The organism is Paenibacillus sp. RC73, assembly GCF_044908085.1.
In the GTDB taxonomy this organism is placed as follows: domain Bacteria; phylum Bacillota; class Bacilli; order Paenibacillales; family Paenibacillaceae; genus Paenibacillus; species Paenibacillus terrae_A.
In genome coordinates this window covers 403701-461143 of record NZ_JBIYCV010000002.1, presented here as the reverse complement: position 1 = coordinate 461143, position 57443 = coordinate 403701, and the positions used below count along the sequence as shown (strand labels likewise).

65 protein-coding genes and 1 pseudogene (2 of these 66 cut by a window edge) are annotated in these 57443 nt (G+C 47.7%); 10 read left to right on the top strand and 56 right to left on the bottom strand.

The annotated features are described in order from the left end of the window. Nucleotides 1-35 carry the start of a glycosyl hydrolase family 28-related protein gene (locus ABH897_RS05715; RefSeq protein WP_283652287.1) on the bottom strand. The gene continues 1624 nt to the left of window position 1, outside the view, so only the first 35 of its 1659 coding nucleotides appear in the window; it begins with the start codon at nucleotides 33-35; its stop codon lies off the left edge, out of view. 203 nt (nucleotides 36-238) lie between these two features. Here ABH897_RS05715 and ABH897_RS05710 point away from each other — a divergent pair, with 203 nt between their 5' ends. Next, nucleotides 239-1504, top strand: a complete 1266-nt coding sequence (locus tag ABH897_RS05710) for an O-antigen ligase family protein (RefSeq protein ID WP_283652288.1) — start codon at nucleotides 239-241, stop codon at nucleotides 1502-1504. 36 nt (nucleotides 1505-1540) lie between these two features. On the opposite strand, the gene ABH897_RS05705 is transcribed toward ABH897_RS05710, so the two are convergent. From ABH897_RS05705 to ABH897_RS05675, 7 genes are all read right to left on the bottom strand, one after another. Continuing rightward, nucleotides 1541-2365, bottom strand: coding sequence for a purine-nucleoside phosphorylase (locus tag ABH897_RS05705; protein ID WP_283652289.1), 825 nt, complete (start codon nucleotides 2363-2365; stop codon nucleotides 1541-1543). A gap of 110 nt (nucleotides 2366-2475) precedes the next feature. Then, nucleotides 2476-3420 carry a site-specific tyrosine recombinase XerD gene (gene xerD / locus ABH897_RS05700; protein WP_283652290.1) on the bottom strand — a complete coding sequence of 315 codons (945 nt, stop codon included), beginning with the start codon at nucleotides 3418-3420 and terminating at the stop codon, nucleotides 2476-2478. 67 nt (nucleotides 3421-3487) lie between these two features. After that, a complete protein-coding gene (locus ABH897_RS05695; RefSeq protein WP_044647628.1) occupies nucleotides 3488-3730 on the bottom strand; it encodes a YqzK family protein in 243 nt (80 codons plus the stop codon). Between the two features lie 168 nt (nucleotides 3731-3898). Beyond that, the gene (fur, locus tag ABH897_RS05690) at nucleotides 3899-4396 is read right to left on the bottom strand and encodes a ferric iron uptake transcriptional regulator (RefSeq protein ID WP_137063517.1); all 498 of its coding nucleotides are present in this window, start codon (nucleotides 4394-4396) and stop codon (nucleotides 3899-3901) included. Between the two features lie 102 nt (nucleotides 4397-4498). Next, nucleotides 4499-5152, bottom strand: coding sequence for a stage II sporulation protein M (gene spoIIM / locus ABH897_RS05685; RefSeq protein WP_283657137.1), 654 nt, complete (start codon nucleotides 5150-5152; stop codon nucleotides 4499-4501). Between the two features lie 205 nt (nucleotides 5153-5357). Next, complete coding sequence (locus ABH897_RS05680) at nucleotides 5358-6554, bottom strand: endonuclease Q family protein (protein ID WP_404518911.1); 1197 nt, start codon at nucleotides 6552-6554, stop codon at nucleotides 5358-5360. A gap of 5 nt (nucleotides 6555-6559) precedes the next feature. Beyond that, nucleotides 6560-7171, bottom strand: a complete 612-nt coding sequence (locus ABH897_RS05675; protein WP_283657138.1) for an NUDIX domain-containing protein — start codon at nucleotides 7169-7171, stop codon at nucleotides 6560-6562. Nucleotides 7172-7293: 122 nt separating this feature from the next. On the opposite strand from ABH897_RS05675, the gene mciZ reads away from it, so the two are divergent. Next, complete coding sequence (gene mciZ, locus ABH897_RS05670) at nucleotides 7294-7437, top strand: Z-ring formation inhibitor MciZ (protein WP_014282169.1); 144 nt, start codon at nucleotides 7294-7296, stop codon at nucleotides 7435-7437. A 57-nt stretch (nucleotides 7438-7494) separates the two neighbouring features. Here mciZ and ABH897_RS05665 read toward each other — a convergent pair whose 3' ends face one another. After that, complete coding sequence (locus ABH897_RS05665; RefSeq protein ID WP_283652291.1) at nucleotides 7495-8628, bottom strand: tripeptidase T; 1134 nt, start codon at nucleotides 8626-8628, stop codon at nucleotides 7495-7497. An 85-nt stretch (nucleotides 8629-8713) separates the two neighbouring features. Between ABH897_RS05665 and prli42 the strand changes: the two genes are divergently transcribed. Beyond that, nucleotides 8714-8818, top strand: coding sequence for a stressosome-associated protein Prli42 (prli42, locus tag ABH897_RS05660; protein ID WP_014282171.1), 105 nt, complete (start codon nucleotides 8714-8716; stop codon nucleotides 8816-8818). A gap of 122 nt (nucleotides 8819-8940) precedes the next feature. Here the strand turns inward: prli42 and lipB are convergent, their stop codons facing one another. The 6 genes from lipB to ABH897_RS05630 all read right to left on the bottom strand — a co-directional run bounded on the left by lipB (nucleotide 8941) and on the right by ABH897_RS05630 (nucleotide 15075). After that, entirely contained in the window at nucleotides 8941-9639 is a 699-nt protein-coding gene (lipB, locus tag ABH897_RS05655; protein ID WP_404518909.1) for a lipoyl(octanoyl) transferase LipB, read from the bottom strand. 45 nt (nucleotides 9640-9684) lie between these two features. Then, entirely contained in the window at nucleotides 9685-11082 is a 1398-nt protein-coding gene (locus ABH897_RS05650) for a dihydrolipoamide acetyltransferase family protein (protein ID WP_404518908.1), read from the bottom strand. Between the two features lie 88 nt (nucleotides 11083-11170). Beyond that, entirely contained in the window at nucleotides 11171-12157 is a 987-nt protein-coding gene (locus ABH897_RS05645; protein WP_404518907.1) for an alpha-ketoacid dehydrogenase subunit beta, read from the bottom strand. Nucleotides 12158-12159: 2 nt separating this feature from the next. Then, on the bottom strand, nucleotides 12160-13188 hold the full coding sequence (locus tag ABH897_RS05640) for a thiamine pyrophosphate-dependent dehydrogenase E1 component subunit alpha (protein ID WP_283652294.1): 1029 nt from the start codon (nucleotides 13186-13188) through the stop codon (nucleotides 12160-12162). A 140-nt stretch (nucleotides 13189-13328) separates the two neighbouring features. Continuing rightward, a complete protein-coding gene (lpdA, locus tag ABH897_RS05635) occupies nucleotides 13329-14750 on the bottom strand; it encodes a dihydrolipoyl dehydrogenase (protein ID WP_404518906.1) in 1422 nt (473 codons plus the stop codon). 112 nt (nucleotides 14751-14862) lie between these two features. After that, nucleotides 14863-15075 carry a hypothetical protein gene (locus tag ABH897_RS05630; RefSeq protein ID WP_283652296.1) on the bottom strand — a complete coding sequence of 71 codons (213 nt, stop codon included), beginning with the start codon at nucleotides 15073-15075 and terminating at the stop codon, nucleotides 14863-14865. Between the two features lie 231 nt (nucleotides 15076-15306). On the opposite strand from ABH897_RS05630, the gene ABH897_RS05625 reads away from it, so the two are divergent. Beyond that, entirely contained in the window at nucleotides 15307-15903 is a 597-nt protein-coding gene (locus ABH897_RS05625; RefSeq protein ID WP_283652297.1) for a thymidine kinase, read from the top strand. 170 nt (nucleotides 15904-16073) lie between these two features. After that, nucleotides 16074-16850 (top strand): sporulation protein, encoded by a 777-nt coding sequence (locus tag ABH897_RS05620; protein WP_404518905.1) that lies wholly within the window; start codon nucleotides 16074-16076, stop codon nucleotides 16848-16850. Between the two features lie 98 nt (nucleotides 16851-16948). Here ABH897_RS05620 and ABH897_RS05615 read toward each other — a convergent pair whose 3' ends face one another. From ABH897_RS05615 to ABH897_RS05600, 4 genes are all read right to left on the bottom strand, one after another. Next, nucleotides 16949-17353, bottom strand: coding sequence for a hypothetical protein (locus ABH897_RS05615; RefSeq protein ID WP_404518904.1), 405 nt, complete (start codon nucleotides 17351-17353; stop codon nucleotides 16949-16951). A gap of 66 nt (nucleotides 17354-17419) precedes the next feature. Further along, entirely contained in the window at nucleotides 17420-17596 is a 177-nt protein-coding gene (locus ABH897_RS05610; RefSeq protein WP_283652300.1) for a S26 family signal peptidase, read from the bottom strand. A 1-nt stretch (nucleotide 17597) separates the two neighbouring features. Then, the gene (locus ABH897_RS05605; protein ID WP_404518980.1) at nucleotides 17598-17780 is read right to left on the bottom strand and encodes a S26 family signal peptidase; all 183 of its coding nucleotides are present in this window, start codon (nucleotides 17778-17780) and stop codon (nucleotides 17598-17600) included. 340 nt (nucleotides 17781-18120) lie between these two features. Then, the gene (locus ABH897_RS05600) at nucleotides 18121-18330 is read right to left on the bottom strand and encodes an XRE family transcriptional regulator (RefSeq protein WP_283652301.1); all 210 of its coding nucleotides are present in this window, start codon (nucleotides 18328-18330) and stop codon (nucleotides 18121-18123) included. Here ABH897_RS05600 and ABH897_RS05595 point away from each other — a divergent pair. After that, nucleotides 18313-19446 (top strand): DNA-binding protein, encoded by a 1134-nt coding sequence (locus tag ABH897_RS05595; protein WP_404591348.1) that lies wholly within the window; start codon nucleotides 18313-18315, stop codon nucleotides 19444-19446. The genes ABH897_RS05600 and ABH897_RS05595 overlap by 18 nt on opposite strands. A gap of 509 nt (nucleotides 19447-19955) precedes the next feature. On the opposite strand, the gene ABH897_RS05590 is transcribed toward ABH897_RS05595, so the two are convergent. The 3 genes from ABH897_RS05590 to ABH897_RS05580 all read right to left on the bottom strand — a co-directional run bounded on the left by ABH897_RS05590 (nucleotide 19956) and on the right by ABH897_RS05580 (nucleotide 22334). Then, a complete protein-coding gene (locus ABH897_RS05590) occupies nucleotides 19956-20273 on the bottom strand; it encodes a hypothetical protein (protein WP_283652302.1) in 318 nt (105 codons plus the stop codon). A gap of 110 nt (nucleotides 20274-20383) precedes the next feature. Continuing rightward, the gene (locus ABH897_RS05585; RefSeq protein WP_404580506.1) at nucleotides 20384-22084 is read right to left on the bottom strand and encodes a methyl-accepting chemotaxis protein; all 1701 of its coding nucleotides are present in this window, start codon (nucleotides 22082-22084) and stop codon (nucleotides 20384-20386) included. A gap of 121 nt (nucleotides 22085-22205) precedes the next feature. Further along, nucleotides 22206-22334, bottom strand: a complete 129-nt coding sequence (locus tag ABH897_RS05580; RefSeq protein ID WP_283652304.1) for a TetR-like C-terminal domain-containing protein — start codon at nucleotides 22332-22334, stop codon at nucleotides 22206-22208. A gap of 349 nt (nucleotides 22335-22683) precedes the next feature. Between ABH897_RS05580 and ABH897_RS05575 the strand changes: the two are divergent. Next, nucleotides 22684-23143 (top strand): annotated as a pseudogene (locus ABH897_RS05575) (SDR family NAD(P)-dependent oxidoreductase). Nucleotides 23144-23268: 125 nt separating this feature from the next. On the opposite strand, the gene spo0A reads toward ABH897_RS05575, so the two are convergent. The 29 genes from spo0A to ABH897_RS05430 all read right to left on the bottom strand — a co-directional run bounded on the left by spo0A (nucleotide 23269) and on the right by ABH897_RS05430 (nucleotide 48641). Further along, complete coding sequence (spo0A, locus tag ABH897_RS05570) at nucleotides 23269-24072, bottom strand: sporulation transcription factor Spo0A (protein WP_283652305.1); 804 nt, start codon at nucleotides 24070-24072, stop codon at nucleotides 23269-23271. Between the two features lie 217 nt (nucleotides 24073-24289). Continuing rightward, nucleotides 24290-25450, bottom strand: a complete 1161-nt coding sequence (spoIVB, locus tag ABH897_RS05565; RefSeq protein ID WP_283652306.1) for a SpoIVB peptidase — start codon at nucleotides 25448-25450, stop codon at nucleotides 24290-24292. A 123-nt stretch (nucleotides 25451-25573) separates the two neighbouring features. Continuing rightward, on the bottom strand, nucleotides 25574-27292 hold the full coding sequence (recN, locus tag ABH897_RS05560) for a DNA repair protein RecN (RefSeq protein WP_283652307.1): 1719 nt from the start codon (nucleotides 27290-27292) through the stop codon (nucleotides 25574-25576). Nucleotides 27293-27352: 60 nt separating this feature from the next. Next, entirely contained in the window at nucleotides 27353-27802 is a 450-nt protein-coding gene (gene ahrC / locus ABH897_RS05555; protein WP_014282217.1) for a transcriptional regulator AhrC/ArgR, read from the bottom strand. A gap of 16 nt (nucleotides 27803-27818) precedes the next feature. Next, the gene (locus ABH897_RS05550; RefSeq protein WP_283652308.1) at nucleotides 27819-28295 is read right to left on the bottom strand and encodes a hypothetical protein; all 477 of its coding nucleotides are present in this window, start codon (nucleotides 28293-28295) and stop codon (nucleotides 27819-27821) included. 153 nt (nucleotides 28296-28448) lie between these two features. After that, a complete protein-coding gene (locus tag ABH897_RS05545; protein WP_283652309.1) occupies nucleotides 28449-29300 on the bottom strand; it encodes a TlyA family RNA methyltransferase in 852 nt (283 codons plus the stop codon). A 75-nt stretch (nucleotides 29301-29375) separates the two neighbouring features. Continuing rightward, a complete protein-coding gene (dxs, locus tag ABH897_RS05540) occupies nucleotides 29376-31274 on the bottom strand; it encodes a 1-deoxy-D-xylulose-5-phosphate synthase (RefSeq protein WP_404518897.1) in 1899 nt (632 codons plus the stop codon). Between the two features lie 108 nt (nucleotides 31275-31382). After that, nucleotides 31383-32306, bottom strand: a complete 924-nt coding sequence (locus tag ABH897_RS05535) for a polyprenyl synthetase family protein (RefSeq protein ID WP_283652311.1) — start codon at nucleotides 32304-32306, stop codon at nucleotides 31383-31385. Beyond that, complete coding sequence (gene xseB, locus ABH897_RS05530; protein ID WP_283652312.1) at nucleotides 32278-32538, bottom strand: exodeoxyribonuclease VII small subunit; 261 nt, start codon at nucleotides 32536-32538, stop codon at nucleotides 32278-32280. The genes ABH897_RS05535 and xseB overlap by 29 nt, the downstream gene beginning before the upstream one ends. Beyond that, complete coding sequence (xseA, locus tag ABH897_RS05525; RefSeq protein ID WP_283652313.1) at nucleotides 32528-33892, bottom strand: exodeoxyribonuclease VII large subunit; 1365 nt, start codon at nucleotides 33890-33892, stop codon at nucleotides 32528-32530. The genes xseB and xseA overlap by 11 nt, the downstream gene beginning before the upstream one ends. 12 nt (nucleotides 33893-33904) lie before the next feature. Continuing rightward, nucleotides 33905-34762, bottom strand: a complete 858-nt coding sequence (folD, locus tag ABH897_RS05520; RefSeq protein ID WP_283652314.1) for a bifunctional methylenetetrahydrofolate dehydrogenase/methenyltetrahydrofolate cyclohydrolase FolD — start codon at nucleotides 34760-34762, stop codon at nucleotides 33905-33907. A gap of 37 nt (nucleotides 34763-34799) precedes the next feature. Further along, nucleotides 34800-35249, bottom strand: a complete 450-nt coding sequence (nusB, locus tag ABH897_RS05515; protein ID WP_044647653.1) for a transcription antitermination factor NusB — start codon at nucleotides 35247-35249, stop codon at nucleotides 34800-34802. A 135-nt stretch (nucleotides 35250-35384) separates the two neighbouring features. Continuing rightward, nucleotides 35385-35618, bottom strand: coding sequence for a DUF2273 domain-containing protein (locus ABH897_RS05510; protein ID WP_014282226.1), 234 nt, complete (start codon nucleotides 35616-35618; stop codon nucleotides 35385-35387). A 15-nt stretch (nucleotides 35619-35633) separates the two neighbouring features. Beyond that, complete coding sequence (gene amaP / locus ABH897_RS05505) at nucleotides 35634-36173, bottom strand: alkaline shock response membrane anchor protein AmaP (protein ID WP_283657139.1); 540 nt, start codon at nucleotides 36171-36173, stop codon at nucleotides 35634-35636. A 73-nt stretch (nucleotides 36174-36246) separates the two neighbouring features. Continuing rightward, nucleotides 36247-36660 carry an Asp23/Gls24 family envelope stress response protein gene (locus ABH897_RS05500; protein ID WP_014282228.1) on the bottom strand — a complete coding sequence of 138 codons (414 nt, stop codon included), beginning with the start codon at nucleotides 36658-36660 and terminating at the stop codon, nucleotides 36247-36249. Nucleotides 36661-36785: 125 nt separating this feature from the next. Further along, nucleotides 36786-38129, bottom strand: a complete 1344-nt coding sequence (gene accC, locus ABH897_RS05495) for an acetyl-CoA carboxylase biotin carboxylase subunit (RefSeq protein ID WP_137063557.1) — start codon at nucleotides 38127-38129, stop codon at nucleotides 36786-36788. Nucleotides 38130-38192: 63 nt separating this feature from the next. After that, the gene (accB, locus tag ABH897_RS05490; protein ID WP_283652315.1) at nucleotides 38193-38684 is read right to left on the bottom strand and encodes an acetyl-CoA carboxylase biotin carboxyl carrier protein; all 492 of its coding nucleotides are present in this window, start codon (nucleotides 38682-38684) and stop codon (nucleotides 38193-38195) included. Between the two features lie 138 nt (nucleotides 38685-38822). After that, nucleotides 38823-39650: a SpoIIIAH-like family protein gene (locus tag ABH897_RS05485; RefSeq protein ID WP_404591345.1), complete on the bottom strand. Its 828-nt coding sequence runs from the start codon at nucleotides 39648-39650 to the stop codon at nucleotides 38823-38825. A gap of 59 nt (nucleotides 39651-39709) precedes the next feature. Continuing rightward, complete coding sequence (gene spoIIIAG, locus ABH897_RS05480) at nucleotides 39710-40351, bottom strand: stage III sporulation protein AG (RefSeq protein ID WP_404518894.1); 642 nt, start codon at nucleotides 40349-40351, stop codon at nucleotides 39710-39712. A 16-nt stretch (nucleotides 40352-40367) separates the two neighbouring features. Continuing rightward, complete coding sequence (gene spoIIIAF, locus ABH897_RS05475; protein ID WP_404591343.1) at nucleotides 40368-41138, bottom strand: stage III sporulation protein AF; 771 nt, start codon at nucleotides 41136-41138, stop codon at nucleotides 40368-40370. A 38-nt stretch (nucleotides 41139-41176) separates the two neighbouring features. After that, nucleotides 41177-42367 (bottom strand): stage III sporulation protein AE, encoded by a 1191-nt coding sequence (gene spoIIIAE / locus ABH897_RS05470; protein ID WP_283652318.1) that lies wholly within the window; start codon nucleotides 42365-42367, stop codon nucleotides 41177-41179. A gap of 12 nt (nucleotides 42368-42379) precedes the next feature. Continuing rightward, nucleotides 42380-42769 (bottom strand): stage III sporulation protein AD, encoded by a 390-nt coding sequence (spoIIIAD, locus tag ABH897_RS05465; RefSeq protein ID WP_025683336.1) that lies wholly within the window; start codon nucleotides 42767-42769, stop codon nucleotides 42380-42382. An 8-nt stretch (nucleotides 42770-42777) separates the two neighbouring features. Further along, a complete protein-coding gene (gene spoIIIAC / locus ABH897_RS05460; protein ID WP_010345636.1) occupies nucleotides 42778-42981 on the bottom strand; it encodes a stage III sporulation protein AC in 204 nt (67 codons plus the stop codon). A gap of 12 nt (nucleotides 42982-42993) precedes the next feature. Next, complete coding sequence (gene spoIIIAB / locus ABH897_RS05455; RefSeq protein ID WP_014282236.1) at nucleotides 42994-43512, bottom strand: stage III sporulation protein SpoIIIAB; 519 nt, start codon at nucleotides 43510-43512, stop codon at nucleotides 42994-42996. Next, nucleotides 43505-44500, bottom strand: a complete 996-nt coding sequence (spoIIIAA, locus tag ABH897_RS05450; RefSeq protein ID WP_283652319.1) for a stage III sporulation protein AA — start codon at nucleotides 44498-44500, stop codon at nucleotides 43505-43507. Before spoIIIAA ends, spoIIIAB begins: the two co-directional genes overlap by 8 nt. Nucleotides 44501-44852: 352 nt before the next feature. Continuing rightward, a complete protein-coding gene (locus ABH897_RS05445; protein ID WP_044647662.1) occupies nucleotides 44853-46106 on the bottom strand; it encodes an aspartate kinase in 1254 nt (417 codons plus the stop codon). A 201-nt stretch (nucleotides 46107-46307) separates the two neighbouring features. Continuing rightward, entirely contained in the window at nucleotides 46308-46865 is a 558-nt protein-coding gene (efp, locus tag ABH897_RS05440) for an elongation factor P (protein ID WP_044647663.1), read from the bottom strand. 33 nt (nucleotides 46866-46898) lie between these two features. After that, a complete protein-coding gene (locus ABH897_RS05435; protein ID WP_404591341.1) occupies nucleotides 46899-47972 on the bottom strand; it encodes a M24 family metallopeptidase in 1074 nt (357 codons plus the stop codon). Nucleotides 47973-48053: 81 nt separating this feature from the next. Next, the gene (locus ABH897_RS05430) at nucleotides 48054-48641 is read right to left on the bottom strand and encodes a YqhR family membrane protein (protein ID WP_404591339.1); all 588 of its coding nucleotides are present in this window, start codon (nucleotides 48639-48641) and stop codon (nucleotides 48054-48056) included. 813 nt (nucleotides 48642-49454) lie between these two features. On the opposite strand from ABH897_RS05430, the gene ABH897_RS05425 reads away from it, so the two are divergent. Next, nucleotides 49455-50447, top strand: a complete 993-nt coding sequence (locus ABH897_RS05425; protein WP_404591337.1) for a DUF1385 domain-containing protein — start codon at nucleotides 49455-49457, stop codon at nucleotides 50445-50447. 7 nt (nucleotides 50448-50454) lie between these two features. Then, nucleotides 50455-50775, top strand: a complete 321-nt coding sequence (locus ABH897_RS05420) for a hypothetical protein (protein WP_404580508.1) — start codon at nucleotides 50455-50457, stop codon at nucleotides 50773-50775. Nucleotides 50776-50886: 111 nt separating this feature from the next. Here ABH897_RS05420 and ABH897_RS05415 read toward each other — a convergent pair whose 3' ends face one another. From ABH897_RS05415 to mntR, 3 genes are all read right to left on the bottom strand, one after another. Next, nucleotides 50887-51876, bottom strand: a complete 990-nt coding sequence (locus tag ABH897_RS05415) for a patatin-like phospholipase family protein (RefSeq protein ID WP_283652325.1) — start codon at nucleotides 51874-51876, stop codon at nucleotides 50887-50889. A gap of 98 nt (nucleotides 51877-51974) precedes the next feature. Beyond that, complete coding sequence (locus ABH897_RS05410) at nucleotides 51975-53711, bottom strand: family 10 glycosylhydrolase (RefSeq protein WP_283652326.1); 1737 nt, start codon at nucleotides 53709-53711, stop codon at nucleotides 51975-51977. 137 nt (nucleotides 53712-53848) lie between these two features. After that, nucleotides 53849-54274 (bottom strand): transcriptional regulator MntR, encoded by a 426-nt coding sequence (gene mntR / locus ABH897_RS05405; RefSeq protein WP_007430946.1) that lies wholly within the window; start codon nucleotides 54272-54274, stop codon nucleotides 53849-53851. A 252-nt stretch (nucleotides 54275-54526) separates the two neighbouring features. Here mntR and splB point away from each other — a divergent pair, with 252 nt between their 5' ends. After that, nucleotides 54527-55591: a spore photoproduct lyase gene (gene splB / locus ABH897_RS05400; RefSeq protein WP_283652327.1), complete on the top strand. Its 1065-nt coding sequence runs from the start codon at nucleotides 54527-54529 to the stop codon at nucleotides 55589-55591. On the opposite strand, the gene ABH897_RS05395 is transcribed toward splB, so the two are convergent. Both ABH897_RS05395 and metG read right to left on the bottom strand, forming a co-directional pair. After that, a complete protein-coding gene (locus ABH897_RS05395) occupies nucleotides 55584-56300 on the bottom strand; it encodes a cytochrome c biogenesis CcdA family protein (protein WP_283657140.1) in 717 nt (238 codons plus the stop codon). The genes splB and ABH897_RS05395 overlap by 8 nt on opposite strands. Nucleotides 56301-56450: 150 nt before the next feature. Beyond that, nucleotides 56451-57443: the final stretch of a methionine--tRNA ligase gene (gene metG, locus ABH897_RS05390; RefSeq protein ID WP_283652328.1), read on the bottom strand. The gene runs 1026 nt beyond the window's last position; 993 of the gene's 2019 nt are visible here — the last part of the coding sequence; its start codon lies beyond the right edge, outside the window; its stop codon occupies nucleotides 56451-56453.

Sequence of the window (57443 nt, the reverse complement as noted above, 5' to 3'; positions counted from 1 at the left end):
TTCAACTTCAAACGATCTGTGAAACGATCCGTCACCCGAACACCCCCATTTATAAAAACTTTGAAAATATATCTTTCAGACAGAGCTGAAGGATTTTGCATTTTCTTAGCATGGACTGAGTATATGCACGGGACAGCTTGCTCTACACTTGAGAAAATGAAAATAAAAAATTTTATTATTGCACAAAAAGATACATTTTGTATAAAATAGATACATATCGTATCCGGGTGGTGAATGTGTGAAGACTGTCCTTACAGTGGTCGGTTTACTGGCTTTTTCCATTCCTTATGCCTGTCAGGGCTTGTCTCCCAGAGTGATCGCAATTTCCCTGCTTATCCTGTTGTTTAGCTATCTGATGCTGTTGCCCTCGCTAAAGCCACTGATCGCAACCTTGGCTGATAATCCGTTGCTGACCTTGCTCATGATGTACATAGCTGCCTCCTGTTTATGGGCTGAACAGGAACAGACCTCATCCATGCTGATGGTGCTTAAATTCGTTACTTTTTCCACCTTCGGACTTTATCTGGTTACCCATTATACGACGCAAGGCTGCATCCGCCTGTTGGTCATTACGTTAAGTATTTTGAGCGTACTCAATCTACTGGCGGTAGTGCTCGTTCCCTCCTTTGCCATTCATGGGGGCGTCGAACATACAGGGCTGTGGAAAGGCATTTCCGGTCATAAAAACACACTGGGAACGCTCTCTCTGCTATGTTTTGTTTCACATGTCATTTATTTTTTCAGGGGAACACGCAAAGCTTTGCATGTTGGCTTTATTTTGCTGAATGCCTTACTGCTCATCAAATGCCAATCTACCACCTCGTTGCTGCTAACTTCTTCCCTGTTCACGTTCATCCTGTTTATATTGCTATTCAAAAGAATCCGAAGCGTTGCGCTGCGTGGTTTCTTCATTAGCAGCTCCTGCCTGCTTGTGCTTTTGGGTCTCGTGTTCGCCTTTATTTACGGGGATGCGATTGCATTGGAATTCGGCAAGACAACAACCTTGACTGGAAGAACAGAGATCTGGCAGGGGATTGCAGGCGCCATTGACAGTCACTACTGGTTTGGTCATGGTTACGGTTCCTTCTGGGCAAACCGGCCCAGCATCTATGCCAATGGAATCCGATTTGATCTGACAAGCAGTCACAGCGGGTTTCGGGATCTGTGGATCGATATCGGCCTCACAGGACTGTTGGCAACCATTACACTCGCCATAACCACTTTATTTAAATTCAGAATCGGTAAAACCGATATGTATACATGGCTGACGGCAGCTGTCTTTTTCCTATTCATTGTATTAAACAATATTACGGATAGCCGCTTTCTGAATTCTCTGGCCATCTACTGGATCATATTCGTTGTTATTGTGATTAAGGTACAGGAACGGCATAGACTGACAGTAGCAGAAAAGGCGAATACGAAAGCCATACAGCACGCCTCCATCACATTAGGAACTACCAACCGAACAGCACGCAAAAAAGAACCCCGTTTTCCTACGCCTTAAATGGCGTTTGGAACGGGGTTCTTGGGATGTGACAACCTACATTTGTGGAATAATCGCCAATACGAGATTCAAAAATTTCTCACGTACCTTCTCTGCTGTCTCCATTACTTCATCGTGGGACAGAGGCTGATCCAAAATGCCTGCCGCCATGTTCGTGATACAGGAGAAGCCCAGCACCTCAATGCCTGCATGACGGGCTACAATGACCTCGGACACCGTGGACATACCCACTGCATCTGCACCCAGTGTGCGCAGCATAACGATTTCAGCAGGCGTTTCATAGTTTGGACCCAGCAATCCGGCATATACGCCTTCCTGCAAGCTGAAGCCCTGCTGAGCAGCGGTTTGCTTGGCAATCTCGCGCAAGCGACGGCTGTATGCCTCTGACATGTCAGGGAAGCGAACACCCAGAGCCGCATCGTTCGGTCCAATCAGCGGATTTTGTCCGGTCAGATTGAGATGATCCGAGATAACCATCAGATCGCCCGGCTCGTAAGACGTATTGACACCGCCTGCCGCATTCGTCACCAGCAGACTTTGAATACCCAATTGCTTCATGACCCGAACCGGGAAAGCCGTAAGCTGCGGGCCATAGCCCTCATACATATGGAAGCGGCCCTTCATCATAACTACAGCGCGACCTTCAATGGTACCTAGCAGCAATTCTCCTTCATGACCTTCTACCGTCGATACGGGAAAATGGGGGATATCCTGGTAAGGAATACTAATTCCATCCTGAATCAAATCGGCCAGAATGCCGAGACCCGAGCCCAAAATAAGGCCGATTTCCGGACGGATTCCGCTCTTGGCACGGATATAATCTGCTGCTTCCTGGATCGTAGCTTGGTTGGCTGTTGACATCAATATCTCTCCTGTCTTGTACAATCGTTAGTTATAGTTGCTGTTATCGTTATTACTGTGATCGTTACTATAATGATGACTACAATCATCACCATTAGTAAATCGTCTCGTCATATACGATCCTTCCTGTCGCTGGACGGACGATTGCCGCCGTGCGGGTGATGCTTTTCGTATACTTCCTTCATACTTCGCTTGGCTGTCTGCGCATAAACCTGCGTCGTGGACAGATCGGCATGGCCCAGCATCTCCTGTACGGAGCGCAAATCCGCTCCGCCCTCCAGCATATGTACCGCAAAAGAATGCCGCAGGGTATGCGGTGTAATATCCCCGCTTATGCCTGCTTCCTGACCATACTTCTTGATCATTTTCCAGAAACCCTGTCTGCTGAGACGCTGACCGGACACATTGAGGAACAAGGCTTCCTGTTCTATCTGAGCCTCCTCACCCTGCCCGGACCGCAGCAACAACGCACGCTGCTCGTCCATATACGCTTGTGCCCACTGCGATGCCTCACGGCTGATCGGCACGACACGCTCCTTCCCCACCTCACCGCCACAGTGAACGAAACGCAGATCGGTGCGTACATCACGCACGTTCAGGGCGATCAGCTCGGATACACGGATGCCTGTCGCATACAGCAGTTCCAGCATCGCCTTGTCCCGTCCCCCTTGCGGGGTGGAAACATTCGGCGCTGCCAGCAGACGCTCTATCTCATCCTGCGTGAGCACAGAAGGCTTCTTTTTGTTGGCCTTCGGCAGCTCCAGCAAGACAGACGGATCATGCCCCGTAATCCCCTCCCGAATGAGAAAATGGAAAAAGGAGCGGATAGAGGCTACGCTGCGCGAAATCGTCGCTGCGGCTTTTCCCTGTTCCTTCAAACGTCCCAAATACAGCACCAGATGGGAGCGTTGAATATTGTCCGGCTGCTCAATGCCGCAGCTTTCAGCGAACTCGACAAACTGCTGCACGTCCCGCTGATACGCTTCCAATGTGCTGGGCGACAAGCCCTTTTCGTCTTCCATATATCGAACAAAAGGTTGAATATACATTTTCATGAGTTCCAGAAGTCTCCTTGTCCTGCATACAACGGTTCAGTCGGATCAGTCTCAGCGTCTACATGGACTATTCTCCATACCAGTAAAAGAAACGTAAACGCTCCGACACTGCCGTCTTATGCTCGGATACGTCGGATAATTCCTGCCCGCCGAATACCTTGACTGCATGTCCTTCCGGTATCCGGTAATGATCCACAGGTGTAATCCAATCCCTGAATAACCCAAGGCTATAGTAGAACATACATGCCAAAGCCCCGAACAGTATGACCAAACGCAGCCATTTCAGTCCTCTCCGCAACGATAGTACCATGTGAATCAGCCGCCTTTTTTCCAGATTATAGGGCCTATTAAGGCTCTCTATGGAAGGGTATGACAAGCTGTTACTTTTTATACCGCTTAATGTCGTATAGCAGATCCTGAACCCAAAAAAGCTCCCCCGAACGCGTCTTCGCCGGTGAGAGCTTGGGTTGTCAGCTTATTAATCCTGAGATTTGTTTTTCTTGGTTTTACCCAAAAATTTCTGGGCGGTCGTATCGTTCTTCGCCTTGCAACGATAACAAATACCGTGAAAGTCCAAACGGTGGTCCACTACGGTAAAGTTATATTCCCGTTCCAGACGCTCTTCCAGCGGTCCAAGCCAGTCCTCCAGTATTTCATCCACACTGCCGCACTGCACACATATCAAATGGTGGTGGTGATGCTTGGTCGTATCGCCGCGCAGGTCATAACGCGCAACGCCATCACCAAAATTGATTTTCTCCACGACGTGCAGTTCACTTAGCAGTTCTAGGGTACGGTATACGGTTGCCAGACCAATTTCGGGAGCTTTCTCTTTAACGAGCATAAATACATCTTCCGCACTCAGATGATCATCTTCGTTCTCAAGTAAAACTCTGACGGTGGCTTCCCGCTGAGGCGTTAGTTTGTAGCCCTGGGATTGCAGCTGCTGCTTAATTTTTTCGATCCGTGCTTCCATGTGTCTCCCTCCCCCTGCAAAAGCTACTGCCCACTGCACTTTTTTTCACTCCTATTATTATAGGGGGTCTATACAAATAAAGTCAAACATTTTGAAACGGAGTCAAGGAGACACGGAAGCAGTCAGCATAGGAGTAACCCACTGCATCATAACCGGGGTAATCCAAGTTTCAAAGGACGCGCTTCCAACGAGGAGCAACATCATTGCCGCGGTCAGCCCTGCGTAGGACAGCAACGGACGCAGCATTCCGTCAGATGGCCGTGTAGCGAGTATTTTAGTTTTGATCATATGAATGGAAAAGGTCATCGCAGCCACACTGCACACGAGCAGTACCGGAATGACGATTAAATTGTGGGGAGCCACGGAGACGAGGGAAAATAACAGCCCCTTCCACGAATATTGTCCTACCATATACCCTACCGAAAATCCGATCAACACACCCTTGAGGAAATTCAGTACGAGAATGCCAGGAAGACCGATGACCGAAAGACCACATACCCAGATTAAACCGACCCATTTTAGATGTAGAGACACACTATCCCAAAAGGTTGAGGTCGCTTGCGAACCAGCAAAGCCCTGCTCATTTTGATTAACCGTCACAAAAAAATCCTTCAGATAACGCGACAAATCCTGAAGCTGCTCCAGCGAGAGAGCGTTCACCATCAGTGCACCAAAGACGACTCCCACCAGAAACAGCACGGCCAAAAAAACATAATACGGCGTTTGGTCCTTTAACGTATGACGAAACCATTGCATCGGCGTCCTGCCCCTTTCATCTGCTTGTTTGTCCAAAAAACAACCGTAATCCGACAGCTGATGGCTAGGGTTCGGGACAGCTTGCGCTGCAAAAGAAGATTCACGAGTGATGTGCCAAGCCAACGGCATAGATATTTAATGGTTATGAACAAGCAGACGCCGATATGACTTTAATAGGACATGACTTTATGGGGACAAGACTTTACTAGGACTTGGCTATTTTGCCGTAGGTTCCGCCACCACCGGATACGAGGGAAAGTCGTCCTTCCCGGGAAAGGACAATTTGCTCTGCCAACACTTCTCCGACAACCGCCGCCAATTGTTCCTGTGTGACCTCATGTAAAATATTCATTTCTGTTCCGAACGCATTCAGCAGATGGTTCAGCTTGGCTTTGCCCAGACCGGGGATAAACTCCAGAGGAATCTGGTAAATGTACGGTGGACGATGCGATGGAATCACGGGCTGCTCACGGTCAGCAATACTCCATATCCGATCCAGTACGCCCCGCACCAGCTTGGTATGACCACAGGCAGGGCAGCGTTCGTCCGCCATCTCTTGCTCATCCATAATCGTACCGCAGCTTTGACAGTAGGAACGATGGTACTTGCCCAGCTTCGGATTTAATCCGTAATTGGCAGACACCCGTCGTCCTTCCCGGCGCTCCAAAGCCATTCTGAATTCATCAAAGCTCGGCTTTGCCATGGATAATTTGTTGTACTCCCGTCCAATTTTGCCGAGCGAATGGGCATCCGAATTGGTCAGGAAGCTGAAACGGTCCAGCTCCGATATCAATCCGGCCATAGACGAATCCGCACTTAACCCCAGCTCCACCCCGCTAATGAGCTGCATATCCAGCAGTTCCTCCATACGGGCCGCAGAGCTGCCGTATATGCCCTTATGAGGGGTGAATACATGCGCTGGCACCATTATGCCTCCACGGCCGTAAATTTGCTGCTGTAGCTCGCGTGGCGGAGCATAGATACGCTGCGAGCTAAGATTGACATTTTTCATGTGCCGAGCCATCCATTGCGTAAAATCCTCCATCGCCTCCAAATTGGGAAAATAGGCCAGGATGTGTGCCTCGGGACGGCCTTCCGCCCGAATCTCCAACTCCGTTCCCAGCAGCACAACCGTATCCCGGTACGCGATACCGCCACCCCTGATTTCCGCCATTTCACCTGTTTGCAAATAAGCGTGGATATTCTCCTGCACGTTCGGGGCATGGCAGTCAATGATACCGATCAGTCCGATCCCCTTGCGACCAGATGCTTCCTTGGCAATGTTGGCAAAAGTCAGGTCCCGACTGCCGCTAATTTTGACCGGATCTCCCTTTTCCGTTCTGCCGATATGAATATGGAGATCAGCATAGTAGTCTGTAAGTTCCACCGTATTTCCATTCATACCGCTTAGAAGCTCCCTGTGTGTTGGTGAAGCTGCCACGCATAGACGGCCAGAATCGTTTTGGCGTCACTAATCCGACCTTCGCGAATGAGTGCCTGTGCTTCCTCCAGCGTCACCTCAAACAGCTCCAGAAACTCATCCTCATCCGGTTCCATTTCTCCCAGTTCCAGTTCTTCAGCCACATACAGATGAATGATTTCATCCGCAAATCCGGGGGAAGTATAAAAGGAATGTAGCAGCTTCAGCGACTTGGCAGTATAGCCTGTCTCTTCTCTCAGCTCGCGTCCCGCCGCTTCCATTGGATCTTCGCCCTTTTCCAGCTTGCCTGCCGGGATTTCCACCTCACAGCGGCCCATCGCCTGTCTGTACTGATCCACGACCAGCATTTTCCCCTCATGCAGCGCCAACACGGCCACCGCCCCCGGATGCTTCACGATTTCACGCTTACCCGTGGAGCCGTCGGGAAGCTCTACCGTATCCACCTGTAACGTAATCACTTTTCCTTCAAAAATGGGCTGCGTGGATACCGTTTTTTCCTCCAGCGCAGGATTGGAATAAGGCTTGCGGTCTGGGTTGTTCACCTGTTCGTTCACTGGATCTTTCTTATGATTGTTCATCAGCATGTTGCCTCCTTCGTCATCTATCTCTTCATTAGCTATCGCCAGCTTTAGTCTAACTTGTCCACTTCGGACATATGGTGGTATTATAACAAATTTCTCTGTTCAAAGGAGATTCGCCAATGAAAAGCTACCGTACCGAAACCACTCTCCATATTGTCGGCAAAGCCTGGCAGATCCAAGCCCTACTGCGGCAATGGCAAAAAGAACACGGCTCCGCTGCCACGATCGCCTCGCTCATGGTTCCAAAAAAGGTTCAGGTCTAAAGACAAGGGAACGCTATCCCTGTCTTTAGCCTGAACCTTATGTGTATCGCGCCAGTCTTACTTCGTCGCCTCTTGGATAAGAGCTAGGACCACTTCGGCAACCTTCACCAGATCATCTGCCTTGATTTTTTCCTGTGTTGTATGAATGTTCTGGTAGCCAACAGCCAAATTCACCGTTGGAATTCCCAGTCCATTGAATACATTGGCATCCGAGCCACCACCGGAATGGAAGGTCGGCGTTGCCAGTCCCAGCCCTTGTATAGCACGCTGCGCAACCTGCACAATTTCATCATGCTCTGTGAAGCTGAATGCCGGATAAATGACTTCGCTGCGGAATTCTCCTTGTGCACCAAATTCACGCGCGGTAGTTTCCAGTGCTTCACGCATATGCTGGATTTGATGATGAACCTTCTCCTGCACAATACTACGTGCCTCTGCCCGGATCAGCACAAAATCGCATACAACATTCGTTGCTCCGCCGCCCTCGAAGCTGCCGATGTTAGCAGTCGTTTCCTTATCAATCCGTCCCAGCTTCATGTTGGAAATGGCCTTGGAAGCTACTTGAATGGCACTGATGCCATCTTCGGGATTTACACCCGCATGAGCAGATTTTCCAGTAATTTTCATTTCAATACGAGCCTGCGTTGGCGCAGCCACACAAATGGAGCCTACTTCACCATTGGAATCCAATGCATACCCAAAGTCCGCATCCAGCAATTCTGGTTTCATTGCCCGTGCGCCGAACAGACCGGACTCCTCACCTGCCGTAATCACAAACTGAATTTGTCCATGGGGAATTTTCTGCTCACGCACGACACGAATCGCCTCGAACAAAGCGGCAATCCCTGCCTTATCGTCTGCCCCCAAAATGGTTGAACCGTCACTGCGAATCCAGCCATCCTCACCCAGCTGCGGCTTAATGCCTTTGCCTGGTGTAACGGTATCCATGTGGCAGGTAAAAAACAATTTAGGTGCTTGCTCCGCGCCTTCCGCTTTCCAGGTTACGATCAGATTACCCGAACCATGTCCGGTTCTTTCGCGGGAATCATCTTCTGTTACCTCCAGCCCAAGTGCATTGAATTTTTCTTTCAGAACACGCGATATTTCCTGCTCGTGCTTGGTTTCGCTATCCACCTGTACGAGTTCCATAAATTCTTGTACGATTCGGTCTTTCACTACTTTTGCTGTCATTGAACTTCCCTCTCTTTCCCGTTTACGCTACAATACGGATAGATAGTCTTATATCTGACTTAAACCTATCCTAAAGGAGTTACACATGCCAAACAAAAAATGGGTTCGTTTTTTCGTCTACATTATGCTCGCCGCGATGATTGGCTCTACGCTGTTCATGGTGATTGAGCCGTTGATTATGCCACTATAATGGATTGCGCCGCTCAAGATATTCTCCCATCCCAGTGCTCCATGGAGACTCTAGGCGGACAAGCTGTGGCGCAAGAAAACAGGCGGGCTTCCGTGTACATCACAGAATAGCCCGCCTTTGCTTTATAGGAGGGAATGACTTTGCCATTCCACCGCAAATGAAAATTGCTCCTCAAAGTAAGGTACAATCTCCTTCGCAATCTGCTCCACTGAAAAAGTCTGCTGTGTGCAGTCCTCCAATGAAGTTACTCCATATTCCTGAATTCCGCATGGAACGATACCCTGAAAGCCCTCATGCTGTATCCCTGATTTGATATTGAAGGCAAAACCATGACTGGTCACAAAGCCCCGACGGTGCTTACATTTGTTGAATTTGACTCCTATGGCCGCGATTTTAAGATTCCCGACCCATACCCCTGTGTATTCAGGCTTGCGACTTCCTTCAATACCATGGGAAGCCAGCAACCGAATGATCACCTCTTCCAGACTCCTGAGGTATCCGTGCAGGTCAAGCGCCTTCTGGTTGCCCAGCATAAGCAGGGGATATCCGACCAGCTGCCCCGGCCCATGATATGTAATGTCTCCCCCACGGTCAATCTGAAAGACGCTGATTCCCTGAGCTTTCAACTGCTCCGGCGTGAGAAGCAGATGCTCAGGATGCCGCTGAGAGCCAATCGTGTAGGTCGGCGGGTGCTGGAGAAGCATAAGCGTTTCCCTCGCCTCCCCCGCATCCAGCTTCCCTACAATATCCTTCTGGACATCCCATGCATGGGCGTACTCCATCCTATTCGTATAGGTTACATCCAGCGGTCGTCTGTTCACGGCCTGTCACTTCCTCTCCGTCCATTTACCCAACTGTTCGGATGATTAGTACAGCTTCGTATCCAAGGTGTAGCCTTCCAGGTTTTCTTTGATCCGTTGCAGGAATCGTCCGCAGATCACACCATCCAAAATGCGATGATCCAGCGACAGACACAGGTTAGCCATTGAGCGAACCGCGATCATATCATCAATCACCACTGGTCTTTTAACGATGGATTCAAAGGTCAGAATCGCAGCCTGCGGATAGTTAATCACCGGATATGACAGTATTGAACCAAAGGAGCCAGTGTTGTTCACAGTGAACGTCCCACCCTGCATATCGTCCAGCTTGAGCGTACCTTCACGTGTTTTACGTGCCAAATCGTCAATTTCACGCGCCAGTCCGGCAATATTTTTCTGATCCGCTTTTTTAATAACAGGTGTAAGAACTGCGTCCTCTGTACCCACGGCCAGCGAAATGTTGATATCTCTTTTGACGATAATTTTGTCTACAGCCCATACCGAATTCATGATCGGATATTCCTTGATGGCATTCACGACTGCTTTCATGAGGAAGGCCAGGTACGTAATGTTAATGCCTTCTTTTTGCTTGAACTCATTTTTGATCTTGTTGCGGAGCATCACCAGATTGGTTACATCCACCTCAATCATCGTCCAGGCATGTGGAATTTCAGAGACACTTTGCCGCATATTGCGGGCAATCGCACTGCGAATCGGTGTAACGTCGATAAAATACTCCGATCTGTTATTGTTGCCACCCTCAACTTCGATCACGGGAGCTTTCGGAGCTTCCGTCAAATGAATGCCGCTGTTGCGCACCGGAATTGCAGGGTCCATATTTTGAATCGGTGTACTTTGCTGAACAGCAGACTGCTGTCTTCCGGCAAAAGGAGAGCCTTGCGCTGGTGTCGTTGCAGTTGGCTGTTCGGATACCCCTGCCTGAGCGGAACCACCCTGTTGTACATAATTCAGCACATCTTTGCGAGTAATTCGTCCACCCATGCCTGTGCCTGTCACCTGATTCAGGTCTATGCTGTGCTGAGCAGCCAGCGTTTGCACCGCTGGAGAAAAACGTCCCCGCATGGATTGATCTGAGGCAGCACCCTGTTGGGATTGTACTTGTTCTTGTGCGTTGCCTTGAGGTGGTGGCGCAACGGGAGTCGCTCCAGTTGATACAGCAGGTGCAGCCGACTTCGTCTGAATACGGCAAATCAATTCTCCAACGGCTACCGTCTGACCCTCCTCTGCCAACAGATCACCCATAATTCCGTCCAATGTCGATGGAATTTCCGCGTTCACTTTATCTGTAATGACCTCGCAAATCGGTTCGAATTGCTCCACCGTTTCGCCAGGTTGTTTCAGCCATTTTGCAATTGTCGCCGATACAAGCGATTCTGCCAATTGGGGCATGGTCACGTCGGTCCATTGTTTTTGGTCTGACATTTTTTCAACTCCTTAACATCATAGGAGAGCGCGTTTTACCGCAACCCCCGCTACACTTTTGGAATGCTTTCGTCCAATCCGCTCTATATTAATACATTGCAAGACGGCGCATCGCTTCCTTAACCTTATCTTTGTTCAACATATAAAACTTCTCCATCGGCGGGCTGATCGGCATTGCAGGCACGTCTGGAGCGCACAAGCGCTCAATCGGCGCATCCAGCTCGAACAGACATTCCTCATTAATAATAGCGGATACCTCGGCACCGATGCCGCCCGTTTTGTTGTCTTCATGCACGATGAGTACCTTGCCTGTATGCTTTGCAGCTTCAATAATGGCCTGACGGTCTAAGGGCTGGAGTGTGCGCAAATCCACAACATGTGCGGTAATACCCTCTTCCTTCTCCAGCTCCTCAGCAGCCTGCATAACAAAATGTAGCGGTTGGCTGTACCCGATGACCGTAATATCGTCACCTTCACGCAGCAAATTGGCTTTACCAATCGGAACGATGTAATCATCATCAGGTACTTCACCCTTGATGAGCTTGTAGGATTTTTTGTTTTCAAAAAACAACACCGGATCAGGGTCACGAATGGCTGCCTTCAGCAATCCTTTGGCGTCATAAGGTGTAAAAGGCGCTACAATTTTCAGACCCGGTGTGCCAAAAAAGATAGATTCCGGACACTGTGAGTGATATAAGCCGCCAAAGATCCCCCCACCGATGGGCGCACGGATTACAATAGGGCAGCTCCAATCGTTGTTAGAGCGATAGCGAATTTTAGCTGCTTCACTAATAATCTGATTGGTTGCCGGAAGCATGAAGTCCGAGTATTGCATTTCGGCAATTGGCTTCATTCCGTACATGGCCGCACCAATCGCAACTCCGGCAATAGCCGACTCTGCCAATGGCGTATCCAAGACACGCTGCTCACCGAATTGATCCATAAGACCCTTGGTGGTCGTAAAGACACCACCCTTAACACCAACATCCTCACCTAACACAAAAACCGTTTCATCCTTCTCCATTTCTTCCTTCATGGCAAGACGAATCGCATCAATATATTCTATAACCGCCATAATTACCGGCCCTCCCCATCGCTGTCAGCATAAACATGCAGTAGCGTATCTTCGGGCTTCGGAAAAGGCGCATTATCCGCATATTCAATCGCTTCCTTGACCTCGAGCAGCAGCTCAGCAGACAAATCCGCGTCCTTGGCCTCATCCCAAATGCCGCATTCCAGCAAATAATTTTTCATACGGGCAACGCCGTCCTTGGCCCAGTTCTCATCCACTTCCTCTTTGGTCCGGTAAGCCAGATCATTATCCGAGGTAGAGTGAGGAGACAGGCGGTACATCATCGCTTCAATAAGCGTTGGCCCCTCGCCACGAATAGCACGTTCACGCGCTTCCTTGACGGCTGCATACACTGCCAGCGCATCGTTACCATCGACCCGAATCCCAGGGAATCCGTATCCCAAAGCACGGTCGCTCACCTTGCCTGCCATTTGCTTATGAACCGGAACTGATATCGCATATTGATTGTTTTCACACATAATGATAACTGGCAGCTTCTGCACACCTGCAAAGTTACAGCCTTCGTGAAAATCCCCCTGGTTGCTGGAGCCTTCACCAAATGTAACGAACGATACAAAATCCTTCTTCTGCATCTTGGCAGCCAGCGCTACACCCACTGCGTGTGGAACCTGCGTCGTCACCGGACTGGAGCCTGTCACAATACGCAGCCGTTTACTGCCGAAATGACCGGGCATCTGCCGGCCACCGCTGTTGGGATCATCCGCCTTGGCAAATTGCGACAGCATCAGTTCGCGTGGCGTCATACCAACCGCAAGTACGAATCCGTAATCCCGGTAATAGGGAAGAAAATAGTCCTTCTCCCGGTCCAGTGCAAAAGCCGCACCTACTTGTGCCGCCTCCTGCCCAATGCCGGAAACGTGAAAATTAATTTTCCCTGCCCGTTGCAGGAGCATGTTGCGCTCGTCAAATCTTCTTGCGAGCAGCATATATCTGTACATGTCAATAACTTGTCCGTGAGTCAGTCCCAGCTGTTCATGTCTGAAGCCAGCGTCTACAGCGCCTTTTGAACTCATTGAGGCACCTCCTTAAGTGTCAAACATCCTACTACCAGCACCTAGTACCATCTTGTCTTAAAACCTGGTACTAAACTCTGGCTAACTCCATTATAATCCTTTTCTCCCCAAAAAGAAAAGCACCGATTTATTTGAATTATTTAAATCCCTATCGCCTGTCCATCAACCGCCAGCATCGCTTCTCCCAAAATCTCCGACAATGTTGGATGCGGATGAGCCAGCTGTCCGACTTCCCACGGCGTAGCATCCAACAGCTGCGCAAGAGCCGCCTCGCTGATGAGATCCGTTACATGCGTACCGATCATATGTACACCGAGAATATCATTTGTTTTCTCATCGGCAATCACTTTGACGAAGCCGTCCCGACTACCGTACACCAGCGATTTTGCGATAGCTTGAAAAGGGAACTTCCCTGTCTTCACCTGATGTCCACGCTCACGGGCTTCTTGCTCCGTCAAGCCGACACTCGCTGCCTCAGGACGTGTATAAATACAACGCGGAATCAGATGATTCGGTACGCTGTGAACCACTTCGCCCGCCAGATGATGGACCGCCAGCAGCCCTTCATGGCTCGCTGCATGCGCCAGTTGTAAGCCTCCGATGCAATCCCCGATCGCATAAATATGCGGCTCATTCGTCTGCAAATGCTCATTAACCGATATAAGGCCACCCTCTACTCGGATATCCGTATTTTCCAGCCCTATATTTTCCACATTCGCCTGACGACCTACCGAAATAAGCAGCTTGGAAGCGCTGATTGTTTCGGTTTCGTCCCCCTTTTGCACGTCAACCTGTACGCCTTCTTCATCCTTACCGTACGTTCCAGCCAGCACTTGCGAGCCCGTCAGAACCTTGACTCCACGCTTGGTTAACAGACGCTGCATTTCACGCGAAATGTCCTCGTCCTCGGTTGGAATAAGCCGATTCGCCGCCTCAACCACCGTAACCTCCACGCCAAAATCGTTCAGCATGGAAGCCCATTCCACGCCAATAACGCCACCACCTACGATAATCAGGGAAGCGGGCAGTTCTTCCATCGTCAACGCTTCGTCACTGCTCAAAATAAATTCGCCATCCGGCTCCAATCCGGGCAGTACACGCGGTCGTGATCCCGTTGCAATAATAAGATGGGCAGGAACAATCGTCTCCATCTCGCCATCTTCCAGCTCCACGGCAACTGCACCGCTTTTTGGTGAAAAAATCGACGGCCCAATTACGCGTCCTTTGCCGCTCAGCACCGTGATTTTATTTTTACGCATCAAAAATTGCACGCCCTGATGTAACTGCTCCACAACGGCTTCCTTGCGCTCTTGTACCTTAGGGAAAACAAGTTGCGCTCCCGAGGTCTCGATGCCGTATTGCGCACTTTCCTTAATCGTCGCATATACTTCCGCACTGCGCAGCAAAGCCTTGCTCGGGATACATCCACGATGCAGACAGGTTCCACCTAGCTTGTCCTTTTCAATAATAACGACTTCCTTGCCGAGCTGGGCTGCACGAATTGCTGCCACATATCCCCCGGTTCCTCCGCCCAAAATTGCAACATCACAATGTATAGTCATGCTTCTCCTCCATTAACATTGATTATATATAGCTTATTGTACTCTCTTTATTTCTCTGTACAAAATATAGTGTTATGCATAGACTACAGGCTGTCTAACAACCTGCAGCATATCATTCATATAAGGCATCCCGTAATTTGGTAGACATCCTTGACGTTTGGGCTGATTTGGCCCGTAGTGCTTTGCGAAACGATTCATTTTGCTTGCGCAGAAGATCAAGCTCCGTCTCCAGCTCCGTGATCAACTCTTGTGCCTGTGGGCTTACCAGCCCTTGCTCCAGTAATGCTTCTTTTTTGGCACTATAATCCGTATCTTTTTGGTCCATACCTGTCCCCTCTTCCCCTTTATTCCACTATACTTCACCTTATCATGCTCACGGCAACAGAGCAATGACGTCCACATTTACATTCAAAGAATAGATATACAATAACATGTCGAAAAACAATATATTTTCTCTAGTCTGTTTGCTGCACATTATGGTAATCTATAATGGCCTTTTCTTTCGGGAATGATGATTCACAGCGTTATGCGCATGTTACAGAGAGGGGAATTCGCGTTGCATACAGGACGAATTACGATCATTACAGGCCCCATGTTTAGCGAAAAATCCGGCGAACTGATTCGCCGCTGTCAAAAATTAATTCAATACGGACACCGCAAGGTGGTCGCTTACAAACCAGCTGAAGATAATCGCTACGCCAAGGACGAAATTGTAAGCCGCATCGGATATCGGCTGCCTGCCATCTCCATTCCGAAAAAACTCACAGATGAGCTCGTTCAGCGGATTTTGGAAGAAACGAAGGATGCCGATGTGGTCGCCTTTGATGAAGTACAGTTTTTCAGTCGTCACATCATGACGTTGGTGGAGGAGTTAGCCTACTGTGGCAAGCATGTGATTGCAGATGGACTCAATTTGGACTACCGGGGTAAGGAATTCGGATATGTCGGCGGTTTACTCGCCATGGCAGATGACATCGAAAAGCTAGCTTCCTTTTGCGCCGTATGTGGAAGTTCAGAAGCTGTATATACCCAGCGTATGGTGAACGGAAAGCCTTCCACTGTAGGACCCATCGTAATGATCGGCGACTCAGAGGCGTATGAGCCACGTTGCCGTAATTGCTTTATACCACCCCATAAAGTGAACTGCGATTAGCACGGAAAATTTGCCGTCAGGCTGCGATAAAAGCACGACAACCAGCGGATTTTTTCTTGTGTTTTTTTGGAACGATTCGAGCAATTGCCCCGTATATCCGGTTAAGCTGTACAAGTTTTCTTAGTTTTCGTATGAATACTATGACCATGATATTATCGGGGGGCTTACTTATGAGTTTTTTCAACAAGATCTTGGCAAGTGCAGGAATTGGTTCAGCTAAAGTCGATACATTGGTGGACCAGGCCGTGTATGTCCCTGGCGAGGAGCTTAGTGGCATCATGCGCATCAAAGGTGGTAAAATTGATCAGGAAATCGGCAAAATCGATATCGAACTTAAAACCGAATATATCGAAGAGCACGATGACAAGAAGACTACTTCCACCTGCTGCATCGCTCGGGTCAAGGTATCCGACGGCTTTCATTTAAAGCAAGGTCAGGAGCTTGAAATTCCTTTTTCTTTTCGGTTGCCATTGGAAACACCTGTCACTCATGCCAAACAACCTGTATGGCTGGATACAGCATTAGACATCGGTATGGCCTTGGACCCGACCGACCGTGACTCGCTCAAAATCGAGCCGCATCCCTATATGAATACGGTGTTTGAGGCCGTTCACCTGTTGGGCTTCCGATTCCGTTCTTCCACCTGTGAACGTCATCCCAAGCTGGGACGCGGTGTTCCATTTGTACAGGAATTTGAATTTACGCCCGGATCGGAATATGCACGCGATATCGAGGAGCTGGAGCTAATTATGCAGTTGGAGCCTGAAGGCGTCCATGTGCTTGTGGAAGTGGATCGCAGAGGTAGAGGATTGTCCGGTTGGCTGGAAACTGCCTTTGATATGGACGAGCGTCATGCCTGGTTGAGCTTAAGCAAGCAAGAGCTGTCTTATGGACCAGATCATATCGCAGAGGCGCTGGAGGAACTGCTCGACAGACAGATTCGATAAATATGTTGATATAACAAAAAATCCCCGCCGTTTAAGTCACGGTTGGGGATTTTTATGCTCTTCAAAATACTCTGCCATTTCCGTATCATCTGCACCGGCTAAAGTGGCAGCATGTCCTGTCGTTCCGCCTTGTGCTTGCAATCCTTGCATACCCCGTACAGAGAACCATTGTCATCTGCGTAAAAGGTTAATTTGTCTTCTTTTTTACAAAAGGAGCATTTTTGCTTGCCCGTGCCCTGGATAGAGTCAGACAGTCCAAACCCAGATTGGACTTGAATACCAGCTGCATTTGTATTCGCGCGGGAATCCGAAGATATCTTAGATTTGGACACGTTTCCGGTCCGGGATTGTCGGGCAGACTTACGAGGACGAAATTCAACGACATTACTGTTCCGCTGTCCATTCACTTGTTTTTTGCTGCTGCGACCACGCCATGCCATAACAATCCAACCCAACGCCACCAACAACACGCCGACGATCACCCAAGTTAGACTATTCCACATGCCTTCATCCCCGCCTTTGCTTTAAAATCGTTTGGTTTGCTTCCACTTCCTCGTACAGTACAGGCTTTATTTTATTTCGTCTAACGGAATCCCGTTCAGTGCAATAACCTTGCCTATCACCTTATTCGTTGAAATATATCCAAGAAGACGACTGTCTGTGCCGTTCATCCGATTGTCTCCCAACACAAAAATCATACCTTCCGGTACAACATTCGACTCACCTCTTAACGGGAAATTAAGCATGTTAGGTAAGTCGCCTTTTTACAAATTGTACATCATCCTTCTGAAAAACGATAATATCCCCTCGCTGAAAACTGTTTTCCTTGTAATAATGCTTATCCACTGCCATATGATCCTCTGCCATCATAGTAGGCTGCATCGAAGGCCCATGCACTGAGTATGGCTTTACATCATCACTTATATTGATAATACCTAGTGCTAAACAAAAACAGTCACCCCCCGAGAGGATGACCTATTCATAAAGTTTTTATCATTTACCATAATTATCAATATATTAACATATCTGAGGTTATTGGGCTATCTTTTTTAATCCTTCCCAATTTTCTTTGGAGTTTCCACTACAGAAGGTTTTTTAGTGACTTTCAGATAACATTCGGCACAAATCACAATTCCTCTATACAGAACGATCGACTCTTTACTATTACAGAATATGCAATGGTGGAAATGGGAACGTACTTTAAGCTTGTGTAATTTCCCTGTCATTCAGCATTCCTCCTTCATATATAACATGAATCATCTTTGAACGCCTATTTCGTAAATGTATCATCAATACCGAGCAATTCATAAACTAATCGCCTATATCGTTTAGCTTTGCGGGTTCCATGGATTAGATTCGATAGGCGGGACGTGGGAATTTGGTAAGTCTCGCAAAAGGTTTGTTGATCCATATGCCTTTCAACCAACTTCTGCTTAATCGCCCATCCAAAATCAGTTACAGTATGTTTATTGTTATTCAAAAGACTCCTTACGACTGCATAGCCGTCGTTCTATCCCGTATGCTGGAAGATTTAAACCAGCTTGAGTTGGTATTTGAAATCGCGGAGGAATTACATCATTCAGATAAACCGAAGGAAGCTGTTCCTTTCTATGAATACATAGTGGAAAATGAGAAATATCAGCATTCGGAGCGTTTAGCCATAAGCCACTATAGGCTTTTTCGTGCTGCACTTGGTCAGAATTTGGAAAAGAACCGTGAAGCAGCGATACGGTTTGCGCCTTTTCGTAACCTTTTACCTGTAAACTATCAATTAGATGGTTATTATAAACTGACAGGTACATCGTTTAATCAGCATAAATGGGATGAAGTCGAGGTATACGCTGATGAATTCCAAATCGTTGTAAAAGCTGCATACAATGATAAAATACGTAGACTAGAAAGCAAGAAGAAGGCTGAACCACTTGTAACAGATCATCCTTTTGTTTTTTATTACGGATATAGTTATCTCTCGAAGTCTACAGCCCTTCAAAAGAAGGGAGAATATGAGGAAGCAAAAAAATACATTTCAGCCTACGCTGATCTGAGTTGGATGCAAGGTTTACATGCAGATGATCGAAAACAAATAGAACAATTTAAATTATGGGCGGTAGGTAATAGATACACACTCGACTTACTTTCAGGCAACATGGCGGTAATCCCCGGTTACATACAATATTTAAAAGAGCATCCTGATGAAATACTAGCGGGGCTACTTACTATTTTAGAATCAGCGAATAAATATGGATTTCTTGTGGACGAAACATTAGAAGAATTCCGAGAACACACTTTAGGATTTGACCAGCGTAACGATATGACACACAGTACTTATTATTCCTCTTTTCTCCAAGAGCTTGCGATCTATAATTTCAAAATTCAGAGGATGCATGAGGGCCTCAATTGCGCCTTGAATTACCTAATATTATCCATTATTATGAATAACGACAGTGATTTCAAGCAAAGTGCTACAATGTTTGAATTTTACAAAAAGTCTGCTTCCCCTGAGCAAAAAAAAGAGTACGAAAAAATTATTAAGGAGGAATGGAACCGTGAAAAAGTCTCTAATTATTCATCTCATTCTGACTTTTGGACTACTTAGTTTAATTCAACCGATATGGTAAACCTCAACTAATGCTAAAGATAGTATCACAATAAATAATCATGGAATGAGTTAAAATACTGCACTTCGCTTATAGCAGAATACATCTATTTCTAAAATGAAACCTCGTTATAAAGACACTTCATTGGACTACATTCTAATTTACTACCAAAAAAGTTAAGCTCATCCCACTTTCAAAATTCGGGATGAGCGTTTTAGCATTCAATTTCATTGATTCTAATGTATGACTTGGATAATAAGCATTAATTCCTAGCTAAAATTATTTTCAAAGTTAGATTCATTCTCTAGTTTATAATATTTCAAATTCAAATGCCCCTGTCATTCCGTGTAATACATCACATGTTATAAACACATTGGAGGATCTTACTGGTAAGAGACATAATCTAACCGATATGCTGGAATATATTCCAAGTAACGCAAAAGACGATCACACTCCTGCTTGATAGAGGGCGATCGTCTTCTGTTTTTTTGCTAAACTATACTTTCTCTTACTCCCCTCGATAATAAAAATCTACGAACCTTTTCGTCAACGGATTAAACTTATCAAAACGTTTTCGATGCGTTAAAAAACCTGATTTATGAACTTGCTCTGCCAATGCTTCTACATCTTCAAATCGCTTAAAAAACGGTAGCGTATACGCGTCGATGTCTTCAACAATCTCTTGGACCACCCGCCCCCTTTCTGTTTCCGTAGACACATGGTAATCGTAATCCTTGTTTTCCGTATACTTCTTGGTCAGAGCAATCAACTCACTGTGAAAACAAGACCCTGTACCGCACTGTTTTTTTATTTCTTTGGATTCCACGATTATGTAAACTTTTGTTCAGTATTGGATTGCCCAAAAATAAAAAGAGACAGCGTGTTATTACACACACCGTCTCTGCTGAATCCCAGCTTGATTTATGTTGATCTGAGTTATACTTTGAATTTGCCGATTTGTCCTTGCAGGTCCTCTGCCATGGTAGACAGGTTTCTTGCAGCTGAAGCAATTTCCTCCATGGATGCCAGTTGCTCTTGTGTTGCAGCAGACACATGTTGTGTTCCTGCTGCGGCTTCCTCAGCAATCGCTGAAATTTGTCTGACAAAGCCTACAACTTCATCCGTACTTGCAGACATTTGCTCTGAGCCAGCGGATACCTCTTCAATCTCACTCGCTACTTTATTAACTGTTTCCTGAATCAGTTCAAAGGATGCACCTGCATTCTGCACGACTTCCCGACCTGTCATGACATCTTTTCCATTGGACGCTACAGCCTCGATCGCATGGGCAGTGTCCTTTTGAATCAAACCAACAAGTTCCGTAATTTGTTGAGCAGAATGAGCCGATTGTTCAGCCAACTTGCGCACTTCGCCTGCAACTACAGCAAATCCGCGACCGTGTTCTCCTGCGCGGGCCGCTTCAATCGCAGCGTTCAGAGCAAGAAGGTTGGTCTGACTCGAAATATTGGTGATTACATCAATAATCTTGCCAATTTCATCTGAACGCTCTCCCAATCCAGCCATAAGACCAGCCAATCCCTCCATGGAGTGATTTACAGCGTTCATCTGCGTAACAGCCTGTTGAATCATCTGGTTACCTTCAGCTGATTTGTGGGCCGCATCCTGAGCAGATGCAAATACATTTTGCGCACGAATAGCAATTTGTTCTACACCGATGGACATTTCCTCAATAGCCTGGGACGACTTTGTCACCATATCCACCTGTTCGCCCGTTCCTGTAGCTACTTCTTGTACCGTTTCGGTTATTTGTGCAGAAGCTTGGCTATTTTGCTCTGCGCTGGCTGTCAATTCTTCCGAGGAAGTGGTTACCAGTTCAGACGTCTTACTAACCGATTGAATCAGTTGGCGAAGGTTCTCAACCATGGCATTAAAGGAATGTGCCAACATGCTGATCTCGTCCTTGCCCTTCACAATTATAGCTTCACTTGTTAGATCACCCGATGCAATGCTTTCAGCAGCACGACTGATTCGCAGAATGGGTTTAGAAATAATTTGGGCGATGATGATTGCCACAATCAGTGCCAATACAATAGCCGCAATACTCAAAACGACGACCATTTGTCTACCTGAGATAAAGTTGTCAACGCCTTCTTGTGTAATCTGTTTTGAGCCATCTGAGTTCAGCTTGATGAGCTGAAAGATCATATTGTTCGCGCTATCCCATAGCGCATAGGACTCTTTGTGCAGAATGCTGGATTGAACATAATCGTTAGCTTTCCCTGCTGCAATCACCTCTGGCAACTTATTCAGATAATCTGCATATTTTTTGGAGAAATCATCATACATTTCACGTTCTTTAGGAGTAGCAATTAATTTTTCATATGTTTTCCGGCCGCTCTCGACCTTTTTCAAAACCAAATCGTATTCCGCCTGAACCTTCTCCACCTCTGCCGGGTCGCGTTCTACAATAATATTCAAGGAAAGCCGTTCTACATCAGATACATCGCCGTTTAGCGTTCCCAGGATAGTCACACTTGGCATCCAATGGCTATCAATTTCCATCGAAGTGTCACCCAAGTTTTTCATTTTTGAGATGGATACCAAACTAATGATAATCAATAAAGCAATTACCGCAAGAAAACCCAATAACAATTTTGCTCGGATGTTAAATTTCATACATTCGCCCCTCAATTTCTTTATAGTACATATTATATCGACATGAATCGACACATTGTTTATATCAACTTAAAGAGATTTTTCAGAACTGTTTCCAAAAGGAAAATTTTACTTGTGATGATTAGTGAAGCTGATTCTGGTTTGTTTTATAAACAGCGTGGGACGTGTTATGTTTCATGATTTCCAGCAATTGTTCCGCCATATAGCGAGGGGAATGCTTAAAATCTTCATTTACCCATTCTATGATCATCCCCAAAATAGCGTAGGCGTAGTAACTAGCTTGGGATATCCGTTATGGTAATGTCCTTTAAATCTTTTTCTTTTAAAAGGAGAACTATAGATTCCCTTAATAGTTTTTTCGTTCTTCGAATGCGTTTATCCTCAACTAATTTTGGATTAGGCATGGAGCATCACCGTTAATTTAAAATTTATTTACACAAGGCAGAAATACTGTTCAAAAAGCAACAAATTCCTGCTTATTTGCTGATTTTTATTCATTAATAAGTATGATTATACTATAAATAAGGTATAACTGTACTTTATTGAACAAGTGTTTAACGAAATGAATTACACTTAACTGAACATGCGGAGGGATCATCATGATACTTCAAGGTAAGGTGGCAGTAGTCACAGGAGCAGCCTCTGGAATGGGTAAGGAAATAGCCATTTTGTATGCTAAAGAAGGGGCTAAAGTGGTTGTATCTGATATCAATGTAGATGCGGCAAACTTGACTGTAGCAGACATTAAATCCAATGGCGGAGTCGCTACTGCTATTGTAGTTCGGAAGGTCCTTCCTATTTTCACGGACAAAGGTGCCGGGGTCATTATTAATGTTGCCTCACTTGGCGGATTGCAAGGCTCTAGAGCTGGTGCAGCTTATATATACTGCAGCCAAACATGCCGTTGTTGGCCTGACTAAAAATGTAGGCTTCCAATACGCTAATAAAGGCGTACGTTGTAACGCAATCGCTCCTGGTGCTGTTTCCTTGCTTCGGATGATTCCAGCTTTGTGAATGGGTACCGTCATTACAGCCGATGCTGGTTGGTCTGCTTATTAAAAGATGTAGGTAATGTAAAAAACCAGTCCAAACACGAAAGTGTCGGCTGGTTTATTTGTTGTACTACGTAAAATATTTAGCTCTGCGAACCTTCTTTATTCGCTTACTTTCCCTAATTAACCCTTTCAGGACACCTTATTCTCAATCCGAAGCTTGTCAGCTACCATCGCAATAAACTCTGAGTTGGTCGGCTTGGATTTGGAGATATTAATGGTGTAGCCGAACAGATGAGAGATGCTGTCGATGTTGCCACGTGTCCATGCTACCTCGATGGCATGACGAATGGCGCGTTCCACGCGGGATGCCGTCGTTTTAAATTTTTCGGCGATTGCGGGATATAATGTTTTGGTGATGGCACCCAAAATTTCGATATTATTGTACACCATAGTAATGGCTTCGCGTAAATATTGATAGCCCTTAATATGAGCTGGCACACCGATTTCATGGATAATGGCCGTAATACTGGCATCCAGGTTTTTCGTTTTGCCCATTGGCACCACATTAGACCGCATGGAAGAAACCGTCACCGGACTGCTGCTGACTAATTGTGGTCCCACCAATTGACGAACACGGTTGGCAAGCACTTCCATGTCAAACGGCTTCAAAATATAATAAGATGCCCCGAGCTGTACGGCCCTTTGCGTAATATTTTCTTGACCGAATGCAGTCAGCATAATGATTTTCGGCTGTGGAGACAGGTTCATTTCTCTCAAGCGCTCCAATACGCCGAGACCATCCAGATGAGGCATGATAATATCTAAAATAAGTACATCAGGTACGTTGCGGGATTCTGCGATGTGTTGGAGCACTTCTTCACCATTATAGGCGATTCCTGTAACTTCCATATCCTCCTGATCGGAAATATATTCGGCAAGCAGATTCGTAAACTCCCGGTTGTCATCAGCCAACAATACCTCAATTTTTTGCAATGTACTTCCTCCTTATTGAGCGTTATTCAGTTGGGACATCAGTTTACAGCAATTAAATATTTCTTGTCGGAGTATATGATTTCGACATCGAATTATGAATTCCTTCTGTCGAAAATTATTTTTATTTATTTTTTTTATGGTTTCCATTATAATTAATTCTTTAACTTGCTATTATGAGCTTATTCATGGCATTTCGACAAAAAAAATCTTAAGGCCACTAGCTCGCCTTAAGATTAGAGGATGATTTCAAGCTTACGTTATTCTGCATGATTCCTGCATCGCGCAGCATCCATTCAATAAAGCAGCCGTAGCCTGATTTCGGATCGTTAACAAATACATGCGTCACAGCCCCTATGAGCTTCCCGTTTTGAATAATTGGGCTTCCACTCATCCCTTGTACAATTCCCCCGGTCTTATCCAGCAGCTTTGGATCTACGATACGAATAACAAGTCCTTTGGTTGCCGGTTTATCCTGTTGAGAAATGTGTACGACCTCTGCCTGAAACCGCTGAATCTGCTGACCTTCCAGTACAGTCAAAATTTCTGCAGGTCCTTCCTTTACTTCATTCGCAAGTGCCACAGGAATCGGCTTGGAATACAAACCATATTGCGGCTCATCTGACATCTTCCCAAAAATCCCGAAGTTCGTGTTTCGTTCAATATTACCTAACACCCGATGATCCTTGAGAAAATGTGCGCGTTTTTCCCCAGGTTCACCACTTTGACTTTTCGCAATTGACGTCACATTGGATTGCACTATTTCCCCGCTCCCCACAACAATGGGGGTCTGGGTATTCATGTCGGTAATCACGTGCCCCAAGGCCCCGTATACCCCCTGATCCGGTGCGTAAAAGGTCAAGGTGCCTACACCCGCAGCCGAGTCCCTAATATACAGTCCAAGCCGCCATGCTTTGTCATCACGATCATAAGCTGGTGTTAGCTTGGTGGAAATCGTCTGCTCCCCTCGGCAAAGCGTGATGTCGAGCGGCTTTTTGTTCTTGCCTGCTTCCTCTACAGCCTCCGCTACCCTTGTCAGGCTATCCAGCGGTTTGCCATTCATATGGGTGATCCGGTCACCGAGACGAATTCCGGCAGTCTCTCCAGGTGACACCTTGCGGTCCATACTTTCCTGAATGACATGATGACCAACGACAAGCACTCCTGAAGATTTTACTTTGACCCCGATCGTCTGACCCCCTGGATACACCTTCAAGTCGGGGATCATGTTTTCTTGAGGCTTCTTCACTGCATGGGAACCGAATAATTCCAGAGAAGCTTGTGAAGGCAGCGCTGCATGCACATGCTTGGCGTTACCGATACAACAAATAAGAAAAACAAGCAAAAGACCGAGCAATTTGATCCTGGAGTAAAAATTCAATGGCTGTCACGCTCCCTTTGCTTCTTTCGCTTGACGAGTAAAGGTGGTCGCCAATTGCGTACCTATAAGGTAACCTTGCCCCCAGGCTTTTATAACTGTTAATCATTACGCCAGCCGCTCTTTTCAGGCTTTCTTTCCTTCCGCCAAATTCAGCATTTCCTGTGCGTGATGCAAAGTTTTTTCGGTAATTTCCACGCCGCCCAGCATACGTGCCAATTCCTTTACACGTCCGTCCTCATTTAACGCTTCAATTTGCGTCATTGTACGTTCGTCATGAACATTCTTCTCGATAAGGTACTGGTGATCCGCCATACATGCCACCTGCGGCAAATGAGTGATCGAGAATACCTGACAGACAGAAGACAAACGATACAGTTTTTCGGCAATGGATTGAGCGGCGCGACCGCTTACCCCGGTATCCACCTCGTCAAAAATGAGTACCGGAATTTGATCATGACGTGCAAAAATACTTTTCATCGCCAACATGATACGGGACAGTTCACCACCCGAAGCAATTTTGCCCAGCGGACGAAGCGGCTCCCCCGGATTCGGGGAAATCAGAAATTCTGCATTATCGATGCCCTGCTTGGTTGGTCGTACCCGCCGACCTTTATATTCATATCCGCGCGGATCTTCAATCGGATCAATACGTACCTTGAGTGACGTTCTTTCCATTTGCAGATCCTTTAGCTCCTGCTCTACCTGCTCGGCCAGCTCTTCAGCACAAATTTCACGCGCTTCTGTAAGCTCTTCTGCAATCTGAAGCAAATCCGAAAGCAACTCATCCCGCTTTGCAATTAATTGCTCCAGCCGTTCATCCTTATTCTCCAGCATATCGGTTTCCTGCTCAATACGGCTATAGTATTCCAAAATCTGCTCTATACTATCACCATATTTTCGCTGTAACCCTGTAATTTGATTCAGACGTTGCTCCACTTCATGCAGCTTGCCCGGATTAAATTCAATATCCTCACGGTATGAACGTAATTGGAACGCCGCATCCTCCAGCTGGTAAAAAGCAGATTGAATCTGCTCCGCAATAGGCTGAAGGCTTTTGCTGTCGTAGCTTTGGACATCATTCAGTCTGGACAACACGTTATTGATCATATCCAGTCCACCTCTGCCACTTAGCAGATCGTAGGCTCCTGATATCCCATCCATCATTTTCTCACTATGGGATAGCTTGACCCGTTCTTCTGTCAATAATTCATCCTCTCCCAATTTAAGCTCGGCAGCGGCAATTTCCTCCAACTGAAATCGATACATGTCCAATAACTGATAGGCCTTTTGACTGGAACTTTGCAGCTCCCGTACTTCTTTTTCCGCTTTGACAAAAGCATTGTAGCGCTCTCTGTAAAGCGTTTTGACCGGACCGATGACCGAATCACCGAACGTATCCAGCAACGCCAGATGGCGGTCTGCACGTAGCAAACTTTGATGCTCATGCTGACCGTGAATATTGACGAGCTGCTCACCCACCTCACGCAGCATCGTTAAATTGACCATTTGACCGTTAATCCGCGATGAACTTTTGCCTTGAACGGTCAGTTCCCGCCGAATTAATAGATGTTCTTCCGCATTCGCCTTGATTCCTTGCTCTTCTAACGTTGCCCAAACCGGATGCTTAACCGGCAGCTCAAACAGCGCCTCCATCTCTGCTTTATCACACCCATAACGGACCAGATCGGCGGAACCTCTGCCTCCAGCAATCAGACCGAGGGCATCAATAATGATCGATTTACCTGCGCCTGTTTCCCCGGTCAATACGTGGAACCCTTTATAAAAATGAACATCGACAGCCTCTACAACTGCCAAATTTCGTATAGATAAAGTGACCAGCATCGTTCTTTCACCTCTATGATGTACAAATTCAAACGTCTAAATAGGCCTAAGAAATCATGTTTAGGAAATGTAGCCCATAAGACGATTCACAATGGCCTCGCTGTTCTCTTCTGATCGGCAAATAATCAAAATGGTGTCATCCCCGCTAATGGTACCCATAATTTCAGGCCATTCAATGTTGTCCAATAATGCAGCAATCGAGTTCGCCGTTCCCGGAAGACACTTCATCACGATCAGATTGGTCGTATAATCAATATGTAAAAAGTTGTCGACCAATGTACGTTTCAGTTTCTGCGCCGGGTTATATCGCTGATCTGAAGGCATCGAATATTTGTACCTGCCATCATCCATCGGAACTTTAATAAGCAGCAGTTCCTTGATGTCCCTAGATACAGTGGCTTGAGTGACCTGAAAACCAGCCTTGCGTAAGGCTTCAACCAGATCGTCCTGCGTTTCAATTTCCCGTTGTGAAATAATTTCCCTGATTTTAATATGTCGTTGACCCTTCATAAAATCCTCCTATGGATTAATCCTCATATTCCTCTTCTTCGATGTCTTCCGCCAATGTAATAAGGCGGATATTTCGTTCGTCCGTATCAACGTACAATACGCCCGCACAGCCCGGATAAAGCAGCAGATAAGGCATAAGCCTGTCCCGCAAATCAGGACCATTCCACTCCATCGGTTTCTTGCGGCGTGACGTTTTGACCATATATGTTGAACCATTTCGCACAGCCACATAGTCTATAAACAAACGGCTATACATGGTATGTCCATTCACTTTAAAAGCAAGCGGTATTTTCATTTTTCCGCCCACCAGCTCATAACCCGCGTCTTCCAGCAAGTCCACAGCAGGCCCTTCGTCCAACTCCTCGTTAATCGGTATAGTCTTTAATACAAGCGGTCCCGGCTCCTTTAACCAGGTACGCAGGCCGTAAAAAGCCCATACCGCTAATATTACGCCGATCACGACAATGATAACCGTATCATATCGCGTGTCCATGAATCGATCACCTCATGGACATATTCTAGGACAGAAGGTGGAATCCCTTTTCTTCTGTTATTTCATTATAAGCGAACATGAGTTCGTTAATCAATCCCTCACACCAAAAAGAGGTTCCCTTAAGTTCACAGAACTCTTGAGAACCCCTGAATGTTACTTACGCGACGGACCATTATTGAAGGTCTGCCCTGCTTCCTGAACAGTAAGGTCAATTAACGGACGGAAATCAACGCTTTCCTGTTGCGGGTCAGCAATAGCAGGCTTATCCAAACGCCAATGTGCCAAAAATTCAATATTGCCTTCTCCACCGGTAATAGGAGAATAAGCCAATCCTTGCAGCGAAAGTCCAAGCTCGTGCGAGAACGTCAGGATGGTTTGCAACACTTCTTTGTGCGTTGCAGGATCGCGGACGACGCCGGATTTCCCCACCTTTTCACGTCCGGCTTCAAACTGTGGCTTAATCAGAGCCACAATGTCAGCAGGCTGACGCAGCAACGCAAGCAATGGTGGCAAAATAATGCGCAGCGAAATAAATGAAACATCAATACTTGCAAAATTCGGTACAGGACCGTTCAAATCTGCAGGTGTCATATACCTGAAATTCGTTTTCTCCATTACGCATACCCGTTCGTCATTTCGAAGGGACCAGTCCAGCTGATTATATCCCACGTCAATGGCATATACATACTCCGCTCCATGCTGGAGGGCACAATCCGTAAAACCTCCGGTGGATGAGCCGATATCCAGCATCGTTCTGCCCTTCATATCCAGCTCGAATTGACGGATAGCCTTTTCCAGCTTCAACCCTCCACGGCTTACATATGGATGCACTGCACCCTTTACTTTAAGCTCGCTGTCGCGTGGTACCTTCATACCCGCCTTCTCGATCCGTTCACTGTCGGCCAGTACCAGACCTGCCATAATTGCGGCTTTGGCTTTTTCACGGCTTTCAAAAAAGCCTTGCTCTACAAGTAATACATCAATGCGTTCCTTCGGAACAGACATGTTAATCTCCCTTTAAGGCAGCTACGCTGCTCTTGTCATACTTTTTCATAAATATCAACGTTGTCGCAAATTCCCCTATACCGATTGTCCCATGCCATACACTGGCTCGGAAGCCCATTTACGAAGCTTAAGGCACACAGCTTCAATGGTAAGGCCCGCTTCTGCGCGTTGCTCCTTGATCGAGCCATGCTCCACAAACATATCGGGAATCCCCATCAGACGCACCTGTGCATTTTGCATTTCTTCTTTGGCGTAAAATTCCAGCACGGCGCTACCCAAGCTTCCCGCTTCAGAAGCTTCTTCCAAAACGATCAGCTTCGTATGCTGGCGGGCCAGCTCACGCAGCATATCCTCATCCACAGGCTTAAGGAAACGCGCATTGACGACACCCACTTGCAAGCCTTCGCGTTTCATTGCCTCCGCAGCCTCTGTCGCCACCTGGAGCATCGGGCCTGAAGCGATTACAGTGTAGCCCTCACCCTTGCGGAGAAGCTCCCAACTGCCGATGGGTATAGCTTTCAGTTCTGTGTCCAACGGCACACCAACCCCATTAACACGAGGATAGCGATAAGCAATCGGACCATCGTCGTAATCAAGCGCTGTTTTCATCATATGGCGCAGCTCGTTTTCATCCTTAGGCATCATAAGCACCAGATTGGGGATATGACGTAAAAATGCTACGTCGAACACGCCATGGTGCGTTTCTCCGTCAGCCCCCACAAAACCGGCACGGTCAATCGCAAACATCACATTCGCATTATGACGGCAAATGTCATGTACAATTTGATCATAAGCACGCTGCATAAAAGTGGAGTATACCGCAAATACCGGCTTCATCCCCTCCATTGCCAACGCAGCACACATAGTAGCCGCATGCTGCTCCGCAATGCCGACATCAATCATCCGTGTAGGGAATTCCTTGCTAAACGGCACCAGTCCCGAACCACCAGGCATGGCAGGCGTAACCGCTATAATACGTTCGTCCTTTTCAGCCAGCTCAATCAGCGTCCGTCCGAAAATTTCCGTATACATGGGGTTGCCCACAGCCTTGAGTACCTGACCGGATTCCATTTTGTATGGACTGATTCCGTGCCATTTGTGTGAATCTGCCTCCGCAGGCTTGTAACCCTTGCCCTTAGTGGTTACGACATGCACCAACACAGGGCCAGTGACGTTATCAGCCTGCTTGAAGGTTTCGATCAGCTTCGGCAAATCATGTCCGTCGACCGGACCGAGATACGTAAGCCCCAGCTCCTCAAACAGCACGCCCGGCACCATCATATATTTAAGACTGTCCTTAACACGGCCAGCCGATTTGGCAAGTTTACCGCCGATAGCAGGTATTTTTTTCAGCAAAACTTCCAGCTCATCCTTTGCTCGCAAATAATGACGGTCCGAGCGGATTTTGCTCAAATAATTATGCATGGCCCCAACATTCGGCGCTATCGACATTTCGTTGTCATTCAGAATGACCATCAAATTTTTACGTTCATGACCAATATGGTTCAACGCTTCAAAGGCCATGCCTCCGGTTAATGCTCCATCTCCGATCAACGCAATAACTTTATTGTCCTCGCCCTTCAAATCTCGTGCCAAAGCCATCCCCATTGCGGCTGACAGAGATGTGCTGCTATGACCAGCTTCCCAGACATCATGCTCGCTTTCGCTTCTTTTTACAAATCCACAAAGTCCATCACGCTGACGAAGAGTATCAAACCGATCCATTCGCCCTGTCAATATTTTGTGTACGTAGGCCTGATGCCCAACGTCATAAATCATCTTGTCCTTCGGGCTGTTATAGCAGTAATGCAGGGCGATTGTGAGCTCAACCACTCCCAGATTCGATGCCAGATGCCCCCCAGTCACGGACAGCTTCTCAATCAAAAAGCTCCTGATTTCCTCGGCTAGAGAAGCCAGCTCCTCAACCGACAGTGATTTCAGATCGCCCGGTTGCTTTATGTGTGGAAGCAGCACGCATATCTCCCCGCTTTCCTTCAAGTTTGTGTGTAAAGTTAACAAATATTATATCACACTTTGTGACCTTGCTTAAACACTAGACAAGCCAATGATGCCTTAACCGCACTAATGATCACGCTTCATAAGATAGTCCGCAATCTCTAGCAAACGCGACGAATCCGGTATACCGCCTTCTATTAACGCTTTTTTGGCAGATGCCGTGAGTTTCTCTACTTGCTGCTGGGATGCCTCCATACCGATAAAAAACGGATAAGTTACCTTTTCCTGTACAACATCACTTTGCGTTTTTTTACCCATTTTGCTCTCATCGCCTATAAGATCCAGTATATCGTCCTGAATTTGAAAAGCCAAACCCAGGTCTCGTCCAAATTGGCGAAGCGCTTCTAATTGATTCTTGTCCGCTCCGCCGATCCGTCCACCTGCCAAGAGGGAGAAAATGATCAAATCTGCGGTTTTATGGAGATGGATGTATTCCAGTTCCTCGATACCTGTCATCCCCTGCTCGCCGGACATATCCGCGACCTGACCGCCTACCATGCCCCGTGCCCCGCTCATTTCGGACAGCTCCTCCACGATGGACAGTAGCGCATCGGAGGAAACCCCGTGACGCCGACCTGCTTGTACGACGCTATGAAAGGCATGGGTCAGCAATGCATCCCCTGCAAGTACAGCAACCGCCTCACCGTATACCTTATGATTCGTCAGTTTGCCCCGGCGATAATCATCATCATCCATGGCTGGTAAGTCGTCGTGAATCAGGGAGTACGTATGTACCATTTCTACCGCACATGCTACTGGTAACGCGGCCTCCCGGCTTCCGCCGAATGCTTCGGCAGCTGCGATCACAAGCAGAGGCCGCAGGCGTTTTCCGCCTGCGGTGAGTGAATAATTCATGGATTCACGGAGAACGGCGGGAATGCTCCAATGAGCTGGGAATTGCTCGGTCAATGCAGACGAAACCGCGTCCACCGTCCCGGTCAAATATTCCTTGAACGACGATCTATTCAACGCCTTCACCACCGTTTTCATCTAACCCGCTGCCGAAAGGCTTCTTGCGCAAATCTCCATCCTCTTCCACAATCATTTCAATTTTACGTTCAACTTGCTCCAGCTTCTGACTGCAAAGCTGAGACAGCTTCATGCCACGCTGGAACAGATCAATGGCTTGCTCCAGAGGAACGTCTCCGTGCTCCAGTTGTCCGACAATTTCTTCAAGAGCGGCCATGGCCGCTTCAAAATTCAATTCCGTTTCATTCGCCACCGTGCTTCGCGTCCTCCTTCATTCCCCATACTTGGCAGTCCAACTGCCCGTCACTCACTTTAATCTTAATGGAATCTCCCGGCTGTACGTCTTTTAGCGACTTGATCAGCCGTTTCTCTTGCTCATCATACACAAGGCTGTAGCCTCGCGACATGACCTTGAGCGGGCTAAGTGCATCCAACTGACGAATACCCGCGTGCAGCTGCTGTCGTCCCGTCTTGGTAATAGCACGCATTGCAGTCTCCAGCTGACGCTGTGCCGCATCTGTCTGCTTGTGGGCCGACCGGATTTGTTCGCGCGGGTTAAACCGCTCCAGCACCTGACGCATACGCGCGTTCTTCTCTGCGTTCAAGCGCGAACGGTTACCTGCTGCACGGATGAGCCGCTGATGCAACATATCCATCCGCTCCGCATGCTGTAGCATATAGCGGCGCGGGTGCAGCAGCACCGGGGAGCGCCGAAGCCGGATCAACCGTTCACGGCTGGTTTCCAGCCGTTGACGGAGCGCGTTGCGTAATCGCTGTTCCCGCTGGAGCAGCTGATCTCGCAACTCTTGCTGATGAGGCACAGCCAGCTCGGCGGCAGCGGTCGGCGTAGCCGCACGCAAATCAGCCACAAAATCCGCGATCGTAAAATCCGTTTCATGACCAACAGCCGAAATGACCGGAATCCCCGATGCAAAAATGGCACGCGCAACCGCTTCCTCGTTAAACGCCCATAACTCCTCCAAAGAGCCACCGCCCCGCCCGACGATCATCACCTGAACCTCCTGCATACGGTTCATGGCTTCAATCGCCTTAACAATAGCGGGAGCAGCACCTTTTCCCTGCACAAGCACAGGATATAACATAATTCCAGCCTGCGGATATCTCCGTTGAAGCGTCGTGATAATATCGCGTACGGCAGCTCCGGTTGGTGAAGTAATGACACCGATTGTCGTAGGGTGAGCAGGCAGATTGCGCTTGCGAGCGCTGTCGAACAGCCCTTCAACATCCAGCTTTTGCTTGAGCTGCTCATATGCAAGGTAGAGACTTCCGACGCCATCAGGCTGCATCTGGGTTGCATAAAATTGATATTGTCCATCCCGTTCGTACACAGATACGTTTCCCCGGGCAATAACACGCGTACCTTCCTTTGGTACGAAGGGAAGCCGCTGATTATGGGTTGCAAACATAATCGAACGGATGCGGCTGCCCTCATCCTTGAGTGTAAAGTACATGTGACCACTCGAATGATGCGTAAAATTAGAAATTTCCCCACGTATCCATACGTCGGACAGCACCTGATCCGATTCCAGCTTCATCCGGATATAGCGATTCAAGTCCTTAATAGAGTAAATACGCTGTTCAGCCACAGACAACCGCCCTTATGCCAAACCGTGCGACCGCTTGGCCGCTACGAGCGTATTTTGCATCAGCATGGTAATCGTCATTGGACCTACACCGCCGGGAACAGGGGTAATCGGACCACATACTTGCTTCACGCTCTCAAAATCAACGTCACCCGCCAGTTTTCCGCTCTCCAGACGATTCATGCCTACATCAATGACTACCGCTCCAGGCTTCACGAACGAAGCATCAATAAAGTTGGCTTTTCCGATGGCAACCACCAAAATATCCGCTTGCCGACTCAGCTCGGCGATATTCGCCGTACGAGAGTGACACATGGTCACCGTAGCATTTTCGCGCTGCAACAGCAGCGATACCGGCTTGCCCACGATATTACTGCGACCAATGACCACCGCATGCTTACCCGCAATTTCTACCCCCGCACGCTTGATCAGCTCAATGACACCAGCAGGAGTACAAGGCAGGAGACTATCATCACCGATGACCAGATTCCCCACGTTCACCGGATGGAATCCATCCACATCCTTCTCGACTGCAATGGCGTCAATGACTGCTTTTTCATGAATGTGTTTGGGCAACGGAAGCTGTACCAGAATCCCGTGAATATTACTTTGGAGATTCAGCTTGTCCACCAGCTCCAGCAATGCTTCCTGTGAAGTATCCGCTGCCAACCGATGTACCTCGGAATAATAACCGAGATCATGACATGCCTTTTCCTTGTTTCTAACATACACCTGAGAAGCAGGATCTTCACCTACCAGTACGACAGCCAGTCCAGGCTGAAAGTTGTGCTCCTTCAGACGGACAACCTCCTGCTGAATGCTTGCGCGAATATCCTTAGAGATTTGTTTGCCATCAATGATCGGTGCTGACATATTAACCACTCTCCAACCTGAGTAAAATAATCTCAACTTAAAACTGTGCTTTCAGTTGCTCCAGCTCTTGTATAATCCGTCCCAGAACACCGTTGACAAATTTACCCGACTCCTCGGTGCCAAAATGCTTGGACAATTCAATCGCTTCATTGACTGCAACTTTAGCTGGAACATCCTCACGGAAAATCATTTCATATGCCGCCAGTCTCAAAATTTGGCGATCCACGCGTGAAAGTCTGCTGATCTGCCAGCCTTTAAGATAATCCACCAGAAGTTTGTCAATCGCTTCCTTGTGTTCCCAGGTACCCCGTACATGCTCCAATACGTAAGCCCTTAACACTGCTGCATTTTTTATGACTACTTCCGCTTCGTTATCCTCTGCCGCTTCCTGGAGCAACATATCTACTGCTGCTGCTGCATCCACTTCATTCATTTCCATATGGTACATGCTTTGTACCGCTATTTCCCTCGCCAGACGTCTTTTCATGCCCTGCCTCCTACGCTTGCCTGTATCTATTTTTTCATTTTAACCAATTCCACAAAAAAACCTGTGAACGCATCCTCCAAAACGTTGGGCGCAAAGAAGCTACAGCTCTATTTTGGAGAAAGCGTATCACAGGGTTCATTTAAAAGGACGCCAACGTTGCGACAGCCAGTCGCTCCATTCCTTCCAAGGGAGGAGGGAACCAAGCGCTGCGTCGCTACGTCTTCCTAGCGTATATCCGATGAACACCATCAATGCAAAGAACAACATATTCCAAAAGCCTGCCCACAAATAAATAAACCCGAAAAAAATGCCGGCCGTAATCCCTGTGATCCGGCCCTTGTAACTTCCCCATATTTCTTTCCAGGGCATCAGGGAAAATCACCTCTATTCCACACGACTCTTAAAGCTTGGTGACTGAGAAACATTGGCGATGTACACAGACACATTGGACACAGGAATTCCCGTAATTTCTTCCACATGGTCGTGTACCCCCTTTTGTACCTCGGAGGTTAACACCGGAATAGAACTTTCCCCGTCCACAACCGCCCGAATCGTAATATCAAGTCCCGATTCCAGCACGCGAATACGTGCTTTCAAATCCTGTATCCCACGAAATCTGGAGGCCGCTTTGAGACACAGATTTTCGATGGTATCCACTGAAATCTGAATGTCACCGTACTCCGTTCGTTGATCTATAGAATGCTGTACCGTTTGGTTCCGGCGAATGGAGATATAGAAAATCCGGAGACTCAAAAGCAGCAGCACTCCAGCAATAATCAAGCTGGTAAACCACACAATCCGCTCATCCTGAATGCTTAAGGCATACGGAATGGCCCCGCTCAGGAGGAGGATGGCGAGAATGGAAATAATTCCGATACTTAAGCTGTACAAGAACAGCAGAAGTCTGTCCATAACTTTAGCCACGAAACGCACAGCCTCCTTAAATTAGAGTAAACCCTCGACCCTTAAGGGTCGGGGGTTTGTACAAAGTATCGCTCTATTTAACCCGTCCGGCGCCCAGAACTTCCGGCTCTTCTACTTTTTCGGCACTTTTGAATTGAACATCATGAATTTGCACGTTCACTTCAACAACGTTAAGACCTGTCATGGTTTCAATGGAACGCTTAACGTTCTGCTGAATAGCAGCAGCCACCTCAGGCAGACGGTTACCGTACTCAATAATGACAGAGACGTCTACAGCTGCTTCACGCTGTCCGACTTCCACTTTTACACCTTTGGACAAATTTTTGCGGCCCAGTAGTTCGGCAAACCCGCCTGCAAATCCGCCACTCATTCCCGCTACGCCCGGCACCTCAACGGTTGCCAGTCCGGCAATGACTTCAATAACCTCTGGGGCAATCTGAATCTCCCCAATTTCCGTACGCTCGAATTCGGTTGGCACTGTGCTCATACCTTCAACACCTTTCGGTCAAAATAAGTTTCACTTCAGCTTTGGATTTCAAAGCAGACATGCTCACTTATTATCCATACTATATCATTTGGCGTTCATTATGACAAACTAAGGAAATATACCGATTAAACTTCGTTTTCCTCCAAAAATTTAATATCAAAATCGCCCTTGACGAAGGTCGGATGCTCCAACAAACGTTGATGAAAAGAAATCGTTGTCGGTATGCCTTCAATAGCAAATTCGGACAGAGCCCGCTTCATTTTGGCAATCGCTTCCTGACGTGTAGGCGCCCACACAATCAATTTGGCGATCATGGAGTCATAATAAGGAGGAATGCTGTAGCCCGGATAAGCTGCGCTGTCTACGCGTACCCCTGGGCCGCCTGGAGGCAGATAAAATCCGATTTTACCCGGTGCAGGCATAAAATTGCGATCCGGGTCCTCGGCGTTAATACGGCACTCCATCGCCCATCCATTGATGGTGACTTCTTCCTGTGTAAAGGAAAGCGGATGCCCCTCAGCGACCAAAATCATTTCCTTAATCAAATCCACACCGGTAATCATCTCCGTTACGGGATGTTCTACCTGAATACGTGTGTTCATTTCCATAAAATAAAATTGATTATCCGGTCCAAGCAAAAATTCCAGCGTTCCCGCACCGGAATATTGTACAGCCAAAGCCGCACGAACGGCTGCCTGGCCCATTTCTTCACGCACATCCTGCGAAAGTACAGGACACGGCGCTTCCTCCAGCAGCTTCTGACGACGGCGCTGCACAGAGCAGTCCCGTTCGCCCAGATGCGCAACATTGCCGTGCTTGTCCGCTATGATCTGAATCTCCACGTGCTTCATACCGGTCAAATATTTTTCCAGATACACACCTGCGTTACCAAACGCTTTTTGCGCTTCCTGCTGGGCGGTAGTAATTTGTTGAATAAGATTATCCTCATCCTCGGCGATACGGATACCTTTACCGCCGCCACCTGCTGTGGCCTTGATGATTACCGGATAGCCAATATCGCGAGCAATGGTAATGGCATCCTGCAAATCCTCCACCAGCCCGTCCGAACCCGGAATGACCGGAACCCCGGCATCCTTCATCGTCTGCTTGGCAACAGCCTTATCCCCCATTTTGTTAATCGCTTCTGGAGAAGGACCAATAAATGTAATATTGCAAGATTCGCAAATTTCAGCGAAGTCGGCGTTTTCAGCTAAAAATCCGTAACCTGGATGAATCGCATCACATTCAGTCAATGTCGCAACGCTCATCAAGTTCGTAAAATTCAGGTAGCTGTCCTTGGACAGCGTCGGTCCGATACAGTAAGCCTCATCTGCGAGACGCACATGTAACGAATCCTTGTCGGCTTCCGAATATACGGCAACCGTCGAAATATTCATTTCGCGGCAAGCGCGAATGATACGAACCGCAATTTCCCCACGATTCGCAATCAATACTTTTTGAAATGTCATGACTTTATCCTCCCTGGGAGCAGCCTGGCTGAACCCTCAAAACAGAGGGTACAAGCGAGCGTATTACTCCGGTTTCACAAGGAACAATGGCTGGCCATACTCGACCAACTGTCCGTTTTCGGCCAAAATTTCCACAATTTCGCCCTTCACTTCAGCTTCCAGCTCGTTCATCAGCTTCATCGCCTCAATAATACACACCGTTGTTTTCTCGCCTACTTTACTGCCGATACTCACATACGAAGCCGTATCCGGGGATGAAGAACTATAGAAAGTGCCCACCATCGGAGATACGATTTTATGTAGATTGCTTGCATATTCCTTAGTCTCCCCAACAGATGCATGTCCTGCATCGGACTGTGCTTGTGGATTCGGAATAGCAGCTTGTGGTGCCACCGTATAAGTAGGTGCTGCCACAGGAGCCTGTACCGTAACGATCTCGCTTTTGCCCGGTTTACGGATCAACAGGCGAGTTCCTTCATTTTCAATTTCAAGCTCATGTACAGACGTTTCATCCACCAGCTTGATCAATTCCTTAATCTCGCTTAATTTGAACATCTCTATTAATCACTCCTTCAGCATTTTGCCGGTTGCTGATAACATTGTTGAAACAGCTTTATGTATTATATCACAATCATTAAAAATAGAAAGAGCCCGGAAATGTGCAGAAATCCGGGCTTTTTCTCGATTTTTGTCTTATTGTGTAACATACTGGACGCTGATCTTGTCCTGTGTTACGTTCAGTTCTTTCATGACCTTATCGACGATCGTTACCGCTTGCTTGGCATCCAGTTTTTCACTCAGAACCACTACCTTGTATTTATCAGCATCTTCCTCACGAACCACCGCATTGGCGAACTGCTGTTGAAGCTCTTCCTCAATTCCAGTGATTTTCGCCTGTTTGTCTTCCAGCACATGCAATTCTTTTTGTGCTTCTGCAGCTTTCTTGGCAGTGCTATCGTTCATTGCAGTCGTCAGCTCATCATTCTTCTTTTGATTCGCCACATCCCGCTCCAGCAAGTAGTTGTCGATAACAGCAGCGGCCGTTGGCTTCGCGGCTTGTTCCGTTGCCACCTGATCGAGCACCTGCTGGTCCGTTTTCGCAGTGGATGCTGTTTTGTCGTCACTTTTTGCCGCAGTATCCGGCACGGTAGCAGTAATATTTTGATCCGATTTAGCAGACTCAGTAGCCTGGGCAGCGGCCGTATCTTTATTTTCGCCTGTAGTAGATTCGGTAGCAGGATCCGTTGCGGCAGCCGTGTCCGTCTTCGCGGAAGAGGCAGTTCCTTCTCCGGTTACTTCTCCATTAGTTACCACTTCATTCACTTTCAGCTCGTTTAATTGCTCTTCTGCCTTACCTGTCGCTTCCTGGGCGGAATCCTGCTTAACCTTGCTCACTTGCTCACTGTCCGCCACAGGCGGGTTAGCTGGGCTGGAGTCCTCCGTAAACAGATAGTACGCAGACAGCACGACCATTAAACTCAACATGGACACCAGCCAAACGGTTTGTCTTTTGTTATTCATGTTCCGTCCTCCAATATCATTAAATTAGGATTTCATTTATCCCTGATTAGGATTTCAATCTATCCCTGCTTGCGCGGGACGACTGAAATTTTATAGGAAGGCACATTGAGTCCCTTCTGTACGGCATCCACAATCAACTGCTTCACGGTGGGGTTTTCTGCTCCCATCGCCACCACCAGCACTCCCCTCACCTGCGGCTTTACTTTTTTTGTAACAATCGGGGTGTGCTGACCTCCTGACGATTCATAGGTGACAATCTCTCCATCGCGTGTATATTGAGTGGTATGTCGCTGACCGCCATTGGCATCCGTCTCGTTATTTTCTTCCTGCATATCCTTCACATTACGTTGAACGATGACTTCCTCGGTGGAGTCAACTGTAACCATGACATCGACGGTTCCTACACCAACAATCTGCTCCAGCATCTGCTTCATATTATCTTCGAACACCTTCTCAATTCCGGCAAAGGAACTTTCCTCCCCCCCCGTTGTCTGAAGTGCGGGTTCATTTTTCATCACTCCAGGCGGCTCCCGCCCCACGTTTTCCGGGTCCACCTTTTTCACATTGACAAACGAGTTAAAAAGCATGATCGCGACCCCGATAAGACCGAGAATAAGCAGCCAGCGAAATGAATTGAACCTTTTGGGCCCGTCTGCCCCCCCGCCCATCCATTGCTCCAGCTTTTTCATCCATTTGCCCATTTCTGCTCACCTCCTGTTACCATTCATGTGTACCGTCCTGCGAAGAAAGTACCTGCACATTTTTGCTGTCGACACCCCATTTTTCGTGCAACAGTCCCGTAATTAAACCGAAAGCTTGCGTATCTGCTGTCTTTTCAACATCAGAGCCTTCCGTATGGTTGTTGGCACCCTCTAACGTTCCCTTCTCTTGGTCCGATGCTTTTACAGGTGTTGGCTCTATGCGGATATTTACTGCTTTTTCAGCGACAGGCTCTACCATAATCGGCTTGGAGTCCAAATCTGGCGGGACATTCGTGTTTTTCTCCTTACGCCCAGACTGCTGCTCCGCCAACTTAACCACAACCGACTGAATCCCCGTTCCAGCCTCCAGATCGGACGCTCCCTGCTTCATCTGAGCAAGCGTAACCTGAACCGATTGAATTGCTAACCCGGTACTTTGCTCCAGCTGTCCCTTGATTTCCTTGGCGACCTCTTGGCCAGCCCATTGCATGGAGCTTTGCTCCTGTTGCTGCTTCAACTTGTTGCCTTTTGCCAATATTTCCTCCAATGTTGGTTCGCCCTTACCCGTCTCTGCCTGACGTTGAAGATCAAACGCGCGCCCCAGAAGCTCAGAGGGACTGGTACTCAGCAAACGCACGACCGGAGAGAGCAGCGTCAGTAGAATAAGCAGGCTGAGTACGAGCTTGACATACCTTTCCATGGAACGGCTTGGCAAGATCATATCGATAAAAGAAGCCAGCAGCACAATCAGCACCAGTTCCTTAAGCCAGCCTCCCAGCCAGGTCACGTCACTCCCCTCCCTCCGTTTGATTTCCGATCATTCTCTCACCTCATCATGACTGTCATATTGCCTGCCGCGAGCATGACCGTAATCGCAAGGAAGGACATTAAACCCACTGCCGCCAGCGCTGCGAAGACATAAATCATGCTTTTACCGATTGCGTCCAGGCATTCCACAATAGGCGTATCTCCCAAAGGCTGCATAATTGCTGCTGTGACTTTATAGATCAGGGCCAGCGTTAGAATCTTGAGGGCAGGGAAGGCGCAGAGGAACAGGATAATGATGACTCCCACCAGACCAATGGCATTTTTCACGAGCAACGAAGCCGAAATGACCGTATCTGTCGCATCTGCCAGCGCCTTGCCAACCACCGGAACAAAACTGCCTGTAATATACTTGGCCGTGCGGATCGTTAATCCGTCAGTTACAGACGACGTCAAGCCCTGTACGGAAATGACACCCAGAAAAATGGTCAAAAGCACCCCCAGCACCCCCACTCCGGCGTTACGCAGCAGATCGGCTAACTGGGTCAGCTTGTATTTGCCTGTCAGTGAGTTGACCAGATACAACACCGCCGAGAAGAACAGCAGCGGGAACACCAGCGTATGAATGACCGTCCCGACCGTGTTGATCATAAATACAATCAGCGGGTGGGTGACCGAAACCGTTACGACGTTGCCCATCGAAGCCAGCATGGTAAACAGCAGGGGCAGCATCGCCATCATAAACTGAATCATGCTGTCAATGGCTTCCTTTGCATAACCGATCGCTACACTAAAGCTGTTAATCGCCAGGATGATAATGACCATGTAGACAATGGCGTAGGCGACTTTGCTGACCTGATTACTTTCAAAAGCACTTTGCAGAGTTTCCAGCACCATACTCATAATGCTGAGCATGACAATGGTGACGAGCAGCTTGGCATTCACCCGAATTTCGTGGATGAAAAAGTCGGCTATGGCGCTCAATACACCTTTAATGCTGAACCCTTCACCGCCCGGAAGCAGCATATCCATGAAGGAAGGCGTTTTCTGATCAGGGAAAAATCCGCCATATTGCTGCATCAGCCCGTCCCAATAATGCTCTACCTCATCTTTGGGCATCTGCTCCGCCTGTTGTCTGATCCATTCATTCGCAGGTGTATCTGCAAACATGACCACAGCCGAGGCACACCAGAGACATAGCAGCAAAATGGCAACCACTTTGAGATTCGGCATGCCCTCCAGCCTTTTCATGGCATCACCCCCTCAGGCGGGCATCAGCTTCAGAATCGTGTCAATGATAATGCTGATAATCGGGATCGCCAGCACCATAATGAGCACCTTTCCTGTAAGCTCAATTTTGGAGGCAATCCCGTCTTGTCCCGCATCCCGAACCACCTGCGCTCCAAATTCGGCAATATAAGCGATACCGATAATTTTCAGCACGGTTTTAAAATAAATCATATCCATGCCAGATGACCTTGCCAGACGCTCCAGCACAGCAACTACGGACCCAATCTTGCCAATCAACAGTAAAAAAATGACGATTCCCGCGGCTGTCGCAATCAGAAAAGCAAACATCGGCTTCTGTTCCTTAATGACCAAAATAAGAACTGTGGCAATCAGGGCGAAGCCGACCACCTGAATGATTTCCATGTGTCCACCTACTGAAAAAGAAAGATAGATTTGATCTCTTGCAGAAGGTTATCCAGCATTCGTACCACCATGAACAGCACCACAACAAAGCCGATGACCGTTACCCAGTGGGCCATGTCTTCTTTGCCCATTTGCTTGAGTACGGTATGAATCATGGCGATAATAATGCCAATTCCGGCAATCTGAAAAATAGCGTTCACTTCTAAATTCATTCGAGCACCCCGCTAATAGATCAAAATGACGATCAATGCTCCGATCAGCAGTCCCAGGCTTCTGCTCATGCGCTCGTATCTCACCTGATCCGCCTGCGCCTGCGCTTCCTCATGGGATAGCTGCTGGATGGTTAGCGCAATGTGCTTGATCTGGTCTTCACGGTCGCTGGTTCCGAGACTGTAAGCAAGCTGCCGCATCGCTTCCTTCTCGGCCTGCTGCATACTGGAGCGGCTCCACGAGGCTTCAATCGCTTTATGCAGGCTTTCTCTGGCGGTCAGCCCAAAGGAGGGGTGCATCCAGTGTGAGGCTTGCTTGAACAAGGTTCGCAGCGGCTCCCGCAACGGCTCTCCCGTCTTGGCAAAAGCATCCGGTAGCGGTGACACCCCGTAGGAAACCTCGGTGGTCAGCCTTTGCAGCGCGAGAATCAGCTCTCTGATCTGCCGCGGCCTCAGCGCAAACTGCCTTGCCCGCTGCCAGCCAGCCAGCGTAGCGGCGAGTATAACCAACGCGGCACCCAGCAGCTTAAGCATAAGATATGCCTCCGTTCTGCCCTTCCCCAGACAGTGTCAGCCTGCGCTGTTTGGCATCTGCCAGCCGGAAGGAGACGCCCCGGCTCGTCCGCTCCAGCATGACGTAGAGCTGAAACAGCTCCTGTCCTGTAGTCAATCCGGCAAAAGCAGGCCGGGTCGCCATTTCAGCCACATCACGTCCATGTGCGGAAGCAATGACTGCGATCCCCGCATGAAGCGCTTCACGCACCGCTTCGGCATCCTCAGGTCGGCCGATTTCATCGACGATCAGCACATCTGGCGACATGGAACGAATCATCATCATCATGCCTTCTGCTTTCGGACATCCATCCAATACGTCGGTTCGAGGTCCAACATCAAAACCGGGAATGCCCTTGTGACTGCCGGCAATCTCCGAACGTTCATCTATAATGCCTACTTTGAGCCCGCTTCGACGCCCCCCATTGCTTTCCAGCCCCCCGTAGCTTAGTTGCCGGGCCAAGTCCCTAAGCAGTGTTGTTTTGCCATGCTGAGGCGGGGACAAGATGAGGGTATGAAGGATTTTACCGGATTTTCGATCCGCTACATAAGGCAATATGCGATCAGCTATACCGGGAATCGCCCGGGCAATTCTTACATTAAAGCTGCTTATATCCCTCAAATGCTCCACTCGCCCCCTGCTAAGCACCGTTCTCCCCGCCAACCCGATCCGGTGACCCCCGGGAATGGTAATAAACCCTTTGCGAAGCTCCTCCTCCATGGTGTACAGGGAATGATTGCTGATAAAATCCAGCAAACGGTGGGCATCCTCCCGGTCCGGCTTATAGGCTTCCATATGGTTCAAAGTCAGCCGACCGGCGGACGTTACAAAATGGTGTTCACCATTTGTATTAATTTCCAGCGGCCTTCCTTCCCGGACCCGAATTTCCTCCAGTTGCTTGAATATCGTTTCCGGAAGCTTTCCGAGTATACCGTGCAACGGTTCGGGAAATAACTCCAGCCATTCCATACCGATGCCGCCCCCTCACAGTTGTCCTTTTTCTTTAAGACAAGTCTATGGCCGACTCTCGCTTTTTATGCCGAAAATATATCGAAAACCTAGTCGTTGATTTCAAAGCTCCTATCCGCCTTTAACAAACATATTCCCCGCCACCTAAAGCTCCTTCATGGAATCTGCAAAAATCAAAAAAGGCACCCCGAAGCCTTGACGGCTAAGGGATACCCTGGAACAAAAACAATAGATTCACAATAAAAGAGGCTGCCCTTCAGCCCATCACTCGCTGAAAAAACAACCTCTTACCTACCGCTATATTCTATGATTATAAAACTATGAATTTAGGAGGCGCAATATTCCCATTCAATTACCGACGGTCCTGCGGTCCACCTACAAATGCTTGCTCCTCAGTATCCAGATTGTACGCTGTATGCAGCGCCTGAATAACCCCATGGAGTTTGCCAGCCTCGATCACACACGATACCTTGATTTCAGATGTGCTTACCATTTTAATGCTCACGCCTTGTTCTGCCAACACAGCAAACATTTGCGCTGCAACGCCTGGATGGCTGACCATACCTGCACCTACGATGGATACTTTGACGAGGTTTTCTTCAGACGTCACTTCACGGTATGGAAGCTCTGTGCGAATGCCTTCCAACGTCTTCAAAGCTGCTTCGCGATCCGTTAGAGCCACTGTAAAGGAAAAGTCTGCTTTGCCAGCCTCAACACCGCTTTGCACAATAATGTCTACATCAATTTTGGCTCCCGCCAGCGTTCCGAATACTTTCGCCAATACACCAGGAGTATCGACTACGCCCAAAATACTGATTCTTGCTACATTTTTATCATATGCAATCCCACTGACTACTACGCCCTGCTCCATTACTGCATCCTCCTTTACGACCGTTCCTTCATTATGGTTAAAACTGGACCGCACAATCAGCGGTACCCGGTTATGTTTCGCATATTCTACCGCACGCGGATGCAACACTGCCGCACCCAGATTGGCTAATTCCAACATTTCATCATAGGAAATTTCTTTCAGCTTACGGGCAACCTTCACGATCCGTGGATCTGTAGAATATATGCCATCCACATCCGTGTAAATTTCGCAAGCATCCGCCTGGATCGCCGCCGCCAGCGCAACCGCCGTTGTGTCAGAACCACCACGTCCCAGCGTCGTAATATCTCCTTCAGCAGACATCCCCTGGAAACCCGCAACCACGACAATTTTATTACTGCTTAGTGCATCCAGTACCCGCTGAGGTTGGATGTCCGTAATTCTCGCCCGACCGTGCTCGGATTCGGTACGGAAACCAGCCTGCCATCCCGTAAACGATACCGCCTCATGTCCCAACTGCTGAATAGCCATCGACAACAATGCAATCGAAATTTGCTCGCCAGTCGTCATCAGCATATCCAATTCACGTGCAGGCAACTGCTCATTCAGCAATTTGGCCTGGTCGATCAGTTCGTCTGTTGTATCCCCCATCGCAGAAACAACAACTACACATTGATGCCCTTCACTCTGTTTCTCAACAACGCGTTTTGCCACGCGTTTCATGCGCTCCGTATCACCGACGGAACTGCCTCCGAATTTCATGACATACAAAGACAACGATATTCACTCCCTCAGACTCAACAGTATGTAACCTTGAGATGGCACAACCGACTTTGAACGTGACATCCTACGGCATAACTTTAGTACAGTATAATACGAAAGTGCTGTGCGGAGCCAATGTTTTTTAATAACAGTTGTTCATAACAAATAATCCCCTGCCCTTGACAAGGACAGAGGATATAACGAAGCTAGACCATTCTATGCGCGGGAAATGTATTTACCATCGCGTGTATCAATCAGTAGTACATCATCCTGGTTGATAAACAAAGGAACCTGAACATTTAGTCCTGTTTCAACTTTAGCATTTTTGGTAGCACCTGTAGCGGTGTTGCCTTTAATGCCCGGCTCCGTGTCAATAACCTTCAGCTCTACGCTGTTAGGCAGGTTAATCCCGAGAATTTCACCATTATAGCTAATGATGTTTACATTCATGTTTTCTTGCAGGAAGTTAAGTTCCCATTTCAGTTGATCACTGGAAAGATTGAATTGATCGTATGTTTCGTTGTCCATGAATGTATGCTCGTCTGCGCTCGCATAGAGGTAGGACACACCACGGTTTTCAATTTGCGCGCGGCCAATCGTTTCACCCGCACGGAATGTACGTTCAACCGTGTTGCCGTTACGCAGGTTTTTCAGCTTGGAGCGCACGAATGCCGCACCTTTACCTGGTTTTACGTGTTGGAAGTCCAGCACTGTAAAAATATCTCCGTCTACCTCGACGGTCAAGCCTGTTTTGAAATCATTAACGTTAATCACTAAAATACCCCTCCTACAGGACTGTTATCGTTATTAAACGACTGTAAATTCTTTGCTTGAATGTGTTAATGCCTTGATGCTGCTATCTGTAATAACGATATCATCCTCGATCCGTACGCCGCCCAATCCAGGTACATAAATACCTGGTTCAACCGTTACAACCATGCCAGGCTCCAAAATATCATCGCTCGCCTTCGACAGACGCGTGGATTCATGGACTTCCAGACCCAAACCATGACCTGTGCTGTGTCCGAAATTGTCTCCATAGCCATGGCTTGCAATAATATCCCGTGTCAGCGCATCCGCTTCTCGGCCCGTCATGCCTGGCTTAATATGTTCCAACGCGTGAAGCTGCGCCTTGAGCACAATATCGTAGATCTCACGTAGCTGCGGCGACAAATCCCCTTGTGTAGCTACTGTACGTGTCAAATCGGAGCAATAGCCATCCAGCAACGCACCGAAATCAAACGTAATCAGTTCGCCCGCTTGTACCAACTTGGAGCTAGCTACACCGTGAGGCAGTGCCGAACGAACCCCGGATGCCACAATCGTGTCAAAGGAGGAAGACGTAGCTCCCTGCTTGCGCATGAAGAATTCCATTTCCAGATCCAGCTCACGCTCGCTGACACCCGGTTTGATGTAAGGCAAAATGTGTGCAAATGTAGCATCTGCCAAATCCGCCGCCCGCTGCATCACTTCCAGTTCTTCCGCATCTTTGTACACCCGTAGCTTTTCTACAATTCCCGATACCGGAATCAATGTAACAGGGGACAAATCTTCACTGTAAGCTTTATGCGTCGCAACAGATACATGATCCTGCTCGAAGCCTGTTTCGCCGATCTGATGGGAGGACAACAGCTCTTTCACCGTTTCCATGACTTGCGCAGCGTGCTGCACCACCGTAAAGCCTGCCGCTTGTTCGGCCGCCTGTGTCATATAACGAAAGTCGGTCAGCAGATAGCTGTGAGATTCCGTAATCAGCACATAACCCGACGAACCAGTGAATCCTGTCAAATATCGGCGGTTGACAGGGCTTGTAATCAATATAGCCCGCAGATCATGCTCGCCCAGCGCCTGCCGCAGCTTTAACACCCGGTCATTCTTCATCTTTCATCCCGCTCCCCTCTGTCAAATAACCAAATGCTATTTTAACACAGGCGATAGCCGCTTGAGAAGTTTTTGTTGTGCTCAGTCCCCAGCTTTCTCAGGCTCGCGCTTTCTCTCGTCCGTATACTCAACAGCAACGGTGTATCCGATAAATAGCCCCCACAGTATAAACACACAAATTTCCGTATATATGGAATCCCAGGTCAATCGATGAAGCGGATTCATCATCCCGAGCTTGGGACCTGTCAACACGAATAAAATAACCCACCAGACCAGACCGTAAACGATGCCAGGCAAAGGCCCCTTATATCTACGAAACATCAATGTGTACACCAAGGATGCTACAACTGATAATGCCATAAAAAACAGTAGACCCACCAGATGCCCTGCCGTCGTTTTCATGAACGAATGCTTGAAAAAAGGCTCTGCCAAAAATCCCGGTGCGACTACCGTAAAATGCAATGTATAAAACAACCAGCGCAGCAATCCCCAGAGCAAGCCCGCAAAAAAGCCCAGTTCAAGTGCAAAAGGAATAAGGGGCGTATGTATTTTGCCCGACTGCTGCCTGCCTCTACGGCTGTTATTATTGTTATGGTCGCGTTGATCCTGAGATTCGCGAGTCTGTTCCTGATCATGGCCTGCCTTGGGTATGGAGTAGGCTTCACTCATGTTGTTTGATCCCCTTTCAAGATGCAAAACTTTTTCCATGCTAAAAGGATGACTTTTATTGGCGCATGATGAAGGCTGCATTTCCGATGGATTCGTGCATATCCATTTTGCTAGGTAGTATGCTCCGATGGGGATGAGTTTAACACTGAACTTGGTGAGTTGTTGTTACATATGGGGAAGTGCTGCTGGGGTGGTGACTCATTATGTGTGCATATGTGTCCGCTACGAGAACGGATCATTCTTCCGATCGCTGTTGCCTCCAGATTTCTGATTTATACCCTCAAGGGTAGAAATCCGGAGGCAAAGGCGAACGCTACCGCTTCTTCAGAACGATTCCGTCCTCTCCGCTGCTTTTTGTGATTGTGCCACTTTTTTTGCTGTTCAACATCTAACGAACATTAAGAAAGAAACGTATTTACGCTATTGTTCAACAATTCAAAAGCTCTGAAAATAGAATTTGGGAAAATAGCAGCAAAAGCACACATCAAACTAATAACGCGCCTTTTTAGCATTTGAAGTCCAACTTCCCCTCCCCCAACCAAGGCAAATCGAGAGGTGGGCAGCAGCGGAAAGCTCGGATTCGTCCTGAAGAAGCGGTAGCGTTCGCCTTTATCCCCGGATTTTTACCATTACATCTTTTACAAAATCAAAAAATCTGGGGATAACAGCGATCGGAAGGATGATCCGAGCTTGGAGCGACTTCCTTCACCGCTTGAAGCAGCCTAAATACTTCCTCTCATTTCCCCCAACTAGATATTCCCTTCCAAATTCGATACAATATACAAAAAGCACGTGTAAAGAGAGGTGAGACGGTTGTCACAAGCATCCAAGCCTGTAAGCTACGGTGGTCAGGCAGTCATTGAAGGTGTCATGTTCGGCGGCAAGCGTGTCAATGTCACGGCAGTTCGCCGCAAGACTGGCGAAATCACATATTTGGAAGTACCGCGCAAGGAGCAATCCTGGGTGTCCAAATTTCGCAGAATCCCGTTGTTACGGGGGATTGTAAGTATCATCGATTCCAGCGCCAAGGGTACAAAGCATTTAAACTATTCAGCCGATGCCTACGCCGATGATGAAGTGGACCTGGAAGAACGCGCTGAACAAAAGAAAAAAGAAGAATCTCGCTGGAGCCTGAGTATGATGATCGGCGTGGCGGCGGTCGGTATTTTATCCTTCCTGTTTGGCAAAATTGTCTTGACTCTGGTTCCGGTTATCGTGGAAGATTTCCTGTTCGGGAATTTATTTCACAACCAGATTCTGCATAACCTTGCGGAAGGGGCTATTAAGATAATTCTGCTATTAGGTTATTTATGGGGGATTTCCCAAACTCCGTTGATTAAGCGACTGTTCCAATATCACGGAGCGGAACATAAGGTGATTACTGCATATGAAGCAGGTGAAGAACTAACTCCTGCTAATGTGCAAAAATACAGTCGTCTGCATTACCGTTGCGGAAGCAGCTTTATTATGCTGACGGTGATTATCGGAGTACTCGTATATTCCCTGTTTACGTATGATAATCTGTGGGAGCGTATGGGACAGCGGCTTTTGCTGCTTCCAATCGTGCTGGGGCTTTCTTTTGAATTTCTCAAGCTAACCAATGCCCTGCGGGAGATTCCGGTACTCCGTTATTTGGGATACCCCGGCCTGTGGCTGCAACTACTTACCACCAAAGAACCGACCGATGATCAAGTAGAGGTATCCATTGCTTCATTCAAGCGTATGCTGGAATTGGATGCCGAGTTGGAAAATGTACCTGTAAAGGAGACCTTCAACAGCTCGGTCCTTGATCCTGTGAAAGGATGAGTGAAAGATGAACAGACATGCGGTTATTTTCTGGCTTACCCTTGCCTTGGGCGCATATGGGATTGTGGATATGGTATGGAGAGGAAGCTGGGGCTTTCTTATGAGTTTATTGATTCCTGTCCTTGTTTTTGCAGTTATATTTCTGCTGTACAAATACCTGCCAGGACGACGCACCCGTACTCCCAAGATTAAACCCTCTGCACGCACTATGGCCAAAACAGCCAATACACGCAAGCAGCAGACTACAGGCAAGCGCAAAGCGTATCCTTTTCATGTTATTGAAGGCTCTAAGGGCAAAAACGAAGAAGAACAACCTAAGTATCATTAGTCGATCACACTCTAACATGATACACAAAGGAGCCATCACCCGCGTAATGAAAAATGACCGGGAAATGGCTCCTTTTTTAACCTCTTGATTCCAGCTCCAACTAGCAAGTAATTATTTCATGGCATACATCGTATCCTTCATTAATTGATACTTGTTATACTGCTGTTGGTAAGAAGCGATGCTCCATTTGTGGAAAAATGCGTCTCCTGCCTGCACACCAGAATCATAAAGCAAATTGCTTTGCTCAGGAGAAATGTTGAACTGTGCTGTGCGAATGCCCAGCGTCGGGATTTTAATCGTCCGATATCGGTTCTCCTGCTCAATATAACGCTCATCATGCGCTGATAGCATCGTATCAAAAATAGCTTGCAGCATCGTCAACGGCCCCCGTATATATGAAACCTTCGTTTCGGTTCCCGTTTTGCCCACCATCTGAAAGCCTACTGTTGGAATTGTTTTGGCCTTTCGTTCATTTACAGGCTCATCAAAAAGCCATAAAGGCAGATTACTTAGCAGTGCCCCATCGACAACAAACACAAATTGCTGTGAAAATTTTTTCCCTTTCGTGTGCAAAGGATCAAGTCTTAGCATAACGGGGTCGAAAAAATATGGGATGCTTGTGCTCATCCGAATGGCTTTGGCCACCTCCAGTGAAGAGGAGTTCATACCGAAACGTTTGATATCCTCAGGAAGCACCAGAATGCGTCCGTTCGTTATGTCTGAAGCAATAATGCGCAGCTTGCCTGGAGGCAGATCCGCGAACGTACGCACTCCCTTGGCAAGCAACAGCTCCCGCACCCAATGCTCCAATGCTTCTCCGGAGTACAGCCCTTTTTTAAGAAAAATACGAGCTGCCGGTCCAACCCATTTGATGTTAAACACCGGAGAACGCCGTAACAAGCTGACCAAGGGGGTTTTCTCGATCACGGCTTTCATTTCATCTGCTGAATATCCTGCCGCCAACAAAGCAGCTACAATAGCACCTGATGATGTACCCGCTACACGGTTGAATACAATTTCATGCTCCTCCGCAGCCTTGACTGCACCCGCCAGCGATATACCCTTAACCCCTCCACCCTGGAACACAGCATTGATCAGCATAGATCAAAAAACCTCCGTTCTCTTGGGAGTAAGCAGTACTACTGCTTATGTATGAGAACGGAGGCTTATTTAGAACCTATATGATCCATTTTACATAATTATTGATAATAATTTTGAAGAAGCTGAATGAGTCCGTACGGATTTTTCCGTAAATGCTGGGCACTAAAATAAATGTCCCCTTTGATCTGGTTATAATTTTCGTTCAGCTTGAGTTGCTTAATCAGCTCTTCGGCAGATTGCCAGCCCTTTTCAGGAGTGCCGATTTTATAAGGAGAATGTCCGATGTACAGCTTAACATCTGAATTTTTGACCTCATTGGACCACCATGCCACAAGCTTGTCATAGCCAGCGGCCGGGAAACCGATACTCCAATAAATCTGTGGAGCTACATAATCAATCCAGCCTTTGTTAATCCAGGTACGTACATCGGCAAATGTCGTATCATACGCTGTAACGCCTGCCTTCGTATCTGATCCGGTTAAGTCCTGAGACTTGTTGCGCCACACTCCAAAAGGACTAATACCGAATTGCACTTTGGACTTGCTTGCATGAATGCTTTTGCCCAAATCACGGACAAAGCTGTTCACATTATCTCTCCGCCAGTCGCCTTTGTTAGAGATTTTGTTGGCATTATAAGCTTGAAAAGTCGCATCATCATCAAAAGTACCGCTGTATGGATAGAAATAGTCATCCAAATGAACGCCGTCAATATCATATCCGTCCACAACCTCCATAATCGCAGCAATGACATGCTGGCGAGCGGCGGGAATACCGGGATTGATGTATAGCTGACTGCCATTCTTAACGATCCAATCCGGATGTTGGTTAGCGACATGGTTTGCAGCTAAACCACTGGTCGTTCCTGTAGAATTGGCGCGGAAAGGGTTGAACCAGGCATGGAACTCCATCCCCCGCTTGTGCGATTCACTAATCATAAATTTTAAAGGATCATAGCCCGGATTTTTACCCTGGGTGTTCGTCAGGTACTTGCTCCATGGCACAAGATTGGACGGATACAGCGCATCCCCGCTGGCCCGGACCTGAACAAAAACCGCATTAATACCCATACCCTGCAAATCATCAAGCATTTTGGTAAATTCCTGCTTTTGCTTCTCGGTGCTGCTTCGGGCGGCGGAAGAAGGCCAATCCCCGTTAATCGTAGAAATCCAAGCCCCGCGCATGGAAGTCGAAGCTTTCACTTGCACGACATTTCCCTGCGAAGAATTGGAGCTGCCCTCATTGGTTGATGTAGACGGAGAAGTAACACTCGCTTGCACATCATCATTGATTCCCTGATTCGTATCTACACTTCCCGGATTGTCAGATGTGGACGTATTGGAGCTGGAGCCGCCACCGGAGGATGTTGTTCCGCCAGTGGCGGCACCCTCTTTACCACTATTTAACGTAATGACTCGCTCTGAAGCCTGCCAGTCCACTTTTAATCCCAACTCTTCCCCAACAAAACGCAGCGGCACCATGACTCTTCCGCTCGTCATACGCGCAGATGCGTCCAATCGAACTGACTTGCCATTCACCATAGCACTCTGTCCGCCGTTTTCCATAGAAATGTTCTTGTCTTGTGCTGTAATGGTTACCGTACCGGACGATGCTGACCAGTTGACCTGAGCGCCTAATCCCTCACTGATCACCCGCAAGGGTACCATCGTTACGTTGGCTCCCTGTACAATGTACGGCAACGCATCACTTTGCAGCGGTTGCCCGTCCAATATAATTTCAATCTCTCCGTTTGGAGCCGCTTGCGCTCCTGGCACAACTGCCGTCTGCACCGCCAGCAGTAAACCCGCAGCCAGTGCCCATGTTTTCTTCCAATTCATATGATTACAATCCTCCGCTAACCCGTTAATTTTTAACCCCTGTCTTGTCCTGCTATATAATGGATAGACGCTAATACCCGGGTATTTGTTGCGGTAGGGACAAATAAAAAAGCATCTGTCCTTACGGACGATGCCTGTCAGGAATCACCACTCAATTCCTTGTGTATATCGTGAAGCTGGCGCAAACGATCTTCATCCCGGCGGAAATATTCGACCAATGTCTCAATGCGGGTGATGGAATCCCAGCTTAAATGGTGCTCAATACCTTCCACATCTTTATAGATCAGGTCCTTGTCGACCCCAATCATATCCAGAAATTGCTCTAGTAACTGGTGGCGATCAACCAGCCGTTTGCCGACCTTTTTCCCTTTGGGTGTTAAAATTAATCCCCGATATTTCTCATATACGAGATAGTCATCCTTATCCAGCTTCTGGATCATCTTGGTAACGGACGAAGGATGGACCTCCAGACCCTCTGCGATATCCGAGACACGGGCGTATCCCTTCTCATCAATCAGCTGGTAAATGCGCTCCAAATAATCTTCCATGCTTGGCGTTGGCACTTGTTTCCCTCTTTTCTGTTATTGAACGGGCGCTTACCGCCTTCATTTCCTGCGTTGAACCTACATATGTAATGATACATGTTATCATTGCCTATTGGCAAGTCTCATCCCTCTGCTCACAGCTATTGCCACGTTTTGTTCAATTTAAGCAGGGCATACTAATAGCGTCCTTGTATCATTCTCCTATGGCATGAGTTAGAGTTGGACACCCAAGCTACTACTGGATATTTATTCCTGAAAGGAGCGTTACCCATGTCCACGCTTAAGCGTACTCCTGTCAAAACCAAAGGAACCAAACCGTTCGTGCCTGATCTGGTATTTTTCGAGCCGGACGCACTGAATTATCCCAAGGGTCAGCGTATTATGGATTGGGTCAAAGCCAAAGACATTCCGTATCGTATGACCACATCTCATAACCGGATTACCAATTTACCGGGCGAAACCGAAGTTGAAAAATATCGAATGGCGAAAAAGACGTTGGTCGTCGGTATTCGCAAAACGCTAACCTTCGACCAATCCAAGCCCTCTGCTGAATACGCCATTCCTATTTCGACCGGATGTATGGGACACTGCCACTATTGTTATTTGCAAACGACATTAGGGGCAAAGCCGTACTTACGCGTCTATGTCAATACCGATGATATCTTATCGGCAGCTAAAGGCTATATCGAGGAACGTGCACCCGAAATAACTCGTTTTGAAGCAGCCTGTACCTCCGACCCGATCGGTTTGGAGCATATCACCGGATCGCTCGGAGAATTGATTCGTTTTATGGCAGACGAAGAATTTGGTCGCCTGCGTTTTGTTACCAAATATCATCATGTCGATCCGCTGCTAGATATTCAGCATAATGGTCATACCCGCATCCGGTTTAGCATTAATTCCGATTATGTTATTAAACAGTTTGAGCCTGCGACTTCGCGCTTCGAGGAACGCATTGGAGCAGCGGGCAAAATCGCCCTAGCCGGTTATCCGCTAGGCTTTATTATCGCGCCAATCATCTGGTATGACGGCTGGGAAGAAGGATATGGCGAGCTACTGCGCAAATTGGGTGAAACCTTGCCTCAGGATGCCACAAAAGATCTGACGTTCGAATTGATCCAGCATCGTTTTACCAAAACATCCAAGGCTGTGATCGAGAAGCGTTATCCAAAAACCAAGCTGGAAATGGACATGGAGAAACGCAAGAAAAAATGGGGACGTTGGGGACAGAACAAATACGTTTATCCCGATGAACAGCAAAACGCACTGCGAGAATTTATCACCGAGCGCATTTTTGAACATTTTCCATTAAGTCGTATTGAGTATTTCACATAACCAGCATCCAATCCGGCGTAATCCGTTGTAAAAACAGCGTTACACCCGTCATATGATCCGTTACTAGCAAAATTCCGGTGATGATCAGCAGTATACCGCCTGTTTTGACGATAATTGACGTGTAACGCGAGGATAGACGAACAGAGCCGACCAGTAAAGCCAATGCAAAAAATGGAATCGCAAAACCAAGCGCGTAGCCTGTGACCAGCTTGAACCAGGTATGATGCTCTACTGCCGCCAAAGCGATAATAGCTGTCAGCATGGGACCGATACAGGGAGACCAGCCTGCCGCAAATCCGATTCCGATCACAAAGGAACCGGCATAACCGGCAGGCTTCCATGTCCAGCGAAGCTTATGCTCCCGCATCAAAATCAAAGGCCGTACCACGCCAAGAGATACCAGCCCCATCACCAAGATCAGTATCCCCGCAACCACCCTTAGCGTATCCCCATAATTGCCAAACCATTCTCCCAGCAACCCTACACTTGCACCCAAGGAATAAAACACAACGGAAAAACCCAGTACAAAAGCAAGGGTATGTCCCATCGTACGGTAACGCACCTCAGCCTTATGCCGTCCTTCGGCCAGTTCATGTGCCGACATCCCCGTCATGTAAGATAAATAAGAGGGATACAGTGGCAAACAGCAAGGTGAAAAAAAAGAAACCAATCCTGCTATGATCGCCAACCCGGCGTTAACATCCGTCATCATCATTTCCTCCCGCCTGTCTTAAGTAAACGCGAGCAAACAAGCCCTATTACTAAAACATACGTGAGGACGCAGCAAAATATGTTGCAACCCAAAAAGCGTATGCCCCGGCATAAAAACCGAAAGACATACGCTCATTACTTGTTTTATTTATTTTACAATCGCGCCGTTAGGCATGCTTTCCGGTACTGTAGCCAGCGTAAGCTGATCTCCGTGCGATGCTGCTAAAATCATGCCTTGTGACAGCTCCCCACGCAGCTTCACAGGCTTAAGATTGGTCACACAAATCACCTTGCGTCCAACCATATCCTCCGGCGTGTAAAACTTGGCAATGCCCGATACAACCTGACGCTGCTCATAACCAAGATCAAGTTGGAGCTTCAACAGCTTGTCGGCCTTCTTCACAGGCTCACAGGCGATAACCTGAGCGACGCGCAGTTCTACCTTGGCAAAGTCCTCAATACCAATCTCTTCCTTCGCCTCTGGCGCTTCCTGGCCCGCCTCAGCCGCATTCTGCGGTTGAAGCTGCGCGGTAGCTTCCTCTGGCTTCTTGCCACCCGTCATCGCTTCGACAATGAAAGCAACCTCCTGCTCTGAATCCAGACGCGGGAAGATGGGATTGCCTTTGACCAGTTGCGTTCCTTCCGGAATGCGACCAAACTGCTTGCCGCTTTCCCATGTAGTCAGTTCACCTTCGTTGATGCCCAGCTGTTCCCAAATTTTATGCGGAGCGCGGGTCAAGAACGGCTGGAGCAAAATAGACGCGATGCGCAAGCTTTCTACCAAATGCACCATAACGGATGCCAGCTCACGGCGTTTGTCCTCATCCTTGGCCAGGTTCCATGGTTGTGTTTCGTCAATATACTTATTGCTGCGGCTAATAAATTGGCTGATCGCCGCCAGTGCCACGGAAAACTCCATGTTTTCCATCGCTTCTTCTACTTTACTGTAAGTCACTGTTGCCATTTCTTCCAAAGCCCCGTCGAATGCTGTTACATTCGCTTCATAAGCCGGAACCTTGCCTTCAAAATATTTGTCTACCATCGCTACGGTACGGTTCAACAAATTGCCCAGATCATTCGCTAAATCAGAATTGACCCGATCAACGAAGCTTTCCGGTGTAAAGGTTCCATCCGCGCCGAA

Bases quoted from the DNA above. Each gene is read 5' to 3' on its own strand.
- ABH897_RS05705 (WP_283652289.1), bottom strand. From the start codon at position 2,365: ATGTCAACAGCCAACCAAGCTACGATCCAGGAAGCAGCAGATTATATC.
- xerD (WP_283652290.1), bottom strand. From the start codon at position 3,420: ATGAAAATGTATATTCAACCTTTTGTTCGATATATGGAAGACGAAAAG.
- ABH897_RS05695 (WP_044647628.1), bottom strand. From the start codon at position 3,730: ATGGTACTATCGTTGCGGAGAGGACTGAAATGGCTGCGTTTGGTCATA.
- fur (WP_137063517.1), bottom strand. From the start codon at position 4,396: ATGGAAGCACGGATCGAAAAAATTAAGCAGCAGCTGCAATCCCAGGGC.
- spoIIM (WP_283657137.1), bottom strand. From the start codon at position 5,152: ATGCAATGGTTTCGTCATACGTTAAAGGACCAAACGCCGTATTATGTT.
- ABH897_RS05680 (WP_404518911.1), bottom strand. From the start codon at position 6,554: ATGAATGGAAATACGGTGGAACTTACAGACTACTATGCTGATCTCCAT.
- ABH897_RS05675 (WP_283657138.1), bottom strand. From the start codon at position 7,171: ATGAACAATCATAAGAAAGATCCAGTGAACGAACAGGTGAACAACCCA.
- mciZ (WP_014282169.1), top strand. From the start codon at position 7,294: ATGAAAAGCTACCGTACCGAAACCACTCTCCATATTGTCGGCAAAGCC.
- ABH897_RS05665 (WP_283652291.1), bottom strand. From the start codon at position 8,628: ATGACAGCAAAAGTAGTGAAAGACCGAATCGTACAAGAATTTATGGAA.
- prli42 (WP_014282171.1), top strand. From the start codon at position 8,714: ATGCCAAACAAAAAATGGGTTCGTTTTTTCGTCTACATTATGCTCGCC.
- ABH897_RS05650 (WP_404518908.1), bottom strand. From the start codon at position 11,082: ATGTCAGACCAAAAACAATGGACCGACGTGACCATGCCCCAATTGGCA.
- ABH897_RS05645 (WP_404518907.1), bottom strand. From the start codon at position 12,157: ATGGCGGTTATAGAATATATTGATGCGATTCGTCTTGCCATGAAGGAA.
- ABH897_RS05640 (WP_283652294.1), bottom strand. From the start codon at position 13,188: ATGAGTTCAAAAGGCGCTGTAGACGCTGGCTTCAGACATGAACAGCTG.
- lpdA (WP_404518906.1), bottom strand. From the start codon at position 14,750: ATGACTATACATTGTGATGTTGCAATTTTGGGCGGAGGAACCGGGGGA.
- ABH897_RS05630 (WP_283652296.1), bottom strand. From the start codon at position 15,075: ATGGACCAAAAAGATACGGATTATAGTGCCAAAAAAGAAGCATTACTG.
- ABH897_RS05620 (WP_404518905.1), top strand. From the start codon at position 16,074: ATGAGTTTTTTCAACAAGATCTTGGCAAGTGCAGGAATTGGTTCAGCT.
- ABH897_RS05615 (WP_404518904.1), bottom strand. From the start codon at position 17,353: ATGTGGAATAGTCTAACTTGGGTGATCGTCGGCGTGTTGTTGGTGGCG.
- ABH897_RS05610 (WP_283652300.1), bottom strand. From the start codon at position 17,596: ATGCTTAATTTCCCGTTAAGAGGTGAGTCGAATGTTGTACCGGAAGGT.
- ABH897_RS05595 (WP_404591348.1), top strand. From the start codon at position 18,313: ATGTTTATTGTTATTCAAAAGACTCCTTACGACTGCATAGCCGTCGTT.
- ABH897_RS05585 (WP_404580506.1), bottom strand. From the start codon at position 22,084: ATGAAATTTAACATCCGAGCAAAATTGTTATTGGGTTTTCTTGCGGTA.
- ABH897_RS05580 (WP_283652304.1), bottom strand. From the start codon at position 22,334: ATGATCATAGAATGGGTAAATGAAGATTTTAAGCATTCCCCTCGCTAT.
- recN (WP_283652307.1), bottom strand. From the start codon at position 27,292: ATGCTGGTCACTTTATCTATACGAAATTTGGCAGTTGTAGAGGCTGTC.
- ahrC (WP_014282217.1), bottom strand. From the start codon at position 27,802: ATGAAGGGTCAACGACATATTAAAATCAGGGAAATTATTTCACAACGG.
- ABH897_RS05550 (WP_283652308.1), bottom strand. From the start codon at position 28,295: ATGGACACGCGATATGATACGGTTATCATTGTCGTGATCGGCGTAATA.
- ABH897_RS05545 (WP_283652309.1), bottom strand. From the start codon at position 29,300: ATGTCTGTTCCGAAGGAACGCATTGATGTATTACTTGTAGAGCAAGGC.
- ABH897_RS05535 (WP_283652311.1), bottom strand. From the start codon at position 32,306: ATGAAAACGGTGGTGAAGGCGTTGAATAGATCGTCGTTCAAGGAATAT.
- folD (WP_283652314.1), bottom strand. From the start codon at position 34,762: ATGTCAGCACCGATCATTGATGGCAAACAAATCTCTAAGGATATTCGC.
- nusB (WP_044647653.1), bottom strand. From the start codon at position 35,249: ATGAAAAGACGTCTGGCGAGGGAAATAGCGGTACAAAGCATGTACCAT.
- ABH897_RS05510 (WP_014282226.1), bottom strand. From the start codon at position 35,618: ATGCCCTGGAAAGAAATATGGGGAAGTTACAAGGGCCGGATCACAGGG.
- ABH897_RS05500 (WP_014282228.1), bottom strand. From the start codon at position 36,660: ATGAGCACAGTGCCAACCGAATTCGAGCGTACGGAAATTGGGGAGATT.
- accC (WP_137063557.1), bottom strand. From the start codon at position 38,129: ATGACATTTCAAAAAGTATTGATTGCGAATCGTGGGGAAATTGCGGTT.
- accB (WP_283652315.1), bottom strand. From the start codon at position 38,684: ATGTTCAAATTAAGCGAGATTAAGGAATTGATCAAGCTGGTGGATGAA.
- ABH897_RS05485 (WP_404591345.1), bottom strand. From the start codon at position 39,650: ATGAATAACAAAAGACAAACCGTTTGGCTGGTGTCCATGTTGAGTTTA.
- spoIIIAG (WP_404518894.1), bottom strand. From the start codon at position 40,351: ATGGGCAAATGGATGAAAAAGCTGGAGCAATGGATGGGCGGGGGGGCA.
- spoIIIAE (WP_283652318.1), bottom strand. From the start codon at position 42,367: ATGAAAAGGCTGGAGGGCATGCCGAATCTCAAAGTGGTTGCCATTTTG.
- spoIIIAD (WP_025683336.1), bottom strand. From the start codon at position 42,769: ATGGAAATCATTCAGGTGGTCGGCTTCGCCCTGATTGCCACAGTTCTT.
- spoIIIAC (WP_010345636.1), bottom strand. From the start codon at position 42,981: ATGAATTTAGAAGTGAACGCTATTTTTCAGATTGCCGGAATTGGCATT.
- spoIIIAB (WP_014282236.1), bottom strand. From the start codon at position 43,512: ATGCTTAAGCTGCTGGGTGCCGCGTTGGTTATACTCGCCGCTACGCTG.
- spoIIIAA (WP_283652319.1), bottom strand. From the start codon at position 44,500: ATGGAATGGCTGGAGTTATTTCCCGAACCGTTGCACGGTATACTCGGA.
- ABH897_RS05435 (WP_404591341.1), bottom strand. From the start codon at position 47,972: ATGAAGAATGACCGGGTGTTAAAGCTGCGGCAGGCGCTGGGCGAGCAT.
- ABH897_RS05430 (WP_404591339.1), bottom strand. From the start codon at position 48,641: ATGAGTGAAGCCTACTCCATACCCAAGGCAGGCCATGATCAGGAACAG.
- ABH897_RS05420 (WP_404580508.1), top strand. From the start codon at position 50,455: ATGAACAGACATGCGGTTATTTTCTGGCTTACCCTTGCCTTGGGCGCA.
- ABH897_RS05415 (WP_283652325.1), bottom strand. From the start codon at position 51,876: ATGCTGATCAATGCTGTGTTCCAGGGTGGAGGGGTTAAGGGTATATCG.
- ABH897_RS05410 (WP_283652326.1), bottom strand. From the start codon at position 53,711: ATGAATTGGAAGAAAACATGGGCACTGGCTGCGGGTTTACTGCTGGCG.
- splB (WP_283652327.1), top strand. From the start codon at position 54,527: ATGTCCACGCTTAAGCGTACTCCTGTCAAAACCAAAGGAACCAAACCG.
- ABH897_RS05395 (WP_283657140.1), bottom strand. From the start codon at position 56,300: ATGACGGATGTTAACGCCGGGTTGGCGATCATAGCAGGATTGGTTTCT.